The organism is Avibacterium volantium (assembly GCF_049366555.1).
In the GTDB taxonomy this organism is placed as follows: domain Bacteria; phylum Pseudomonadota; class Gammaproteobacteria; order Enterobacterales; family Pasteurellaceae; genus Avibacterium; species Avibacterium volantium_A.
Genome location: NZ_JBMMGT010000001.1, coordinates 57,672 through 115,342 on the forward strand (window position 1 = coordinate 57,672; position 57,671 = coordinate 115,342).

The 57,671-nt window shown below is 39.9% G+C and carries 53 protein-coding genes, 1 pseudogene and 1 riboswitch (2 of these 55 cut by a window edge); of the genes and pseudogenes, 29 read left to right on the forward strand and 25 right to left on the reverse strand.

The features are described from left to right. The 3 genes from putA to ACLS0A_RS00275 form a co-directional block, all read right to left on the reverse strand. Window positions 1–2,120, reverse strand: partial view of a bifunctional proline dehydrogenase/L-glutamate gamma-semialdehyde dehydrogenase PutA gene (gene putA, locus ACLS0A_RS00265; RefSeq protein WP_416081939.1) — the 5' portion only. 1,321 nt of this gene lie to the left of the window's left edge; the window shows 2,120 of its 3,441 coding nt (coding positions 1–2,120); the start codon lies at window positions 2,118–2,120; its stop codon lies off the left edge, out of view. A 381-nt stretch (window positions 2,121–2,501) separates the two neighbouring features. Next, a complete protein-coding gene (yegQ, locus tag ACLS0A_RS00270; RefSeq protein WP_416081940.1) occupies window positions 2,502–3,872 on the reverse strand; it encodes a tRNA 5-hydroxyuridine modification protein YegQ in 1,371 nt (456 codons plus the stop codon). A gap of 155 nt (window positions 3,873–4,027) precedes the next feature. Further along, the gene (locus ACLS0A_RS00275) at window positions 4,028–6,058 is read right to left on the reverse strand and encodes a hypothetical protein (protein ID WP_416081941.1); all 2,031 of its coding nucleotides are present in this window, start codon (window positions 6,056–6,058) and stop codon (window positions 4,028–4,030) included. Between the two features lie 188 nt (window positions 6,059–6,246). On the opposite strand from ACLS0A_RS00275, the gene metF reads away from it, so the two are divergent. From metF to ACLS0A_RS00305, 6 genes are all read left to right on the forward strand, one after another. Next, window positions 6,247–7,128 carry a methylenetetrahydrofolate reductase gene (gene metF / locus ACLS0A_RS00280; RefSeq protein WP_416081942.1) on the forward strand — a complete coding sequence of 294 codons (882 nt, stop codon included), beginning with the start codon at window positions 6,247–6,249 and terminating at the stop codon, window positions 7,126–7,128. A 149-nt stretch (window positions 7,129–7,277) separates the two neighbouring features. After that, window positions 7,278–8,654 (forward strand): YdgA family protein, encoded by a 1,377-nt coding sequence (locus ACLS0A_RS00285; protein ID WP_416081943.1) that lies wholly within the window; start codon window positions 7,278–7,280, stop codon window positions 8,652–8,654. A gap of 179 nt (window positions 8,655–8,833) precedes the next feature. After that, entirely contained in the window at window positions 8,834–9,484 is a 651-nt protein-coding gene (gene pxpB / locus ACLS0A_RS00290) for a 5-oxoprolinase subunit PxpB (RefSeq protein WP_416081944.1), read from the forward strand. Beyond that, entirely contained in the window at window positions 9,481–10,413 is a 933-nt protein-coding gene (locus tag ACLS0A_RS00295) for a biotin-dependent carboxyltransferase family protein (RefSeq protein WP_416081945.1), read from the forward strand. Before pxpB ends, ACLS0A_RS00295 begins: the two co-directional genes overlap by 4 nt. Next, a complete protein-coding gene (pxpA, locus tag ACLS0A_RS00300) occupies window positions 10,400–11,140 on the forward strand; it encodes a 5-oxoprolinase subunit PxpA (RefSeq protein WP_416081946.1) in 741 nt (246 codons plus the stop codon). Before ACLS0A_RS00295 ends, pxpA begins: the two co-directional genes overlap by 14 nt. 41 nt (window positions 11,141–11,181) lie before the next feature. After that, a complete protein-coding gene (locus ACLS0A_RS00305) occupies window positions 11,182–12,366 on the forward strand; it encodes an NRAMP family divalent metal transporter (protein ID WP_103852625.1) in 1,185 nt (394 codons plus the stop codon). Window positions 12,367–12,430: 64 nt separating this feature from the next. Here ACLS0A_RS00305 and ACLS0A_RS00310 read toward each other — a convergent pair whose 3' ends face one another. Beyond that, on the reverse strand, window positions 12,431–13,183 hold the full coding sequence (locus ACLS0A_RS00310) for a YdcF family protein (protein WP_416081947.1): 753 nt from the start codon (window positions 13,181–13,183) through the stop codon (window positions 12,431–12,433). Between the two features lie 150 nt (window positions 13,184–13,333). Between ACLS0A_RS00310 and ACLS0A_RS00315 the strand changes: the two genes are divergently transcribed. From ACLS0A_RS00315 to ACLS0A_RS00345, 7 genes are read left to right on the forward strand one after another with little or no spacing between them, the layout of a single operon-like run. Next, complete coding sequence (locus ACLS0A_RS00315) at window positions 13,334–14,326, forward strand: polysaccharide pyruvyl transferase family protein (RefSeq protein ID WP_416081948.1); 993 nt, start codon at window positions 13,334–13,336, stop codon at window positions 14,324–14,326. Further along, window positions 14,316–15,497: a lipopolysaccharide biosynthesis protein gene (locus ACLS0A_RS00320; RefSeq protein ID WP_416081949.1), complete on the forward strand. Its 1,182-nt coding sequence runs from the start codon at window positions 14,316–14,318 to the stop codon at window positions 15,495–15,497. Before ACLS0A_RS00315 ends, ACLS0A_RS00320 begins: the two co-directional genes overlap by 11 nt. A gap of 15 nt (window positions 15,498–15,512) precedes the next feature. Beyond that, window positions 15,513–16,286, forward strand: coding sequence for a glycosyltransferase family 25 protein (locus tag ACLS0A_RS00325; protein ID WP_416081950.1), 774 nt, complete (start codon window positions 15,513–15,515; stop codon window positions 16,284–16,286). Further along, complete coding sequence (locus ACLS0A_RS00330; RefSeq protein ID WP_416081951.1) at window positions 16,286–17,473, forward strand: hypothetical protein; 1,188 nt, start codon at window positions 16,286–16,288, stop codon at window positions 17,471–17,473. The genes ACLS0A_RS00325 and ACLS0A_RS00330 overlap by 1 nt, the downstream gene beginning before the upstream one ends. After that, the gene (locus ACLS0A_RS00335) at window positions 17,466–18,350 is read left to right on the forward strand and encodes a glycosyltransferase family 2 protein (RefSeq protein WP_416081952.1); all 885 of its coding nucleotides are present in this window, start codon (window positions 17,466–17,468) and stop codon (window positions 18,348–18,350) included. Before ACLS0A_RS00330 ends, ACLS0A_RS00335 begins: the two co-directional genes overlap by 8 nt. After that, on the forward strand, window positions 18,350–19,153 hold the full coding sequence (locus tag ACLS0A_RS00340; RefSeq protein WP_416081953.1) for a glycosyltransferase family 2 protein: 804 nt from the start codon (window positions 18,350–18,352) through the stop codon (window positions 19,151–19,153). Before ACLS0A_RS00335 ends, ACLS0A_RS00340 begins: the two co-directional genes overlap by 1 nt. Window positions 19,154–19,179: 26 nt before the next feature. Then, window positions 19,180–20,271, forward strand: coding sequence for a lytic murein transglycosylase (locus ACLS0A_RS00345; RefSeq protein ID WP_423105252.1), 1,092 nt, complete (start codon window positions 19,180–19,182; stop codon window positions 20,269–20,271). A 44-nt stretch (window positions 20,272–20,315) separates the two neighbouring features. On the opposite strand, the gene ACLS0A_RS00350 is transcribed toward ACLS0A_RS00345, so the two are convergent. Next, on the reverse strand, window positions 20,316–21,194 hold the full coding sequence (locus tag ACLS0A_RS00350) for a ferritin-like domain-containing protein (RefSeq protein ID WP_416081955.1): 879 nt from the start codon (window positions 21,192–21,194) through the stop codon (window positions 20,316–20,318). A gap of 8 nt (window positions 21,195–21,202) precedes the next feature. Further along, complete coding sequence (gene tesB, locus ACLS0A_RS00355; RefSeq protein ID WP_416081956.1) at window positions 21,203–22,066, reverse strand: acyl-CoA thioesterase II; 864 nt, start codon at window positions 22,064–22,066, stop codon at window positions 21,203–21,205. A 193-nt stretch (window positions 22,067–22,259) separates the two neighbouring features. Between tesB and ACLS0A_RS00360 the strand changes: the two genes are divergently transcribed. The 5 genes from ACLS0A_RS00360 to ACLS0A_RS00380 all read left to right on the forward strand — a co-directional run bounded on the left by ACLS0A_RS00360 (window position 22,260) and on the right by ACLS0A_RS00380 (window position 28,065). Then, the gene (locus ACLS0A_RS00360; protein ID WP_416081957.1) at window positions 22,260–23,507 is read left to right on the forward strand and encodes a TolC family protein; all 1,248 of its coding nucleotides are present in this window, start codon (window positions 22,260–22,262) and stop codon (window positions 23,505–23,507) included. Window positions 23,508–23,511: 4 nt separating this feature from the next. Further along, window positions 23,512–25,677, forward strand: coding sequence for a type I secretion system permease/ATPase (locus ACLS0A_RS00365; protein WP_416081958.1), 2,166 nt, complete (start codon window positions 23,512–23,514; stop codon window positions 25,675–25,677). A 9-nt stretch (window positions 25,678–25,686) separates the two neighbouring features. After that, on the forward strand, window positions 25,687–26,916 hold the full coding sequence (locus ACLS0A_RS00370; RefSeq protein WP_416081959.1) for an HlyD family type I secretion periplasmic adaptor subunit: 1,230 nt from the start codon (window positions 25,687–25,689) through the stop codon (window positions 26,914–26,916). Window positions 26,917–26,989: 73 nt separating this feature from the next. Next, on the forward strand, window positions 26,990–27,640 hold the full coding sequence (locus tag ACLS0A_RS00375; protein ID WP_416081960.1) for an IS1595 family transposase: 651 nt from the start codon (window positions 26,990–26,992) through the stop codon (window positions 27,638–27,640). A gap of 56 nt (window positions 27,641–27,696) precedes the next feature. Then, window positions 27,697–28,065, forward strand: coding sequence for a hypothetical protein (locus tag ACLS0A_RS00380; RefSeq protein ID WP_416081961.1), 369 nt, complete (start codon window positions 27,697–27,699; stop codon window positions 28,063–28,065). A gap of 360 nt (window positions 28,066–28,425) precedes the next feature. On the opposite strand, the gene xthA is transcribed toward ACLS0A_RS00380, so the two are convergent. The 3 genes from xthA to ACLS0A_RS00395 form a co-directional block, all read right to left on the reverse strand. Next, a complete protein-coding gene (gene xthA, locus ACLS0A_RS00385; RefSeq protein ID WP_416081962.1) occupies window positions 28,426–29,229 on the reverse strand; it encodes an exodeoxyribonuclease III in 804 nt (267 codons plus the stop codon). A gap of 98 nt (window positions 29,230–29,327) precedes the next feature. Next, on the reverse strand, window positions 29,328–29,609 hold the full coding sequence (locus tag ACLS0A_RS00390) for a YcgL domain-containing protein (protein ID WP_416081963.1): 282 nt from the start codon (window positions 29,607–29,609) through the stop codon (window positions 29,328–29,330). Window positions 29,610–29,617: 8 nt separating this feature from the next. Further along, the gene (locus tag ACLS0A_RS00395) at window positions 29,618–30,226 is read right to left on the reverse strand and encodes a DedA family protein (RefSeq protein WP_103852597.1); all 609 of its coding nucleotides are present in this window, start codon (window positions 30,224–30,226) and stop codon (window positions 29,618–29,620) included. A 232-nt stretch (window positions 30,227–30,458) separates the two neighbouring features. Here ACLS0A_RS00395 and rplY point away from each other — a divergent pair, with 232 nt between their 5' ends. After that, entirely contained in the window at window positions 30,459–30,746 is a 288-nt protein-coding gene (gene rplY, locus ACLS0A_RS00400; RefSeq protein ID WP_103852596.1) for a 50S ribosomal protein L25, read from the forward strand. Between the two features lie 54 nt (window positions 30,747–30,800). On the opposite strand, the gene ACLS0A_RS00405 is transcribed toward rplY, so the two are convergent. The 4 genes from ACLS0A_RS00405 to ACLS0A_RS00420 all read right to left on the reverse strand — a co-directional run bounded on the left by ACLS0A_RS00405 (window position 30,801) and on the right by ACLS0A_RS00420 (window position 34,700). Next, window positions 30,801–31,931, reverse strand: a complete 1,131-nt coding sequence (locus ACLS0A_RS00405) for a TonB-dependent receptor domain-containing protein (RefSeq protein WP_416081964.1) — start codon at window positions 31,929–31,931, stop codon at window positions 30,801–30,803. Further along, window positions 31,895–32,122, reverse strand: a complete 228-nt coding sequence (locus tag ACLS0A_RS00410; protein ID WP_416081965.1) for a hypothetical protein — start codon at window positions 32,120–32,122, stop codon at window positions 31,895–31,897. The genes ACLS0A_RS00405 and ACLS0A_RS00410 overlap by 37 nt, the downstream gene beginning before the upstream one ends. Before the next feature lie 127 nt (window positions 32,123–32,249). Continuing rightward, window positions 32,250–33,296, reverse strand: coding sequence for a Gfo/Idh/MocA family oxidoreductase (locus ACLS0A_RS00415; protein ID WP_416081966.1), 1,047 nt, complete (start codon window positions 33,294–33,296; stop codon window positions 32,250–32,252). 9 nt (window positions 33,297–33,305) lie between these two features. Then, a complete protein-coding gene (locus ACLS0A_RS00420; RefSeq protein ID WP_416081967.1) occupies window positions 33,306–34,700 on the reverse strand; it encodes an MATE family efflux transporter in 1,395 nt (464 codons plus the stop codon). Between the two features lie 80 nt (window positions 34,701–34,780). Here ACLS0A_RS00420 and ACLS0A_RS00425 point away from each other — a divergent pair, with 80 nt between their 5' ends. Both ACLS0A_RS00425 and ACLS0A_RS00430 read left to right on the forward strand, forming a co-directional pair. Further along, window positions 34,781–35,395: a riboflavin synthase subunit alpha gene (locus ACLS0A_RS00425; protein WP_416081968.1), complete on the forward strand. Its 615-nt coding sequence runs from the start codon at window positions 34,781–34,783 to the stop codon at window positions 35,393–35,395. A 130-nt stretch (window positions 35,396–35,525) separates the two neighbouring features. Further along, on the forward strand, window positions 35,526–36,485 hold the full coding sequence (locus tag ACLS0A_RS00430; RefSeq protein ID WP_416081990.1) for an AEC family transporter: 960 nt from the start codon (window positions 35,526–35,528) through the stop codon (window positions 36,483–36,485). Window positions 36,486–36,555: 70 nt separating this feature from the next. Here the strand turns inward: ACLS0A_RS00430 and ACLS0A_RS00435 are convergent, their stop codons facing one another. The 7 genes from ACLS0A_RS00435 to ACLS0A_RS00465 form a co-directional block, all read right to left on the reverse strand. Beyond that, window positions 36,556–37,374: a D-hexose-6-phosphate mutarotase gene (locus tag ACLS0A_RS00435; protein ID WP_416081969.1), complete on the reverse strand. Its 819-nt coding sequence runs from the start codon at window positions 37,372–37,374 to the stop codon at window positions 36,556–36,558. A gap of 14 nt (window positions 37,375–37,388) precedes the next feature. Further along, a complete protein-coding gene (locus ACLS0A_RS00440) occupies window positions 37,389–38,066 on the reverse strand; it encodes an ABC transporter ATP-binding protein (RefSeq protein ID WP_416081970.1) in 678 nt (225 codons plus the stop codon). Window position 38,067: 1 nt separating this feature from the next. Beyond that, on the reverse strand, window positions 38,068–39,204 hold the full coding sequence (locus tag ACLS0A_RS00445) for an ABC transporter permease (protein ID WP_416081971.1): 1,137 nt from the start codon (window positions 39,202–39,204) through the stop codon (window positions 38,068–38,070). Beyond that, a complete protein-coding gene (locus ACLS0A_RS00450; protein ID WP_416081972.1) occupies window positions 39,191–40,513 on the reverse strand; it encodes an ABC transporter permease in 1,323 nt (440 codons plus the stop codon). The genes ACLS0A_RS00445 and ACLS0A_RS00450 overlap by 14 nt, the downstream gene beginning before the upstream one ends. Beyond that, entirely contained in the window at window positions 40,513–41,910 is a 1,398-nt protein-coding gene (locus ACLS0A_RS00455) for a Fe-S-containing protein (RefSeq protein WP_416081973.1), read from the reverse strand. The genes ACLS0A_RS00450 and ACLS0A_RS00455 overlap by 1 nt, the downstream gene beginning before the upstream one ends. A 147-nt stretch (window positions 41,911–42,057) precedes the next feature. Continuing rightward, on the reverse strand, window positions 42,058–42,579 hold the full coding sequence (locus ACLS0A_RS00460; RefSeq protein ID WP_416081974.1) for an iron transporter: 522 nt from the start codon (window positions 42,577–42,579) through the stop codon (window positions 42,058–42,060). A gap of 35 nt (window positions 42,580–42,614) precedes the next feature. Next, window positions 42,615–44,525: an FTR1 family iron permease gene (locus tag ACLS0A_RS00465; protein ID WP_416081975.1), complete on the reverse strand. Its 1,911-nt coding sequence runs from the start codon at window positions 44,523–44,525 to the stop codon at window positions 42,615–42,617. Window positions 44,526–44,692: 167 nt separating this feature from the next. After that, window positions 44,693–44,783, forward strand: a riboswitch (TPP riboswitch). A gap of 79 nt (window positions 44,784–44,862) precedes the next feature. Here ACLS0A_RS00465 and ACLS0A_RS00470 point away from each other — a divergent pair. From ACLS0A_RS00470 to ACLS0A_RS00480, 3 genes are read left to right on the forward strand one after another with little or no spacing between them, the layout of a single operon-like run. Further along, complete coding sequence (locus ACLS0A_RS00470; protein ID WP_416081976.1) at window positions 44,863–45,576, forward strand: ABC transporter ATP-binding protein; 714 nt, start codon at window positions 44,863–44,865, stop codon at window positions 45,574–45,576. Beyond that, complete coding sequence (locus tag ACLS0A_RS00475; RefSeq protein WP_416081977.1) at window positions 45,576–46,331, forward strand: ABC transporter permease; 756 nt, start codon at window positions 45,576–45,578, stop codon at window positions 46,329–46,331. Before ACLS0A_RS00470 ends, ACLS0A_RS00475 begins: the two co-directional genes overlap by 1 nt. A gap of 8 nt (window positions 46,332–46,339) precedes the next feature. Further along, the gene (locus tag ACLS0A_RS00480) at window positions 46,340–47,284 is read left to right on the forward strand and encodes an ABC transporter substrate-binding protein (RefSeq protein ID WP_194750142.1); all 945 of its coding nucleotides are present in this window, start codon (window positions 46,340–46,342) and stop codon (window positions 47,282–47,284) included. 44 nt (window positions 47,285–47,328) lie between these two features. Here the strand turns inward: ACLS0A_RS00480 and hxpB are convergent. Further along, a pseudogene (gene hxpB / locus ACLS0A_RS00485) lies at window positions 47,329–47,976 on the reverse strand (hexitol phosphatase HxpB). After that, the gene (locus tag ACLS0A_RS00490; protein ID WP_416081978.1) at window positions 47,973–48,842 is read right to left on the reverse strand and encodes a fructosamine kinase family protein; all 870 of its coding nucleotides are present in this window, start codon (window positions 48,840–48,842) and stop codon (window positions 47,973–47,975) included. Before ACLS0A_RS00490 ends, hxpB begins: the two are co-directional and overlap by 4 nt. A gap of 151 nt (window positions 48,843–48,993) precedes the next feature. Here ACLS0A_RS00490 and grxB point away from each other — a divergent pair, with 151 nt between their 5' ends. Both grxB and thrS read left to right on the forward strand, forming a co-directional pair. After that, window positions 48,994–49,644, forward strand: a complete 651-nt coding sequence (grxB, locus tag ACLS0A_RS00495; RefSeq protein WP_416081979.1) for a glutaredoxin 2 — start codon at window positions 48,994–48,996, stop codon at window positions 49,642–49,644. Between the two features lie 227 nt (window positions 49,645–49,871). After that, on the forward strand, window positions 49,872–51,812 hold the full coding sequence (gene thrS / locus ACLS0A_RS00500; protein WP_416081980.1) for a threonine--tRNA ligase: 1,941 nt from the start codon (window positions 49,872–49,874) through the stop codon (window positions 51,810–51,812). A 119-nt stretch (window positions 51,813–51,931) separates the two neighbouring features. Here thrS and ACLS0A_RS00505 read toward each other — a convergent pair whose 3' ends face one another. Further along, complete coding sequence (locus tag ACLS0A_RS00505; protein WP_416081981.1) at window positions 51,932–52,267, reverse strand: winged helix-turn-helix transcriptional regulator; 336 nt, start codon at window positions 52,265–52,267, stop codon at window positions 51,932–51,934. A gap of 146 nt (window positions 52,268–52,413) precedes the next feature. Here ACLS0A_RS00505 and ACLS0A_RS00510 point away from each other — a divergent pair, with 146 nt between their 5' ends. Continuing rightward, window positions 52,414–53,040: an NAD(P)-dependent oxidoreductase gene (locus ACLS0A_RS00510; protein ID WP_416081982.1), complete on the forward strand. Its 627-nt coding sequence runs from the start codon at window positions 52,414–52,416 to the stop codon at window positions 53,038–53,040. A gap of 146 nt (window positions 53,041–53,186) precedes the next feature. Here ACLS0A_RS00510 and ACLS0A_RS00515 read toward each other — a convergent pair whose 3' ends face one another. Continuing rightward, entirely contained in the window at window positions 53,187–55,421 is a 2,235-nt protein-coding gene (locus ACLS0A_RS00515) for a nitric-oxide reductase large subunit (protein WP_416081983.1), read from the reverse strand. A gap of 334 nt (window positions 55,422–55,755) precedes the next feature. Between ACLS0A_RS00515 and ACLS0A_RS00520 the strand changes: the two genes are divergently transcribed. Further along, window positions 55,756–55,977, forward strand: coding sequence for a hypothetical protein (locus tag ACLS0A_RS00520; protein WP_103855080.1), 222 nt, complete (start codon window positions 55,756–55,758; stop codon window positions 55,975–55,977). Between the two features lie 64 nt (window positions 55,978–56,041). Here ACLS0A_RS00520 and ACLS0A_RS00525 read toward each other — a convergent pair whose 3' ends face one another. Further along, window positions 56,042–56,554, reverse strand: coding sequence for a PepSY-associated TM helix domain-containing protein (locus ACLS0A_RS00525; protein WP_416081984.1), 513 nt, complete (start codon window positions 56,552–56,554; stop codon window positions 56,042–56,044). 146 nt (window positions 56,555–56,700) lie between these two features. Between ACLS0A_RS00525 and ACLS0A_RS00530 the strand changes: the two genes are divergently transcribed. Further along, on the forward strand, window positions 56,701–57,671 hold the beginning of the coding sequence (locus tag ACLS0A_RS00530) for a TonB-dependent receptor (protein WP_416081985.1). The gene runs 1,144 nt beyond the window's last position; only the first 971 of its 2,115 coding nucleotides appear in the window; the start codon lies at window positions 56,701–56,703; its stop codon lies beyond the right edge, outside the window.

Below are 57,671 nucleotides of genomic sequence, written 5' to 3' on the forward strand. Positions count from 1 at the left end.
GGTTTTGCAATCACATTATTGCCTGCTGCCAAGGCTGCGGCGATCTGTCCAGTGAAAATTGCCAGAGGGAAATTCCAAGGGGAAATACATAGTACCTTGCCTAGCGGTGGTGCGAGGGCATTTTTGCTGTCTAATAAACGGATTTGTTCCGCGTAATAACGCAAGAAATCCACCGCTTCACGCAGTTCACCAATGGCATTTGGCAAGGTTTTGCCAGCTTCTTCAATGGCAAGACGCAACAACAAGCCAGTATTTTCTTGATAAAAATCCGCCGCTCTTTCTAAAATTGCCGCACGTTCTTCCACGGTTTTTTCTTGCCAAACACGAGATTGCAGCACATCAAAAACCGCAGGCACATCATCTGGCGACATAAAGGTAGAAGTAGGCAGAGATTGTGCTGTATCAGCTGGTTTGCGGCCTTGATAACGTTGCGCTGCTTGCACTGGCACCGCACAAAGGGATTGCACGTCCGCATATTCTGCTTGATTTAATTGCTGTTGCAATTCCGCCAGTTGGATTTCATCACTTAAATTAAAGCCTTGGGAATTACGGCGATGGGGGAAAAGATCCGCCGGTAATTTAATGGCTTTATTTGGCGCACCGTTAAAACGAGCAAATTTTTTCCACGGCGCTTTAATCAGTTCATTAACAGAAATATTGTTATCCACTAATTGATGCACGAAAGAGGAATTTGCACCGTTTTCTAGCAATCGGCGTACAAGGTAGGCGAGTAGGGTTTCATAGGTTCCCACTGGCGCATATACCCGCACACGGCGATTAAATTGATGTTCACCAACCACGTTATCATAAAGGGTTTCGCCCATTCCGTGCAGACATTGAAACTCAAATTCTTTGCCTTTACCCAGTTCCGCAATGGTGGCTAGGGTTTGCACATTATGCGTCGCAAATTGTGGATAAATGGCATCTTGTGCGTCTAATAATTTCTTCGCACAGCTAATATAAGAAATATCCGTATGCACTTTGCGTGTATAAACAGGGAAGCCTTGCACGCCTTCGGTTTGCGCCCATTTAATTTCGCTATCCCAATACGCGCCTTTCACCAAACGTACCATCATTTTGCGCTGATAACGGCGATTTAACGCAATAATATAATCCAATACATAAGGACAGCGTTTTGAATAGGCCTGCACCACAAAGCCGATACCATTAAAGCCAGCAAGATCAGGATCTTGTAATAATTTTTCGAGCAGATCTAAAGAAATTTCAAGGCGTGCCATTTCTTCTGCATCAATGTTTAAGCCGATATTGTACTGTTTTGCTAGCACAAAAAGCTGTTTTAAACGAGGATAGATTTCGCTCATTAAACGATCTTGTTGCGAACGAGAATAACGCGGGTGGATAGCCGATAATTTCACTGATACGCCATTTGCATCATATAAGGCTCGCCCTGCGGATTGTTTACCCACGGCGTGAATGGCGTCCACATAATCTTGCAAATATCTATCCGCATCTTCCATTGTCATTGCAGCTTCGCCGAGCATATCAAAGGAAAAACAATAGCCCATTTTTTCTCTTGTCGTAATATTTTTTAGGGCTTTTTCCATTGTTTCGCCAGTAACAAATTGCTCACCTAAAATCCCCATTGCTTTTTCAATGGCTTTTTTCATCACAGGCGCAGAAAGGCGAGAGAAACTTCTCATTAATGCAGAAGAAAGGGCTTCTTCATCTAAACTGGCACTGATTTTATTGCCAAGCATTAAACCTAGGCTTGCGGCGTTGGTAAATAGCGAGCCTGATTTTTTCAAATGGGATTGCCAGTTACCCTGTTGAAGTTTATCGTTGATTAAATCATAACGGGTTTGCACGTCGGGAATACGCAACAAGGCTTCCGCCAAGCACATCAAGGCAATGCCTTCATCACAGCCTAAAGAAAACTCGTGCATCAAGGCATCAACGCCATAATGTTTCTGTTTTTTACTACGGATTTTGCCGATTAACTCTCGGGCGACTTGTTCAATGGAAGATTCTTGCTGTGGGGTGAAATCTAAGGTTTGGACTAATAGACTTACTGCGGGCTGCTCTGGGCAATCATAATGCGCGCTGATAATTTTACGAAGTTCGGGTTCTACGGTGGGTAGGGGAGAGTATTGATAGTTCATAAGATGCTCCATATAAAATTTGGCTTTATTTGTTAATGGAATGTTAAGGATTGTAATGAAATTTTGAAAAGAAAAAATATGAAATATTGAGAAATGTGATGAAGTTCAAAAAATAGTCTTTAATGTAGCAATATTATTTGCCCAGAAACATCATAAAACAAAAGTGCGGTGCTTTTTTGGGGAGTTTTTATGGAATTAGGTGAAAAAAAAGCCCTTCAAAGAAGGGCTGAAAATATTTGGAGTCATACTTTTTAGGGTATGGCGGCATTATACAAGGAAAAATGTAATTTGCAACATTTTATTAACAAATTTGTAATAATTTATTAAAGTTTAAACCAAGCCAAGAAAAAGGCGAGCTAACTCGCTCGCCAAGTGATGTGATTATTTGCTTTCTGCGTGCGGATTGCGCGTATTGGCGTTCACCAAGTTTCGCATTAGCAAGGCATAGTCTAAATCCAAATCTTCTGGTACATCTAAGAAAACAAAATGTCCGTCCCCTAGCGCTGCTTCTACTTCTTCCCCTTTGCGATTTAGCATACGTTCAATTTTGAACACGATATTGCCTTTTGGTGTCATTAATTCCACTTCGTCACCAAGTAAGAATTTATTTTTTACCGCCACTTCGGCCAAGCCCTCTTTACGCACACCGGTAAATTCGCCGACAAATTGCTGACGCTCAGAAATGCTATAACCATAGTCGTAGTTTTGGTATTCATCGTGGGTGTGGCGGCGTAAAAAACCCTCGGTATAACCACGGTGAGCAAGGCTTTCTAGCGTGTCCATCAGGCTTTCATCAAATGGTTTGCCCGCTGCGGCATCATCAATGGCTTTGCGGTACACCTGTGCGGTTCTTGCACAATAGTAGAAAGATTTAGTGCGCCCTTCAATTTTTAGTGAATGAACCCCAATTTGTGTGAGTTTTTCAACGTGTTGCACGGCGCGCAGATCTTTTGAGTTCATAATATAAGTGCCGTGTTCGTCCTCAAAGGCAGACATTTTTTCTTCTGGACGCTGGCTTTCTGCAAGTAAGAAGACTTTGTCCGTAGTTTGTCCTTCGCCCAAGGTTGGTGCAACATTTTTCACTGGGATTTCATTGCCAACAATGTTGCCCACTTCATCTTCCTTGCCTTCTTCCACCGAATATTCCCAACGGCACGCATTGGTGCAAGTGCCTTGGTTGGGATCACGCTTGTTGATGTAACCTGAAAGCAAACAACGCCCTGAATAGGCCATACATAACGCACCGTGGACGAAAATTTCAATTTCCATATCGGGCACTTGTTGACGAATTTCAGCAATTTCATCAATGGAAAGCTCGCGGGACAAAATCACGCGGGTTAAGCCCATTTGCTTCCAAAATTTCACCGTCGCCCAGTTCACCGCATTGGCTTGCACAGAAAGGTGAATATCCATTTCAGGGAAATGCTCTCGCACCAACATAATTAGCCCCGGATCGGACATAATTAACGCGTCAGGCTTCATTTCTACCACAGGCTGAAGATCTTTGATAAAGGTTTTTAATTTGGAGTTGTGCGGTGCAATATTCACCACCACATAGAATTTTTTGCCGAGGGCGTGGGCTTCATCAATCCCAATTTTCAAATTGGCGTGGTTAAATTCATTGTTGCGCACACGCAAGCTATAACGTGGCTGTCCTGCATAAACGGCATCAGCGCCATAAGCAAAGGCATAGCGCATATTTTTTAACGAACCTGCGGGTGAAAGCAGTTCGGGTTTGAATGTGGTTGTCATAAATTTCTCTTTGTGTCTGATTACAAGTCAGGCATTCACTCAAGGTAAATGCGTAAAGGCGGTTATTGTAGGGGGATTTTGTGATTTGTAAAGTAAAGAGAGAAAAAGTGCGGTGGAAATTTTGTGAATTTTTTCACCGCACTTAATAAAGGCAATTATTGTTGTTCTGGGGCTAAATTTTCCCCATTGGTTGGAGGGAATATTTCGCCATTAATCCAAGTTTGTTCCCCTTCTTTTTTTATTTCAATGGTGTAATTATCACCATTTTCTTTTAAATAAGGATTAAGTTGCCCTTCAGGATTAACCCAATCATTAATTAATGACCACGAAGTTGAGTTTTTATCTTTCAATAAATTCTCTTTAAATAATTTATTGGCAAAGGCGAAAGAAAGATCAATGTTTGTATTTTTCCATTTTTCTAATAATAAAGCGAAAGATCTTTTATCTTTTTGATCTTCTAATATCCCTGATTTTAAGCTGAGTTTTCCTTCAAATGGGGTCAGCGATGTAGAAGGGTAGGTATCTATTTCACCATTTATTTTTGCCTGTTCAATATTAATAGCGATATTTTTGATTGGTTGATAAATGATTAAGTCAGTATAATCATTGACACTAAGATATTTAGTGCAAGCTGCTTGATAGATAAGGTTATTACAAATATTTAAAGGAATAATTGAACCTACATTTGTTGCTGTAAATGGAAGGCTAATTTTTCCATTTTTTAATTGGAACTGATCTTTTTTATTCACATAGCTTGCTAGGGTAAGCTCAATGTTCTCATTATTTTGCTTATCTTCAGAAACAACGCCACTTGCTCCGATTTCTATTCCTTTAAGTTCGATATTATCACCTAAAGTCAATTCATCTATTTTAAATAGCACCTCTTGGGATTGATTATAATCCTGTGAAAGCGTTTTTAAGTGGGTAATAAAAGTATTTTTCTCTTTTTCTAATGAGGTATTTTCTTGTTTTTTTTCTGATGGTTTGATTTTTGAAAAAATCTGAATATTTGATTTTAACAATTCAAGTTGCGTGGCAAGATTAACATTTTTATTATTGCCTTCAAATTGTATGCCTTTGATTTTAAAAGGTTTGTTTTCTTCTTTGCTTTGACTAGATTTTAATGCGAAAGCATAGTTGCTTTGTACTTGTGATAAGTCAGAAAAATTTCCTTTGAAGGAAGAAGAGAAGTTATCAAAAGAAATCTCTTTATCTTTTTCTTTATGTGCTAAGGTTAAATTTTCAAAATTAAAGCTGACTTCACTTTCTTTATTTTTAAATAGTAAGTCCAAAGACTGATTGATAATTTCCGCCGTGTTTAGCTCATTTTTATTGTTGAGCAGATGAAATAATTTTGCATAGCTAAGTTGATTTGGAATGTCTTTTTGAGCAAGTTGGAATGCTACATTTTTAAACTGAATTTCAGCGTGTTTAGGATTCTTATCTGTAATAGTTATCCCATCAGTGTTTATTTTAGTGTTTAAGTTGTAATTTCTACCAGATAAAGATTTATCTAAATTATAATCTAATTTTTGTAGTTTGATATTTGTATTATCCCCATTTAAGAAATAAATATCACCGTCTTTAAGTTGAAGGGAAACATTTTCAATATCATATTGATTATCATCAATAGGGATAAGCGTAGCACTCGCAGTTAAATCGTTAATTTTTGAGTTTGCATCATAATTAAAGCCAGATAAATGGCTTTGAATTTCCATTAGATGACTTTTAGGTTCAAAATTTAGCTCTATTACTAAAGATTGTGATTTGTTAGCAAGATCGCGAAATTGGGTGTCAATATTTGATTGGAAATAATCTCCAATAACAGAAAATTTACTGGTGATATTATTTTTATCAATAGTAACTTTAAAATTTTTATTTAATTCTTTTACAAAACTTGGGATAAGGGCAGAATCTGCAAGCACCGCAAAAGGAAGTGCGGTGAGTTTTGTTTGAATAATTTCGCTAGACGTGTTGGATTCATCATTAGAAAGTTTGAGAATAAGCTCGCGACTGAAGAAATTTTTCTTTTGCTCAAGCACGTCCAACTGAAATTTATCTTGCAGTGAATAAGGGAATTTTTGCAGAATTTGATCAATTTTATGATTGGTGTAAATTTGCGCGCCTAAAGCTAATGTGGCAGCAATCAAGGATAGTGAACCAACAATTTTTACTTTTTTATTCATAGACTTTCCTAACTTTAGGGATTGATTTTTCAGAAGTATAGCGGATTTATAAGCGAGCGATAAGAGCTTTGCTATGAATTTGTTTCATAAAATAATGAAATTTTTTGAAATTGACACAGCACCCTTTTATCTTTAATGTTATAGCCGTACAGCAGTCTAAACGGATAAAAATACAGAGGAAGAAGCCTATGAGCTATGCAAAAGAAATTGATACATTAAACAACCACTTATCAGGCATTAACGGCAACATCAACGTGTCTTTTGAGTTTTTCCCACCAAAAAATGAAAATATGGAAAAAATTCTATGGGATTCCATTCATCGTTTAAAAGTGCTAAAACCGAAATTCGTTTCCGTCACCTATGGGGCAAATTCAGGGGAGCGTGATCGCACTCACAGTGTGGTAAAACATATTAAACAAGAAACAGGATTAGAAGCAGCCCCACACTTAACAGGAATTGACGCCACGCCAGAAGAACTGAAAAAAATTGCCCAAGATTATTGGGATAGTGGTATTCGCCGCATTGTGGCGTTGCGCGGTGATGAGCCTGCTGGATATGATAAAAAGCCTTTTTATGCGTCAGATTTAGTAGAATTATTACGTTCCGTGGCTGATTTTGATATTTCCGTGGCGGCATACCCTGAAGTGCACCCCGAAGCAAAATCTGCTCAAGCGGATTTAATCAATTTAAAACGCAAAATTGATGCAGGTGCAAATCACGTTATTACTCAATTTTTCTTTGATATTGACAGCTATTTACGTTTCCGTGATCGCTGTGCTTCTATCGGTATTGATGCGGAGATTGTGCCGGGGATCTTGCCTGTTACCAATTTCAAACAGTTGCAAAAAATGGCGGCGATTACTAATGTGAAAATTCCAGCGTGGATGGCAAAAATGTATGAAGGATTGGAGAACGACCAAACCACTAGAAACCTTGTTGCGGCGAGCATCGCAATGGATATGGTGCGCGTACTTTCTCGTGAAGGGGTGAAAGATTTCCACTTCTACACGCTCAACCGTAGCGAACTCACTTACGCCATTTGCCACACACTTGGCGTGCGTCCAGAATAATTCATTAAACAAAAATGGGGGAGAGCCCCATTTTTGCTTTCAATATAAAAATTTTCTAAAAAAGCACCGCACTTTATTTTCCTACTATCTTTTGCGATTTACGGCTAATTATGCTATTTTTCTGCAAATTTTATTTAAAAGGAAATGTAATGAAAAAATCAGTTTTATCAGTTGGGTTAATCGCCATTCTTGGCGGTGCTTGGTGCGGCGGTGCGTGGTACACAGGAAAAATCGCCGAACAAAAATATATCGACTACATTCAATTAAGCAATCAGCAGTTACAGCAATCCTTCGCTGATACTGGCTATTCCGTACAAATTAAAGATGCCGTTTTAGATCGTGGTTTTTTTAGTTCTGATGTACGTTATCAACTTGAAATAAAAGGTGAGGACTTAAATGGAACGATTCCTTTTGTAGGGAAAATTCACCACGGACCTATCACTTTAAATGACTTTTCTTTTGCGCTATTTTCTGCGGATACAGAAGTAGAAAAAACGCAAGATACCCAAGCCTATTTCGTTGCCAATGGCAAAAATCCATTAAGAACAGTCACAACAATGAGCTATGGTCAAGAGATTAAAGGGAAAGTTTATTCCGATGTGGCTCATAAAACGGCTGATCAAGTTGAAATGGCTTGGAATTTAGACGGAAAATTTGACGTTGATCAGCAGGGCTATGGAAAATCTGAAATTGATGTAAGTAAGTTTTCTTTAATTATTGATGATAAAGATCGTTTACTGATAGAAAATTTAAAAGGTAAAGGACATATTTTACCAACGCAATGGAAAAATATTTATCAAGGTGATACAGATGTTTCAATTGAAAAAATATCCTTGCACAAAGCTGAAAATAATCTCGATCTTGTGTTAGATAACATTGATATTGAAAATAAAATCAATGAGAAAAATGGCTTTATTGATACGAACTTTGATTATACTGTTAAAAATATCTTAGTTGATAATAAAGTGCTTACGGGATTAAAATTCAAAGGTGCAGTAAATCATATTTTAGGCGATGCGGTAAATCGCTTAAATGAACTTGATGAAAGTGATTTCAATAATGATAAGGTTCTTAGCCAAATACAAAAAGAAATTTTAGCCAACCAACCTGTGCTAGATATTGATAAACTTGAGCTTTTCAATGATAAAGGCAAAGCTTTTGATGCTGAAGTAAAAATTGCTTTAAGCCAAGCGTTTCAGAGTGCATTAGAAAATGAAAAAGTTTTCGATGCCTTCGATAGCTTTAAAATCAGTGCGGAATCAGAGAAAAAAGCGTTAGTTCAATTCGTTAAAAATATCTTTGCAATAAACCCAAGAACACAACAGGTATCCGAGCAAGAAGTTGAAAATATAGTTGAGCAATATCTCACAGAAATGCGAAGCAATAATTTCCTTATGTTAAAAGATGATCAAGCTAACTTTAAAATTTTGTTAGATAAAGATAAGCAAAAATTAATTTTTAACAATCAAGAAATGTCAGAGAATGATATGAAAATGGCAATTATGCTATTGATGATGGCTTACTAATATCATTTTTATTAACTTTCAAGCCACTTAACGAATAATTAAGTGGCTTTATTTTCAGCAAAAATAACTTATCAAATTTGAATAAATTCTATTTTAAGAAAAATTCTTAATTTTTCCCTTGACAGTATGTTGAAATAACGTTAGAAAAATAACATCTCATTAACAAGCGAGGGTTATGTATGCTAACTTTTTCCTTAACCAGTGAACGCTCTCTTCTTTGTTCTTTACCGCCCCCTGCGGAGCTACAAAAGCAACAACGTATTTGGCTTGTTGCAGAACAAATGCGTCAGCAGCCCAATGTGCAAGAAGTGGTGGTAGGAATGAACAATTTCACCCTGTTTTATCATTTTGACACAAATCCCACCGCACTTGAGCAACAAGCCTTACATTATTGGCAACAAAGCGAACAGCAAACAGAAACACGCCAAAGCCGATTAATTGAAATCCCCGTGCATTATGGTGGTGAATTTGGCGAAGATTTATTTGATGTAGCAAAATTTCATCACACCACGCCTGAAGAAATTATCCGCCGCCACACCGCCCCTACTTACACCGTTTTTATGATGGGCTTTCAGCCGGGCTTTCCTTATTTAGGCGGCTTACCTGAGAATTTGCATACGCCAAGACGAGAACAGCCAAGAACCAAAGTTCCCGCAGGTTCAGTGGGCATTGGTGGCAGTCAAACTGGCGTTTATCCATTCACTTCACCAGGTGGCTGGCAATTACTTGGCAGAACGGAAATGCCATTATTTGATATTCGCCAAGAGCCGCCAGTGTTGTTAATGGCTGGCGATAACGTAAAATTTGTGGCGGAGAGTATAACCCTATGATTTATATTGAAAATATGTATGGCTTCGCCCATATCCAAGATTTAGGGCGTTTTGGCTTTCGCAATTTTGGCATTGGACACGCAGGAGCAATGGACGCCTTAGCATTACAGGCAGGTAACCTTTTGCTGGAAAACGAGCCTAATACCCCAGCCATTGAAGCGACACTAGGCGGTTTTAGCCTAACTTTCGATTGTGATACGCCTTTTTGTTTCACCGGTGCATTATGTGAAGCCTACCTTGATGACCAACCAATTTATGCTTATTGGCGATACACTGCAAAAGCACGCCAGCGTTTAACGGTTAAACGGATTACAATGGGAAATTACCTTTATCTTTGTGTAGCAGGTGGTTTTAATGTGCCGAAAGTGCTGGGCTCTTGCAGCACCGATCTCAAAGCAGGATTTGGTGGTTATCAAGGGCGATTATTGCGTGCGGGAGATAATATAGCCACAGGCAAACGCGATAGTTTCCTTTCTACGATCAGTATTGAACCTATTGATTTTACCAATAAAATTCATCTCGTGCCTTCCTCTGAATTTGACCATTTCACCGCACAAAGTCAGCAAGTTTTTCAAAACCAGCCTTGGCGATTAGAAAAGAATAGCAGTCGAATGGGCTATCGTTTCAGCGGAGAGCAAAAGCTCAATCTCACTCAGCCACTGGAAATGCTTTCTTACGCCGCACCAATGGGAACGGTGCAAGTGCCACCAGACGGAATGCCGATTATTTTAATGGCGGACACGCAAACTACGGGCGGTTATCCAAAAATAGCTTGTGTGATCGAAGCGGATCTCGGGCGTTTAGCACAAAATGCGTTAGAAAGTGCGGTACATTTTTCCGTGATTTCTCATCAGGAAGCACGTGAACGTTATCAACAAAACCAAGATTATTTAGCTCGCATAAGGAGAAAAGTAAATGAAACACGTTGATTTAAATGTGGATTTAGCAGAGGGCTGCGGTAATGATCAACGCTTATTGCAACTTGTCACTTCAGCAAATGTCGCTTGCGGTTTACACGCAGGAGATTTCAACGAAATGCGAAAAGCCATTCGTTGGGCAAAAGAAAACCAAGTGCAAGTAGGCGCACACCCAAGTTTTCCTGATCGCGAAAATTTTGGCCGCACCAATATGCAACTGCCCGATGAAGAGCTGAAAGCCTGTCTGCTCTATCAGCTTGGTGCAATCAAAGCCCTTTGCGAAGCGGAAGCTGTGCCACTGGCTTATGTGAAACCGCACGGTGCGTTATATAACCAAGCGGCAAAAGACGAAGCGCTTGCCAACCTAATCGGACAAACTCTAAAAGCCTTTGATCCTAAACTGAAATTAATGGGCTTATCGGGCAGTTTAATGTTGCAAGTGGCGGAGCAACAAGGCTTAGGGGTGATTTCAGAAGTCTTCGCCGATCGCCATTATCTTGCGGACGGCTCATTAGTGCCGCGTACCCGCCCTGATGCAATGGTAGAAAATGATGACGAAGCCATCAGCCAAGTGCTACAAATGGTGTTACAAGGCACTGTGCCAAGTGTTGATGGCGTAGAAGTGCCAATTAAAGCCGATAGCATTTGTTTACATGGCGATGGTGAACACGCCATTTCTTTTGCTGAAAAAATTCGTCAGGCTTTGACGGAACACAACATTCAACTGAAATCAAATTAAACATAACATCAATTAATAACAAAAATATACAGGAGTACTTTATGATTAAAAACCGCAGTGCATTACTGGGAGCCGCGTTCTTAATGGCAACGTCAGCCATTGGCCCAGGCTTTTTAACGCAAACTGCCACGTTCACCCAAACCTTATTCGCCAGCTTTGGCTTTGTGATTTTACTTTCCATTTTGTTGGATATTGGGGCTCAGCTAAATATTTGGCGAATTGTCGCCGTATCGGAAAAAAAGGCACAAGACATTGCAAATGCGGTTTTACCCGGAGCAGGTTATTTTCTTGCCGTATTGATCGTTATGGGCGGGCTTGCTTTTAATATTGGTAATGTTGGCGGTGCGGGGTTAGGGCTAAATATCCTAACCGGCTTGCCAGCAGAAACGGGGGCGATTATCAGTGGTGCGATTGCTGTTGGTATTTTCTTGTTTAAAGAAGCAGGAAAAATAATGGATCGCTTTGCACAAGTGATGGGCTTTGTGATGATCGCACTGACCATTTATGTGGCAGTGAATGCGAATCCGCCCGTTGCTGATGCGGTGGTACATACTTTTGTGCCAGAAAAATTAGATGTGATTGCGATTGTGACCCTTGTTGGTGGAACCGTTGGGGGGTACATCACCTTTGCTGGGGCGCATCGTCTATTAGATGCCGGAATTACAGGCAAAGATTCGTTGAAAGAGGTGAGTAAAAGCTCTATTTCAGCCATTCTTATCGCCTCAATTATGCGTGTCGTGCTGTTCCTTGCCGTGCTTGGTGTGGTTTCTCAAGGGGTAAAACTTGATCCTGCCAACCCAGCAGCAACGCCATTTTCTCACGTTGCAGGAAATATCGGGTTGATTATTTTTGGAATTGTGATTTGGGCAGCATCAATTACTTCTGTGATCGGCGCGGCTTACACCTCTGTGTCTTTCTTAACTACCTTCTCCCCATTTATTGCTAAGCATAGAAATTGCTGGATTATTGTCTTTATTGTGATTTCCACTGCCGTGCTTGCAACCATTGGGAAACCTGCGCAAGTGCTTGTTTTTGTTGGAACATTAAATGGATTAATTCTTCCAATTTCATTAGGATTAATTTTACTTGCGGCACATCGTAGTAAAATTGTTGGGGACTACAAACACCCTGTTTGGATGACGGCGGCGGGGGCATTGGTAGTCATTTTAATGGCGGTGTTAAGTATTATGACTTTATCAAAATATATTGGTAATTTAATGGCTTAATTATTTTTATCCATAGAAAAAGTGCGGTGATTTTTCACCGCACTTTTTGTTTTTGTTATTTTTTTCATTTTGAGAATTTCTCTTTCCAATAACCAATCCATTCCTTCAACGCTTGCATATTAGCTGGCATTGCACTGGCTTGTGGGATAAAGTGCATTAGTGTTAAGCCATAACTTTCAGGCGTAACGCCGTTGCCTACGCTTGCAGGAAGAACGCTAAACCCTTGCTTTTCAAATAAGAATTTTGCGCGTTGCATATGCCATTGGTTGGTGACCAAAATAATACGTTGAATATGCTCTTTTTCTAATAACGCCCTCGTAAATTGGGCATTTTCAATGGTGGTTTTCGCTTTTTCTTCTAGCCATTGAGTTGGCGTATGGAAAAACTCTTGCAGCTCTTTTGCCATTATTTTGGCTTCAGAATTGCCATTAGGCGTTCCGCCAGTAATCAAAATCGGCAGCTGAGTTTCTCTATGTAAATAAGCCGCATAACGCAAACGTTCAAGGGGGATTGCAGGCACAGCAAGGCTGCCAAATAATTCGTTACTATCACGCAAACCGCCACCTAGCACCACAATTGCCTGCGCCGTTTTATAATCGGCAAGGCTGAGCGGTGTTTGTTTTGCTAGGCTATCTTGCAATTTTTGTGCAGTGTAAGGAATGCTGAACACATACAAAATGACAATGCCTAAAAGACCGCAAGCAAAGCTCAGTTTTTTATATTGTTTCTTCGCAAAAAATAAAGAAAAAATCCATAAAATCAAGACATTAAATGGCGGAAGAATAATGGCGGTAATAAGTTTGGTGAGTGAATACATAAATAATCTTGAGCTAGACAACTTGCCGCTTAGCATAAAGGGCTTGTAATCTTTTGTAAAGATACTCAATCCTTTTGGAACTATGGGGCATTCTGTTTTAAAATAGCTCTTTTACGCTGATAAGCAGCTTTATAGGAAAGATGATTAACAATGAACGAAATTTTAGTTTCCCTTAAACAAGATTTAAAGCAAATCCTTGATGTAATCGCGGATAAAAATGATGTGCTGTATTTTGATTATCCGCTCCATTTAAACGTGGGGGATTTACTCATTTATGCGGGAACAGAAGCGTTTTTTCAGGATTATCAAATTAATATTCGATTAAGACGTTGCTTACAAAGTTTCGATCTTGATGAAGTAAAAAAATATGTTAAACCAAATACCACCTTAGTATGCCACGGCGGCGGCAATTTTGGTGATCTCTACCCTGCCATTCAAGGAATGCGCGAAGCCTTAGTGCAAGCGTTCCCGAATAATCGCATCATTGTAATGCCACAAACAGCTTATTTTTCTAATTCCGAAGCGAAAGAAAAATCGGCAGCCATTTTTTCCGCCCATAAAGATTGCTATTTATTTGCGCGCGATCAGGCAACTTATCAATTAATGAAAGATCAGTTTTCTGATAAGGTTTTTCTATCGCCTGATATGGCCCATCAACTTTATGGTTCAGCATTATTAAAAAACCAAAGATTCAAAAGCCAAAGTGCGGTGCAAAAATCGGCAGAAAAAACCTTATATTTTTTACGCAAGGATATTGAAGCAAGCCATTTGGAAAAAAATATCCAAGCCACATTGCCAGCCAATGCTGAAGTAAAAGATTGGGAAGATATTCTCACCACACAAGATAAATATTATGAGCGTATTTGTAGTGGATTAGCGAAAGTCGCGAATAAACTTCATCAGCCTTGGTTAAAAAATGTTGTGAATAATTTATGGTATCACCACAGTTTGGCGGTAATTGAACGCTGTAAAGGCATTTTCCAACACTATGATTTAGTGATAACAAGCCGATTGCACGGACATATTTTTTCTTGCCTGTTAGAAATCCCGAATGAAGTTTGTGATAATTCCTATGGCAAAAATTTAGGCTATTATCGCCAATGGACTCAAGGCCTTGATTTCGTGAAAGTTTATGAAGAATAAATCCTTTGCAAAACTGTTGATTACCACTTTCTTAACCACGGGACTCACAATGGTGAGTTCCTTTTTGCTTGCTCGTTTGCTTGCAGTTGAAGAACGTGGTGCGTTGCAGCTTTTTATTACGTCCGTAACCTATGTGGTAACCATTGTGACAGGCGGCGTTGGGTTTTCTCTCGCCCTTTGTATGCGAAATAACCAATATCATTATTGGCGTTACTATTTTTCTGCTTTTTTATTATTTTCGGTATTGGTATCCAGTCTTTCGCTTTTATTCTTTAATATTACGTCATTTCATTATTTATTTATTTTAAATGTTATTTTAACGGCTATTTTTACGATTACTTTAGAAAAAAGTAAAATTGATGCTAATTTATCTATTTATCGCCTACTTTCTTTGCAGCAACCAATTTTAGCCGTGGGCTTATATGGCGGCTATTATTTCCTTTTTGGCGAACAACATTTAGACAAAATTGTTCAGCTCTTAACCATTTTAACTTGCATACAAGCTTTATTTGCACTTTATGCCCTTAGCAAAATAGAAAAACAGTTTAAGCAGAAAGCGGAAATAAAGAACATTGTACCGAATTATTTCTTCCAAAATTGGCTAAAACAAAACTTACTACAAACCTTTGGCGCAACAACGGTAAATTTAGACCGTTTTTTAATTGTCGCTTTAATGGGAAATTATACTTTAGGCTTATATACGGTTTGCATTGCCTTTGATGCCTTGCTTACTCGTATAATAAATATGCTAATAGATTATTATTATTCGGGTTTACTCAATAATCTAAATCGTATTCGTGCGGTGTTAGGGCTTATTCTTTTAATGGGAATAAGTGCGGTGATAATTGTGCCATTTTTAGCTGAACCTGTTATTCATTTATTTTTTGGTAATGCTTATATTGAAGTTGCCCCAGTATTATTGTGGTTTATTATTAATTCATTATTAGCAGGGCTTTCTTGGTTATTATCACAAAATATGCTGATTTTAGGTAAGCAAGTATTATTATTTACACGTCAGATTATTTCTATTCTTGTTTTAGTGGGATTATTTTTTGCGTTCCAAAATCAAGGATTGTATGGGGTGGCTTATGCGTTAATAGGGGCAAGTTTAGTGAGATTAATGATTTCACTCATTTACTATTATAAATTCCCTATAAAGACGAATAACTAATTTAAGTTGGATAAAATGAAAAAATTTCTTATTTCTTTAGATAAAGATCATCAACGCCGAGAACTCTTTTTTGCTCAGCCAAACACCCAAGATTTCACGTTGTTTAGTGCAATTAATACGATGCAAGAAACGCCAGAAAATCTCACCGCACTTTATGATCAAGAGAAGTTTTCTGAGCGTTATGGACGAAAGGTTACCAAAGGTGAAATTGGCTGTACATTAAGCCATTTGGCTGTATATCGTTTAATTGCCAATGATGAAAATATTCAAGACGATGAATATTGTTTAATTTGTGAAGATGATGCGTTGTTTAATCAAGATTTTCAGCATCATTTAGATTGTTTACTCAAAGAAAATATTCAGGCAGATATTATTCTTATTGGCCAATCTAAAATTGATGATTTTAATCATTCTGAATTAGAAATTAACTATCCAACAACCTTTTCATTTTTACGTAATAAGATTGCGGGATCGCCATTTTGCTACGCTTATCCTTATCGTAACTATTTTGCTGGTACGGTAGCCTATTTAATTAAAAAATCTGCAGTGAAAGCCTTTTTAGCCGAAGAAAAACCTTATTGGCTGGCAGATGATTATATTTTATTTGAAAATAAATTTGCTTTAGATACGCAAGTGGTTCGCCCTTTATTGGCGATTGAAAATCCCAAATTAATGAGCAATTTAGAAAATGTGCGTGGCAGCATAACACATCATTTTTGGCAAAAGTTAATTAAATATCCATTAAAAAAATTACTTGCTATAACGCGTAATCTAAAAGGTGGAAAATAATGTCGGCATTAGTCAATTTATTTTATCTTTATGATCCTTGGCTATTCCATTTTTTCCGAATGGCATTTTTTATGGGTGGTATTTCGCTCATTTACTTGGCTTATCAAGTAGTAAAAAAACAACGCCCACAAGGTATTTTTATCCCGTTAGATAGCCTAATCGCAATTATCGCTCTAATTGCGTTAAGTGCAATTCCAATGTTAGTACACCACACGCAAGATTATTCTGTATTATTGCAATATAGTAAAATCTTAATTTTGTTTATTTTTGCTATTGGAATTTATAATGTTTTTTATTTTAATAACAATGGAAAAGCACTGCTTATTAGAGATTTAAAAATTGGTATTATTGTTCAATGGATTGTCGGTGTGACGGCATTAATGGGCATTGGCTTTATGGCAGAACTTGCTCTTTCAACCAATATTGTATTGCTACGTTTTTATGGTTCAGAGCAAGAGTATCGTTTATATAATATTACGTCATCGGCATTCTTCCAATTAAGTGCTTTTTACATTCTTTTATTACATTTTTTATTAGCTTATAACAAAGCACATAATCAATTAAGTGTGGTGTATTTATTCTTAATTTTATGTATTGGATTAATTTCAGGCAGAACGTTTTTACTACTTTCCATTGCTAGTATCGCCATTTATTTTAAATGGAAATACTTGCCAGCTTTAGGCTTATTTGGATTACTCTGTTTGGGTTTGGCACTTTATTACCCTAAAAATCCTTATGTCGCCCACGCATTAGAACCATTGATTAATTTGATTAATCATCAAGGATTAAGTAGTTCATCAACAGACACATTAATGAAGCGCCATTTATTTATCCCAGAATTAAAACAAATTTTATGGGGCGATGGACGATATATTATGCCAAATGGAAAATATTATGGATTAACAGATAGCGGTTTTTTACGCCAATTACTTTATGGTGGCATTGGTTATTTATCAGTTTGTTTTTTATTTACTGCTTATTTTGTGCGTAAAATAGCATTAAATTGGTTTAATGGAAGTTGGTTATTTACCTTATCCACATTATTTATACTTTCTGTATTAAATGTTAAAGCAGATACTTATGCGTTTCCTGGCATAATGCTAGTGTTGCTAATGTTATTATCTTTATTTGGCCAACAAGGGAAAAATCTCTTCTTATTTAGAAAAGAAGGAAAACAAAATGTTTAGTATTATTGTGCCATCTTATAATCGACAAACAGAAATTCCTGCTTTATTAGCGAGTTTAACGCAACAAAGTGCGCATAATTTTGAAGTCATTATTGTTGATGATTGCTCGAAAGAAAAAGTGGTGGTAGAAAAAGATTATCCTTTTCGTGTAACCGTTATTCGTAATGAGCAAAACCAAGGTGCGGCGGAAAGCCGTAATATTGGAGCAAAAAATGCAACGCAAGATTGGCTGTTATTTTTAGATGATGATGATCGTTTTGAAAACAAAAAATGTGAGATTTTAGCGCAGAAAATTACGCAAAATCCTGAAGTAAATTTTATTTACCACCCAGCAAAATGTGTGATGGTGAATGAAAATTTTAGCTATTTTACTCACCCTTTTACACAACAAAAAGATCTCACATTAGATAATATTTTATTAGCCAATAAAATTGGTGGAATGCCGATGATTGGGATTAAAAAATCTTTCTTTTTAGCTTTAGGTGGGCTTTCAACGCAATTAAAATCTTTAGAAGATTATGAATTTGTATTAAAAGTGGTTTCATCACCTGAATTAAAAGCACTCTATGTCGATCAGGCTTTAACAGAATGTACTTTTCATACCCAACGTTCCAGTGTTTCAACCAATTTAACTAATACAGAACAAGCAATCGATTTTATTGAAAAGAATTATGTGAAAACACCAATCCAACATAAAAACTTTACTCTAAATTCACTTTATATGCTTGCCTATCCGTATATTATGAATTTATCGCGCAAAGCAGGAATTTATTATTGGAAAATGTTTAAATTAAGCAAAAATATCAAACAACTGATTATTGCGATCATTATTTTTATTTCACCGAAATTAGCTATTCATTTGAAAAGGTTTATTTAATGAAGTTCTCAGTTTTAATGTCCTTATATATTAAGGAAAATCCACAATTCTTGCGTGAATGTTTAGAAAGCTTGCGCACGCAAACCTTGCCCGCAGATGAAATTGTCTTAGTGTTTGACGGTGCCGTTACGCCCGAATTAGAAAGTGCGGTGCAAAATTTTGCAGAATTTTTACCGCTAAAATTAGTGAAGCTGCCAGTAAATCAAGGATTGGGCAAAGCGTTAAATGAAGGATTGTTGCATTGTGCCAACGAATGGGTTTTCCGTATGGATACCGATGATATTTGCGATCCACAACGTTTTGAAAAACAAGTAAATTTCATCAAGCAAAATCCTGAAACCATCATCTTTGGCGGACAAATTGCTGAATTTGGCGAGAATATGCAAGACATTGTGAGTTATCGCAATGTACCAACTCAACCTAAAGAAATTGTCGAGTTCACAAAAACGCGCAGCCCTTTCAACCATATGACCGTGGCTTATCAGAAATCTGCCGTACTCGCTGCTGGGGGTTATCAAGATATTCAGGAAGATTATTATTTATGGATAAACTTGGTGGCGAAATATCCGCAAAATGTGGCGAATCTGCCTGATATTTTAGTGTATGCTCGCGTAGGCAATGGAATGGTTTCTCGCCGCCGCGGCTTAGCGCAAGCAAAATGTGAGTGGAATTTATTTAAACTCAAACGTAACGTTAAATTACAATCCACGATTTCAGGATTTATCGTATTTTTATTGCGTGTTTTACCACGTTTATTACCTGTTTCATTATTAAAAATCATCTATAAGTTTTTACGTAAATAATATTTTATTTATTTTAAGGAAAGCCAATGTTTAACAAAAAATTAATTTTTACTTCATTATTTTCTGCGGTTTTATTATCTGCTTGTTCAAGTAGTCATTCTATTAAGGCAATAAGTGAAAATACTCAATATAATAAACCTCGTACATTAAATAATTTTGATGATTATGTACAATTTTTAAAAGCCAAAGCCGCTGGACAAGGGGTTTCAAGTGCGGTGCTAAATACACAACAAAATATTCAATATATTCCTAAAGCAGTGGCATTGGATAAACAACAAGCGGGGAAAATAAAAAAACGTAACCCGAATGAACCAAGAGTATTCAATCCTAATGGGGTAACGAATTATCTTAATCGCGTACTGACCACAAATAAGGTGAATGTTGCCGAACAGCGCTATTGGGAACAATTACCGCAATTAGAAAAGGCGAGCAAAAAATTTGGCGTACAAAAAGAATATTTAATGGCGCTATGGGGAATGGAAAGTAGCTTTGGTTATTATCAAGGTTATTATGATGTGCTTTCTGTATTAGCCACCCTTGCCTTTGATGGCCGCCGTGAGCCGTTATTTAGTAAAGAATTTATTGCCGCAATGAAAATGTTAGAACGTGACCATATCCAGCGCCATAAAATGAAAGGTTCGTGGGCTGGCGCAATGGGGCAAACGCAATTTATGCCAAGTTCTTACCTGAGCTATGCAGCGGACGGTAATGGTGATGGCGAGAAAGATATTTGGAAAAATCATTATGATGTTTTCGCTTCTATCGCTCGTTATTTGCATACTGTCGGTTGGGACGATAAATTGCCGTGGGGCGTGGAAGTGCGTTTAAATCAGTATATTAGCCCAAGTTTAGCAGGCATTGAAAAGCACAAAGCGCGCTCACTGCAAGATTGGCAAGCGCAGGGCGTTGAACTCAAATCGTTCAACTCAGAAAGTACACAAAATCTCACCGCACTTTCTCACACAACATTGTGGCTTGTGCAACCAGATGGTGAAAATGGACGTGCATTCTTGGTGTCAAACAACTTCCGCACCTTGCTTGATTGGAATCGCTCCAATTATTTTGCGGTCAGTATTGGAATGTTTGCAGATCGTATTAGGGCGAGAGTGGGGGAGTAAGATAAGTATTTTTCCCTTCTTTCCTATGAGAAGAAGGGAAAATTTTATCCCTTCATCTCCTTAATATGAGATTTTAGCGTCTGTTCAATTTCATAAATCCAATCCAATTCAAATTGAGTGAAACCGGCTTGGATACGGGCATCGGTGTTGATTACCCCTTTGAAAATGACAATGCGATATTTACGCAATAAATCGCTAAAACACTGCATTGCGTCCAGCCCACGCTTGGCAGAAAGAGCGTGATACCAATGATTTCCAATGGCCACGTGGCCAATTTCATCACGTAGGATAATATCTAGAATTTTGACTGCCTCAAAATCTTTGCGCTGTGCGATTTTTTCTTGCATAACTGGGGTTGCATCTAATCCTCGAGCTTCTAAAACCCGTGGCACTAATGCCATTCGTTCCCAAATATCGTGTGCGGTGGCTTGTGCCATTTCCCATAATCCAGCGTGTGCTTCAAAATCACCATATTCATAGCTTAAGGTTTTTAAATGATTGTTTACTAAAGTAAAATGGGTGCTTTCTTCATACGCAACACGCAACCAATCACGCGCAAAGGCTAATCCTTCGCCTAATTCTTTTTCTGCTTCACGAGAAAATCGCCAAGCCGCATCTAAGCCTAAATTGATCGCATTAAATTCAATATGCGCAATGGCGTGCAAAGTAGCGGCATAGCCCTCTTCGGTGGCAAAAGAACGCTTTGGCACGGCGTGCGGTGCGACCAACTTCGGCTTATCAGGAAAAGCAGCGATTTCTTGATCTTTTTTTACTGTTGGGAAGTCCGCTAATTCAGCTTGCTCAATGCGAGGCAAAAGCTCGGTATATAGGGCATTTACTTGCTCACATTTTTTCGCGGGATCTTTTTCTTGTAAGGCGTGCGTAACTTGATCCCAAAGTTGTGTCATTAAAAGTGCGGTCATTTTTTTCCTTATTTTTCGCTAAATCGAATTAAACCTTCTTGCTGTGTGGTGGCAATTAAACGCCCTTGACGATCGAAAATTTGTCCGCGTGATAAGCCTCTTGCGCCAAAGGCGTTAGGGCTTTCAATGGCGTAGAGTAGCCAATCGTTAATATCCCCAGCACGGTGAAACCAAATGGAATGATCAATAGTGGCTAATTTCATTCCCGCTTCTAAAAAACCTTTTTGATGTGGATGGAGGGCAGTGAGTAGCGGATGAAAATCAGAAAAATACGCCAACAAACATTGCTGAATGGCGCGATTGTGCGGCACTTCACCATTGGCTTTCACCCAAACATATTGCTCGGGTGGTAAGAGCGTGCCTTGAAAAGGATTATTTATATGTTGAGTACGAATATCAAAAGGACGCTCGGCAGTAAATTTATCGCGAATTGGCTTTGGGATATATTGTGCCAATTTTTGCAATGCCACACTTTCAGCCATAAAGCTGTCTGGCTCGCCAACATTTGGCATTGAAGATTGGTGATTAAAGCCTTCTTCTTCCATTTGAAATGACGCGGTAATGTGGCAAATGGCTTGATTATGCTGAATGGCTTTCACTCGCATTGCGGTGAAATGATGCCCTTCACGCAACACCTCCACATCATAAATAATCGGGTGCTGACTATCCCCAGGGGCAAGAAAATAGGCGTGGCAAGAATGTAACACACGATCTTGCGGCGCAACTTGAATCGCCGCAGAAAGCGCTTGCGCCACCACTTGCCCGCCAAACACTTGGCGCAAACCTAAATCTTGGCTTTGTCCACGAAAGAGAAAATCATCAAGCTGTTCTAGCTTAAGTAAATCAATAAGCTGGTTGAGTACCACAGACATTTTATCTACCTTTTAATAAAAATAAGTGCGGTGTATTTTACGGGAATTTTTTCTTAACGCTAAGTATCTTTTTCCCTATTTTCTGGTATTAGTTAATGTTTTTTGGATACTATTGTGGTATATTTCGCCAGATTTATTTTATGTTTTTAGATAAAAACCAAATTATTATTTAATTCGCTTAGGAAGAGTGTTTATGAAAAAATCGGTATTTCCTTTGAAAAAGGTTCAAATTTTATTTTTATCATTAGTGGCTGGAAGTGCGTGGGCTGATTCTGCGCAATTACAAGGTGTTATCCGCAAAGCCTTTGAAAAAGATCCTAAAGTATTAGCCGCACAAGCCAATCAAAAAATCGCTAATTCTAAAGTAAAACAGGCGCAAGCAGGCCATCAACCTAGATTGTCTGTTTTTGCTCAGCAAAATATGCACCAAAATCATCGTTATACAGAAAATAAGTCATCTAAATTTACCCCTGGTGCACAACTTTCATTAAATCTTTATTCTTTTGGTGCAGTTGAAAAGCGTGTAAAACAAACGGAAAAAGCAGAGCAGACCTATCGTTATAAAATTGATGAAACGCAGGAAACATTGGGTTATACCATTACAGAATTATATTTAATGGCATTGCGTGCTACGGAAACATTGAATGTGTTGAAGCAAAGTTTAGTGCGTATCGATAGTACATTAAATGATATTGATGTAATCGCTGATTATGATGAAGGACGCCGTTCCGAAGTTGTGCAAGCTCAAGCAAGAAAATATGCGATTGAGCAACAAATTAATAGCACAGAACGAGAATTAAAAACAATGGTGGATAGATTGAAACGCTATTCAGGTCGTGCTATTGATCTTAAAAGGATTTCTAATCCTTTTAACGGCTTGAATGCTGAAAAACTCGTTGCAAAGTATTCTTCTGATAAAAATGCTCATCCGACCATTCAAGTTTCTCATTCTGAAATTGAAGATGCGAATGCAGAATTGGAAGCGAGAAAAGCGGAACGTTTACCAAAATTAGATCTTGTTGGGCAAGCGACTCGTGATGATCAAGTGGTTTATTTGAATATGTCTTGGGATGTTTATAATCCAGAAAGTGCTTACCAAGTGCAAGAGCGTGCAGAGCGCTTGTTGTTGGCGGAAAGTAATTTAGAACAAACAAATCTTGATATTGAAGAGCGTAAATCGTTAGCGTTGTTGAATTTGTCAGAATACCAAGCGCATATTAAGACATTGAATAATCAGATTAAAACCCAAGAAGAAGTGATTGAGTTCTACAAGTTGCAATTTTTAATTGCTAAAAGAACCTTGCTTGAGTTGTTGAACGCAGAAAATGAATTGCTTTCAGCGCAATTAAGCAAAGTGAACTCTGAATATCAATTACGCCATTCTGTATTAGATTATCTTTCTTCTCAAGGTACATTGAGAAAATGGGTTAATGGAAAATAATTAAATGAAAAATATTATTGAACATCTCGCACTGGCAACTCAATTATTAGGTTCGCCATTATCTGTGGCGACATTAAGTGCGCATACAATTCGCAAAAGCGGTAACAGTGCGGATTTTTCCGCACTTTGTGAATATTTAAGAAGTGAAGGCTTTGATAATAGTATTTCCGAGCGTCCGTTAAATGAAATTCCTTCATTAGCAATGCCAGTCGTGATTTTGTTGAAAAATGAAGAAGCGGCGGTTTTAGTTGAAATTAAGGAAAACAAAGAAGGGAAACGCTATTACCGTTTAGCGCAAGAAAGTGGCTTATTTGTAGATCTAGCAGAAAAAGATCTGAATGCGAAATATTTAGGTTATTGCTGGTTTATCAAGCCGAAATTGGCTCAAGATACACGTTCTGAACTGCCAGAATATGAGCTACCAAAATCTTGGTTCTTTCGCATTATCTGGCGATTTAAAAAATATTACTATCAAGTGATTGTTGCCACTTTTATGATAAATATTTTGGCATTGATCAGCTCACTTTATGTAATGAATGTTTATGATCGCGTTATTCCAAACCAAGCCTATGAAACCCTTTGGGTGCTAAGTATTGGGGTATTTTTAGCGATTTCTTTTGAGTTCTTAGCAAAAACCTTGCGGGGGCATTTAACCGATATTGCGGGGAAAAAAGCCGATCTGATCATTAGTTCGATGTTATTTAGACGAGTAATGTCGCTTAAAATGCAAGATCGCCCAGCTTCTTCGGGATCTTATGCAAATAACTTGCGTGATTTTGAATCTGTGCGTGAGTTTTTGACCAGTGCAAGTTTGCTCACCTTAGTTGATTTACCTTTCTTATTATTATTTATTACCGTGATTGGCTTGATTGCTGGAAAATTGGCAATTGTTCCAAGTATTTTAATTCCACTGGTTATTCTGATTGGTGTGCTGGCGCAATTCCCATTGTCAAAAGCGATTAATGAATCAATGCGCGAATCTTCCCAGCGCCAAGGTTTGGCAGTAGAAGCCATTGAGGGGATTGAAACGCTAAAAAATAACAATGCAATGTTATGGGCGCAAAAACGCTGGGATTTCTTTACCGCAAAAAGTTCTTATTCTTCCATTAAAGTGAAAGATATTAGCAACTTTGTGGTTAATCTTGTTACAGCATTACAGCAGCTAAACACCGTATTTTTAGTGCTATACGGCACTTATCTCATTCACGCTGAAGAAGTGTCCTCACGCATTACAATGGGGGCATTAATTGCTGCGGTAATTTTATCTGGGCGTGCGTTAGCGCCATTAGGGCAAATTGCAGGATTAGCTATTCGCTTCCAACAGGCTTGGGTTGCCTTGAAAGGGGTTGATGCGATTATCCAGCGTCCGATTGAAAAATCTTCCGATCGTGATTACGTTAGCTTAAAACAAGTTAAGGGTGAATTAAATTTCACTAATGTAGCGTTTCAATATAGTGATGAAGATGCGCCTGTGCTAAAAAACTTTAATTTACGCGTTCAACCAGGTGAAAAAGTTGCGATTTTGGGAAGAATTGGTAGCGGAAAATCCACCGCACTTAAATTAGCGGTAAATCAATATCGTCCGACTGAAGGGAGTATCACTTTAGATAACATCAACTTGCAACAGCTTGATCCTTATTATTTGCGTAATCAAGTGTTATTGCTTGAGCAAAACCCTCGTTTATTCTTGGGAACGTTGCGTGATAATTTAGACATCGCGCGTACAGATAGCTATCCTTCCGATCAAACTTTATTACTAGCATTACAACGCTTAGGATTGATGAATTTTATTCGTAGCCACCCACGCGGTTTAGATATGCCACTTGGGGAAAATGGACAAGGTTTATCTGGTGGACAACGTCAAGCCATTGCATTGGCTCGAATGATGTTAAAAGATCCCAAAGTTGTATTGTTAGATGAGCCAACACACAGCTTTGACCAACAATATGAATTACAAGCCCTGAATGCTATTGCACAATGGGCGGCAAATCGCACGTTAGTGGTGGTTACACACCGTTTGTCTGCATTACGTTTGGTAAACCGAGTTGTCGTTGTTGAGGGCGGCAAAATTGTGATGGACGGCCCAAGAGATGCTGTCTTACAAAAACTGAATGAGCAAAATAACCCACAGGGTCAAAATTCTCAAGCTGCAACGAAAAATGGAGCGTAGTGAGATCAAATGAAAGATAACAAAGAAAACGTTGTAAATAGTAAAGATTTACATTTATTGACTGATTTACACGCCGCAATGCAAGAAGAAAAGCACCAAAAAACCTTTGCGATTTTATGGTTATTAGGTGCATTCCTACTTGTTTTTCTTATTTGGGCGTATTTTAGTAAATTAGAAGAAGTAACAAGAGGGCAAGGAAGCATTATTCCGAGTAGCCGTGAACAGATTATTCAAAGTTTAGATCCGGGTATTTTGAGCGAAATGCTTGTAAAAGAAGGGCAACAAGTGGAAAAAGGGCAAGTTTTACTAAAACTTGATGATACCCGAACTTCAGCGGTGTTGCGTGAAATTCAAGCCAAAGTGGATAATCTTGAGGCGATTTCTATTCGCTTAAAAGCAGAAATTGAAGGGAAAAATCCTGTCTTTCCTGAAACCCTTCCAGCGGATATTGTGAAGCGTGAAGAAGGGGTTTATAAAGCAAAAAGAGAAGCACTTTTTGCCGCACTTAAAAGTTTAAAAGAAAGTAAAAGACTTCTTGATTCTGAGATTAATATTACAGAGCCGATGGTGAGAAAAGGGGCGGTATCTCAAGTGGAATTGTTGAGAATGAAACGCTCATCATCAGAGCTGAAATTGCAAATTTCAGAGCGTGAGCATAAATATATTAATGATGCCAATGCAGAGCTTGCCAGAGTGCAGGGGGAATTGGATCAGGCAAAAGAAAACCTAGCAATGCGAGCAGATCCTGTGGAGCGCGCACTTATTCGAGCACCATTAAAAGGGGTAATCAAAAATATTAAAGTGAATACCATCGGTGGGGTTATTTCAGCTGGGCAAGATATTATGGAAATTGTGCCTATCGAAGAAAAATTGCTCGTAGAGGCTTATATTAACCCAAAAGATGTTGCCTATGTGCACCCAGGAATGAAAGCCGTGGTACGTTTAACCGCCTATGATTATGCTATTTATGGCGGATTAGATGGTGTGGTTACTTTACTTAGCCCCGGCACACTACAAGATAAACGTGCTGGTGATGAGTTAAAACTTAATCCGAATGCGTCATTTTATCGTGTTCTAATTGAAACGGACGGTAGCCATCTTACAGATAAAACAGGAAATACTTTACCTGTTCTTCCTGGAATGGTTGCCACAGTTGATATTAAAACCGGTGAAAAAACCGTATTTGAATATTTGACAAAACCAATAACAAGAATGAAACAGGCATTACAAGAGCGTTAATAAACTAGCTTTTGAAATGTACAATTCTTTTTTAGGGGCTGTAGTAGATTAGCAACAATGCTATACTACAAAAATGAAGATAACATATTGTAAATTAAAGAAATCTATACAGAAAAAACTGCTTGAGTTTTTTGTCGCAGAAGTTACTGCAAGAACGGCAGCAAATTTGCTAGATATTCAACCGAATACAGCCGCTTTGTTCTACCATAAAATCAGGCTTGTGATTGGCTATCATTTATCCCTTGAAGTTAACGAGATTTTTGAGGGGGAAATTGAACTAGACGAAAGCTATTTTGGTGGTCATCGAAAGGGAAAACGAGGACGAGGAGCGGCTGGAAAAGTTGCTGTTTTTGGGTTACTAAAACGACAAGGAAAGGTATTTACTGTTGTGGTTGAAAACACCAAGAGTGAAACATTACTCCCTGTTAAAAGAAAAATCAAGCCTGATAGCTGGGTTTATACGGACACTTATCGCAGTTATGATGCGCTTGATGTGAGTGAATTTCACCACGAACGAATCAATCATTCCGAGCTATTTGCGGTGAAACAAAATCATATTAATGGCATTGAAAATTTTTGGAATCAGGTGAAGCGGATACTGCGAAAATATAATGGAATTAACCGAAAAAACTTTCCTTTATTCTTGAAGGAATGTGAATTTCGGTTTAACTTTGGGACACCAAAAGAGCAGTTAAAAATATTGCGAAAATGGTGTGAAATTTAGGGCTAATCTACTACAGCCCCTTATTTTAAATAATCAGGAGGAGAAAAATAATGAGAATGTCTATATTATTATTTTCTCTCTTGTTGTTATCAGGATGCTATTTGGCTAATGGTTCACCAGGCTCACTTAATTATTGGGTTAAGGATGGGGAAAAAGCACCATATAAACACTTTAAATATTGTGATGATTTTTCAAGATCAAAAATGAGCAGTCGTTATTTTTATTTGGAAAATAAATTTTATAATTCAACTTCTGATAAAAGAGAAGATGATGAATTTATGAAGCTTTATAGAAGAAAAGATGCTTTAGTTAATCAATGCTTATATGATATTGGCTATCGGTTTAGGCCACCTTTAAAATGGTGCTTAGCCCAAGATGGAGATAATACTAAAACTTGTATAGAAAATATGAAGTATAGAAATTAATATTATGGTTCTGATATGTTAGGTCAAGTGACCGTTGGTTATGGCTTCTCAGGTTTCGCTAGTTTCAACCAATCAAAAATGAATGCTGATTATGCCAGTGTGGAAAAATGCTATTAATAAATACATCAAGAAATATTTTCATGTTAATTTCCTTTTTTATCTGTGGGGAAAATGACATTTATTATAAATAAAGTGATAAAAATAAACAATAGATAAAGGGTTTTAATTGATTTTATTTGGAGTAATAAAGTTTATCGAAAACTCTATTTAATAGATGATGAGTATTAAAGGATATATTAATTAATCAAATGCGGTGTAAATTTTTAAAATTTTCCAAAAATTCACACCGCACTTGTCATTTTATTCAAACACCGCCCAAATTGGTGCGTGGTCGGAAGGTTTTTCCATTGCACGGATATCAAGGGCAATGCCTGTATCGGTACAGCGTTCGATTAAATTATTGCTTGCCAAAATATGATCAATGCGTAAGCCGCGGTTATCATCAAAGCCTTTTGAGCGATAATCAAACCACGAGAATTTATCATTAACTGTCGGGTTTAAGTGGCGGAAAGTATCTGTTAAACCGTAGGCATATAAGCGGTTATACCATTCTCTTTCTTCAGGTAAGAATGAACATTTGCCAGTGCGCAACCAGCGTTTACGATTTTCTTCACCAATGCCAATATCCAAATCGCTCGGGCTGATATTCATATCACCCATAATAATAATCGGATTGTCTTTATTGTGATCTTGCTCTAAATAGCGTTGCAAATCCGCATAGAATTTTTCTTTAGCAGGGAATTTTGTTTCGTGCTTGCGGCTTTCCCCTTGTGGAAAATAGCCGTTTATTACCGTGAGCAACCCAAATTCTGTTTCCATTTCCGCCATAATAATGCGTTTTTGTGCGTCCGCTTCATCAGTCGGAAAACCTTTGTGAATGGCTTTTGGTGCTTGTTTCAACAAAAATGCCACGCCATAATGCCCTTTTTGCCCGTGGTGATAAACGTGATAACCTAAGTGTTCCACCAACGCATAAGGGAAATCTTCATCAGCGACTTTAATTTCCTGCAATCCCAAAATATCGGGCTGATACTGTTCAATAATGGCTTCAAGTTGATGAGGTCTAGCTCGCAATCCATTGATATTAAAAGACATTACTTTCATTCAATAAGTTCCTAATTATTCATTAATAAAAATCAGACGGGCATTATACTAAGGTTTGTAAGATTTCAAAAATGATAAAAAATTTCACCGCTCTTTAATTATTTATTCAAAAGTGCGGTACTTTTTTTATGAATTTCCAACAAATTTTCTTCTTTTTTTGGCATTTGTAGATAAAAGCCTTGTTGTTGGATTTTTTCTAGCACTTCTTGGTTATCTGCGTTGATGAGCGATTTTTCGCCTTTAAGATTAAATAACATCACAAAAATAGGCGTGCCGAAGCTGTCGAGTAGGGTTTCGGGAATTGGGGAAAAATCATCGCGTTTGGCAATGTATAAATACATTCCTTCTTTTTTATTACTTTTATAAATAGCGCAGAGCATAAGGCTTCCTATTGTTCAGCTTGTTTATTTTTGCGTGATTTTTTCCATTTCCACAATACAATCAGGGCCACTACGCCGATAATGGCGTAAATAACGAATTGCCCCTTGTGGATTTGCTCATTCAACCAATCTAAATTACTTGCGCCAAAATGCCCTAAATAAACCCAAATTGGCACAGAAATTATGGCAGCAAGAAAATCAATCAGCACAAAGCGGACAAAACTTACACGGCGGGTAATGCCTGAAACCATATAAATTGGCGCTCTTAAGCCGGGGAGAAAACGGGCGGTGAAGAGAACTCGATTACCATATTTATCAAATTGCGAACGCACCATTTGTAAGCGTTTTAAGGTAAGCATTTTGCGAATTGGACGGAAGCGCAAGATTTTTACCCCATAAGCGCGGCCTAACCAATACATTGTGCTGTCGCCAATTAACACCCCCAACATACTCACCACTAACATAATATGCGGATTGGTGTAGCCTAAGCCAGAAATGACGCCGCCTGACACAAGGGTAATATCTTCAGGAATTGGCACGCCGAAGCCACAGATGATCAAAACAAACAAAACGGCGAAATAGCCATAATCGGTAAAAAAGTTGATTAAAAATTCCATATCAAATCCGCATTTAATTTGTCAGAATGGTTAAGTTCAAAATGCTGATTATTGTAACTTTTTTTGCGAAAATAGCTATTAAAAATATGGCAATAAGCAGATTTCTATTTGCCTTAAGGTCGGGCATTGATTATAATCTGCGGTCTCAAAGATTTCTTTGAGCTTGATTTTGTGAAATCGCTGGGTCGCCTGCGATTTTTTCGATTAACTTTTTATTAAAGAGAATACAACTATGTCATTCAAATTTAACGCTGAAGTGCGTACAGCGCAAGGTAAGGGTGCGAGCCGCCGCCTGCGTCATAATGGTCAAATTCCTGCAATCGTTTATGGTGGGAATGCAGAACCTGTTTCAATCATCTTAAACCACGATGAATTAAACAACGCTCAAGTACACGATTCTTTCTATTCAGACGTGATCACTTTAGTGATTGATGGTAAAGAAGTGGCTGTGAAAGTACAAGCAATGCAACGCCACCCATTCAAACCAAAATTAGTTCACATCGACTTCAAACGCGTTTAATTTTGCGTTGAATAAAAAAGCACCTTTTTAAGGTGCTTTTTTGTTATCTCTATTTTAGAACGCATATTCAATTTTCGCCCAATAAGTGCGTGGCATTCCCACCAAAGCAAAACTGCGGTCATATTTTCCGCGTTGCACCTGCCAATAATGTTTATTGAATAGATTTTCTACCCCAACATGCAGAATAAGATCTTGGTTTTGGCGAATTTGGAAACGATATTTCGCGCCAAGATCCACGGTGGTATAAGATGGAAATTCGTAGGTTTTTGCGTAATTTTGGTAGGATTTTCCATAATATTGCACCGCACTACTTAATAACAGATTTGGCGCGAAACTGGGTTCCCATTCTACGGCTGCTTTGGCAATAATGCGTGGGCTTGCCACTTGAGTACCATTGATGATTTCCCCAGCATAGCTTGAGAAATCAATGAGATCGCCTTTGTTATAAGTGATGCCAAAACTTGGACGTAAACGGCCTTCAAGTAAGTTTGCATAAAGGTTAAATTCAATCCCACGATTGCGTTCTTTACCTTGTTCTTCCCCTGAAGTGCGGTGATATTTTGTGGCAGATTTTGCACTGATGATGCCGGGACGTGTGATTTGGTAAAGGCTAAGTGTGGTGGTGAAGGTTTCACTCCAGTTTTTTCTTGCGCCTAGCTCAATTTGACGGCTTACACGCGGATCAGCCATTGTGCCATCTTCATCTACATAACCCGGTTCAAGATCTTCCAAATAATTTCCATAAAGGACAAAATTGGAATTTGGCACCCAAGCAAGGGTAAGCATTGGACTAAAGCGGTGCGCTTTGCCGTCTGTTTTAACGGATTTTTCTCCCGTTGTGGCGTTGGTTTGATAATTGGTTTGTTTGATCCATTGTAAGCGACCGCCTAAGGTTAAACGAATTTGCTCGTCAAATAACCCGAGCGTGTCGGCTAAGGCAAGACTGTAAGATTTTAATTTTTGATCCGTATTGCCTTGCACTAAAGGTTTGAAGTTATCCACTTGAGCAAAGTGCGGGGCGTAGAGATTACCACCAGAAAAAGCTTTAAGCACGGGGCTTTGATCGAAATCTCGTTCGCGTAGTACCGCATCAAAAGCCACATTCCAATGATGACTTAATGCGCCAGTAAAATGATGACCTTGTAATTTTAGATTTCCGCTTGTGGTGCGAGTGATAAAATCCATCGCACGCATTTGGCTAAAAGGCTTAAATTGACCTCTGATTTGAGCTTATTGGTGGCTTTGAATTTTTCTAATTCAGTAACCACATTGATTTCATCTAATGATTGACTCGTTTCAGCTAAAGCGGAAAAAGAAATCCCAAAGAAAAGTGCGGTGTAAATTGCACAGAATTTTACAGGAATGGAATATTGCATAAATTTCTCATTGATAATTTGTTGAACTTATAAATAAAAGAAAAGCTCCTTTCCTTTCATTTGCCTATAAAAACAAGGGCGATTATAGAGTAACTACATTGCCTTAATCAATGAGAATTATTCTTATTTATAAGTTGATAGCCATTCGCATTCCCCTATCCGCACTTTCATAGATTAACGCAATCAATTTTAGCACTTCAGTAGCTTGTTGAGCGGTAACTTGTAATGGGGCTTGCTCGCGGAGAGCGGCGTAAATGTTATCGTAATAGGCTTGGTAGTTGCCGCGTTCGGTTTCAATGGGGCTGCGGATTACAATGCCGTTGATTTCGGTGTGCAGCAGTCCCCAGTCTTTTTCAGGCTCAGTGTTCCAATCGCCTTGTGGTTTTATGCCTTTGAGCAATAGGGCCTCTTGGTTATCCATTGTGGCTTTGATGTAGCTGCCTTTCGTGCCTTGCAACATAATGTAAGGGGCAGGTTCGCGGGCGCATTTGGTGGAAGATAACACCACTTTTTTGTCTGCATAATAGAAAATAATTTCAAAGTTATCTTCTGATTTTGCGCCTGCACGTTGTGCTTTCATATCCGCATAAAGTGCGGTGGGAATGCCGAATAAATCTACGCAATGATCGATCAAATGCACGCCTAAATCATAAACCAGTCCAGAGCCAAATTCGCCCGTTTCTTTCCAGGCTTTGCTATTCGGTTTTTGGCTAAATCGTTCGTAACGCATTTCATAATGCACAATTTCGCCCAACATTTGATTTTCAAGCAGTTTTTTCACTGTTAAAGCACCATTATCCCAACGGCGATTCTGGTAAACGGAAAGCATTACATTATGCTGTTTGGCGAGTTTATCTAGCTCTTGTGCTTGCTCGGGATAAATGGCGAGCGGTTTTTCCACGATCACATTTTTGCCCGCTAAAATCGCTTGTTTTGCCATTTCGTAATGGGTGAGATTAGGCGTGGTGATAATCACCAAGTCAATTTCAGGGCTAAGCAGTTGTTCAAACTGGTGCACCACTTCAATATAAGGGTAGGCCTGTTTCGCTTTTTCGCTGCTGCGTTCAAACACTTTACGCACTTGAAAATGCGGATCGAGATCTAAAAAAGGCATATGAAAGGTTTTGGCGGACATTCCAAAGCCTGCAATGGCGACATTAATGATTTTTTCCATTTGATTTTCCTATTGAATTTCTTTTAATTTTTGCAAAATTTGCTGTTCAGGTAAGGCCTGAATTTTGCGAATACGTTGGATAAGCAGCACGGCGGCAACCGTTAAGCTCACCACAAAGCCCACCCAAAATCCTGCCGCACCAATGCTTGGCATTAGCCAATCGGTGCGCGATAAAATATAGCCCAATGGCATTCCAATGCCCCAATAACAGAACATTGTGATGTATAAAATAGATTTGGTGTCTTTATAGCCACGCAATGCTCCTGCGGTGATCACCTGAATGGTATCGGAAAATTGGTATAAGGCAGAAATCAACAGCAAATGGCTAGCGATTAAAATCACGTCTTGATCTGAAACGTAAATTTTAGGAATTTGTTGATTAAATAAAACCACAATGAGTGCGGTAAAACAGGCTAGGCTTAGCCCTACAGCAAGCGCTGAATAGAATACTGCTTTTGCTTGTTGCAGTAACCCTTCGCCTAAACGTTGCCCTACTAAAATGGTAGTTGCCATTCCTAAAGACATTGGCAACATAAAAATAAAGGAGCTGGTCGTTAGTGCAATTTGGTGGCTAGCGACCACTTCTGTACCAAGAGGTGAAAGTAAAAGTGAAGAAAGGGCGAATAATGCCACTTCGCAAAATAGCGCAATACCAATAGGGAAGCCTAAGCCTAGCACTTTTTTTAATGTCGTTATATTTGGTTTTTCGATTAACCCTTCAAACACCTTTAAATCACGCTGGCTGCGTGCTTGACGAGAGTAGGCAATCATCATCAAACACATTGCCCAGTTTACAATTGCTGTTGCAATGCCACAGCCCACTGCACCAAAAGCAGGCACACCAAATTTGCCGTAAATGAAAATATAATTGAGTGGAATATTGAGTAATAAGCCGGCAAAGGTAATCACCATTGCTGGTTTGGTTTTCGCAATACCATCGTTTAAGCAGCGGAAATTGATCATTAGTAAATAGCCCGGTAATCCCCAAAGCATAATATGCAAATAATCAATGGTGATATGCGCCAGTTTTGGATCCATTCCCATATGGCTAACAACATAATCACTGAAGTAAATAATTAATCCAATAGGAATACAGCTCAATGCCACAATCCATAGCCCTTGATGGACATAATGAGCAATACGATGACGCTGCCCTGAACCATTAAGATAAGAAATAATTGGTGGCAAGGCAAGCAGTAAGCCGTGTCCGAGCAATACTAGTGGAAACCAGATTGAACCCGCTACTGAAATGGCTGCCATATCTGCGGCACTCACTCGTCCCGCCATAATGGTGTCCACAATGCCCATTGAGTTTTGGGCAAATTGCGCCAGTAAAATGGGGAAGGCGATCGCTACCAATTTGCCCATTTCTTGGCGATGATGTTGAATGAAACTAAATAACATAAAAATATCCGAATTTGTTATATACTATTGCAAGTTTTACCGAATTTACGGTGATGATTTTTAAGATAAGAGAGCTAATTATGTTTACAGGAATCGTGCAGGGCGTAGCCCAAATTCATTCTATTGATGAAAAACCGCATTTTAGAACACAGGTAGTGAAAATGCCACAGGAATTAGCCGAAAATCTGGAAATTGGTGCGTCTGTGGCAAATAACGGTGTCTGCTTAACCGTAACCAAAATTGAAGGGGATCTCATCAGCTTTGATTTAATGACCGAAACCCTACGCATTACCAATTTAGGCGAATTGTGCCAAGGGGATTGGGTGAACATTGAGCGTGCGATGAAAATGGGTGATGAAATCGGCGGACATATTTTGTCTGGCCACGTTTACACCACCGCCAAGGTTTCGCAGCGTATTGTGTCAGAAAATAACTTGCAAATTTGGTTTGAGTTGCCAGATCCGGCCTTGATGAAATATATTCTCACCAAAGGATTTATCGCCATTGATGGCATCAGCCTGACTATCGGCGAAGTGAAAGGCAATGAGTTTTGCGTGAACCTTATTCCAGAAACCATTCATCGCACCTTGATCGGCAAGCGTGAAGTGGGGGATTTAGTGAATATTGAAATTGATCCACAAACGCAAGCCATTGTGGATACGGTAGAACGTTATTTAGCCAGCCGTGGCGAATAATGGCATAAAATGAAAAACTAAAGTGCGGTCGAAAATCACGAAATTTTTCACCGCACTTTTTTTAATCGCATTCTGTGTTACGATGTGGCAATACGCAGTAAACGGCACGCAACGGCGATATGGAGGCAATATGCAAAATGATTTTTGGAGTTCCGCGCTTTTTTCTATAAGCGTAACTTTACCGACCTTATTGTTGTTAATACTCGGCATCGGGCTGCGAAAACGCAAGGTCATTGACGATAAATTCAGCCAGCAAGCCACCAGCGTGGTGTTCAAAATCACCTTGCCCGCCTTACTCTTTCTTAACGTGTTTAAAAATCCCATTGCCGAACTGAATGAACAATTGGTGATGATTTGGGCGTGCGTGCTAGGAACCTTATTACTGTTCCTTTGTGCAGAAATTTTCGCTGCAAAATTTGTGCAAGAAAAGCGAGAACGTGGCACTTTCGTGCAAGGGGTTTATCGCGGAAATTGTAGTATTTTAGGGCTAGCATTTTGCCTAAATGCCTATGGTGATGCTGCATTAGTGCCAGCCACCATTTATGCCGCCATCACGGCGATTATTTACAATGTGTTAGGCGTGATCACCTTAAGCCGATCTCTTTCTGATGGCAAAGTGAATATTCCACGAATGATCTTAAATGTGGTAAAAAATCCCTTAATTATCAGCATAGTATTAGGCTTTTTAGCCAGTTATTTGAAACTCGCCATTCCTAAATTTATGCTCACCACAATCCAATATCTCGCCACAATGACCTTACCGCTTGCGTTGATCTGTGCTGGTGTCAGCATTGAATTAAAAGCCTTGTATAAAATTTCAGGCATTTCTTTATGGGCAAGCATTGGGCGAGTGATTGTTGCACCGATTTTTATGGTGTTACTGGGCAAATTATTTGGCTTTAGCGGCGTGAATTTAGGCGTGATTTTCTTAATGAATGCCACTCCAATGGCGGCCGCGGCTTATGCAATGGTGCGTGGAATGGGGGGCAACGCCAACACCGCAGCGAACATTATTGGCATCACCACTTTCGCATCAATGTTTATCTCTGCCTTGGGCTTAACCATTTTGCACCAAATGGGTTGGGTGTAAGAATAACGTTCAATAAAAAACAAAAGGGCGAAAATCTTCGCCCTAAAATTTGTTAAAAAAGCACCGCACTTTATGGATTAAGCGAGATCTTCACCGCACAGTGTTCGCCTTGTTGGAGCGGTTGTGCAATTCTTGCAGTTTCCAAACAAACCATTGTTTTATAACCTGTTTCGCTAATTCCTCCAGTGGCTTTATGCCAAGGATTCCACAGCACTACATTGCTTGCATTATGATGTGCCACATTAATTGTACGCCCGTCCCCTTTATCGACAATGTGATGCGAAACAGGGGATTGCACGGTATAAATGCAATCAATATGCTGATCAATGAAACGTGGGGAAGGCACATTTTCTTGCTGCTGCGTTAATGCGTTGAAGCATTCGGTAGGCAAGTTTTGCACTTCCACATTGGTCACATCGCTTAAATTAAAGTAGCTGTGCAAAGCAAGTTGAGCAGGTTCTTGTCCATAATGCTGAAAAATAATTTCGCAATCTTGGCTAAAGATCATTGTGGTTTTGGCTTCAATCAAATGATCTGAAGAAAATAAACAAAATTCCAACCGCACTTTATTTTCTTCAATTTCATAATCACTGAGCTGCCATAAACTGATGCGCGCATAACCGTGCACAGGGGATTTTGCGCCACCAAACCAAGGATAGCAAATTGGCACGCCACCACGAATGGCATTGCCTAAGGTAAAGGGTTCAATTTCACTCAGCCAAAGCACGTCTTTCTGTGCGCCTTTCGGCTGCCAGCTAAATAAATGTGCGCCTTGAAGCGAGATCAAGGCTTTACCCACTGGGTGATCTAACGCGATCACGGGGATTTCATTATATTGCTGCAAACTTAATGCTGGGGTGAGTTGTTTGATGGTTGTTATTGTTGTCATTAAATTATTCTCCTTTAATAATGTGAATTATTCACTTCTTCGCGCAAAAATTTTCCGTGTTGTAGGAAAATGGTGCGGTTAGTGAGCTTACCCAGTTCGGGATTATGCGTCACCATTACGATCGTTCGCCCTTGCTGATTGAGTTCGGTGAGCAAATCTAGCACCAATTTTTCATTTTTTTCATCAAGGTTGCCAGTAGGTTCATCGGCAAAAATCACTGGGGGTTGATTAACCAGGGCGCGGGCGATACAAACCCGTTGCTGTTCGCCACCCGAAAGCTGGCTTGGGCGGTGATCAAAACGGTGTGCTAGTCCCACTTGCGCTAAGACTGCTTTGGCAGCTTCTTCATCAACAACGCTGTGATAATGCTGTGCGAGCATTACATTTTCTAACGCTGTCAAGTAAGGGATTAAATGGAATTGTTGGAATACCAAGCCGATTTTTTCTGCACGAAAGCGTTGGCGGCCAATTTCATCGAGTTGCGCGGCGTCCACACCATCTAAAATCACTTTGCCCGCGCTTGCCGTATCAAGCCCAGTGAGAATGTTCATTAGTGTGGTTTTGCCTGAGCCTGATGCCCCCATTATGGCAACAAATTCTCCCTCAGCGATTTGGATATTAATGTCTTCAAGGGCGGTTACTTGCCCAAAGCGTTTATATAAATGTTGGGTTTCAATAACGTATTTTTCCATTTTATTCGCCTTTTAAAACGTTGGCAGTTTGAATTTCTAAAGCGCGGCGCGTTGGCACAATCACGGCAACAAAAGCCACGGTGAGCGAGAGCAGAATTGTGATTGGAATCACAGGCAAGCGCAAATCAATATAGGCTTTAAACACGGTGATACCGAGAATTTGTGCCAGTAAATACCCTAAGATTAGCCCCACGATGATAGCGCAAAATGCGATGAGTAAAATTTCTGTGCCAATTTGCTTAATAATATCTTGCTGTTTTGCGCCTAAGGCTTTTTGCAGCGCAAATTCTTTCGCCCGTTCGCCCACAATGGCAATTAAGGTGGTGTTCACGCAAAGGGTGGCGAGAATCAAAATCACCACTGAAATCAAGCCCATTAAACCTTTAATTTTATCCAAAATTTGCCCTTCTGAGGCAGATACTTTAAGAATCGGGCGAATGGCAAGATCAGGATAGCGCTGTTGTAATTGTTGGGCGAATTGACTGACTTGCCCTTGATCGTTTTTCACATTCAGAAGCGCATTGGTGATTAAGCCTGTTTTATCTAGCCATTGTTGGGCAAATTCAAGATTGACAATCAGCATATTGTCCGTGGCATCACCACTTTCTACAATAGCTTTAATGGTGAAGTGGTGCTTTTCTGCCCCTTTGTTCAAGGTGATTTTATCGCCAAGATTAAGGTTTAACCGTTGGGCAAGGGATTTGCCGATCATCGCGTTGCGATCATCAAAATTCACGCCAATGGGGGATCCTGTGATTTGCCAATAAGGGGAAAGGGTTCGCATTGCATCAAACCACACGCCCATTATCACCACTTTTTCTAGATCCGCGCGAGCGACGCCGTAAAGATAAGGGCTAGCTGCGGTGATTAAACCTTGTGGAGCTTGGCTAAGAATGTGGTTGAAATCCGTTTCATTCATCAAGCCACTGCTGTTTGAACCGATGTAAAAATTTGCCCCAAAGGTGCGCAGTTCTTGGCTCATTTTGGTGTTGATGTCGAAATACACCGCGGCCATTGCGGTAACAATACTCGCCCCTACAGTGAGTGCGGCGAAAATAATCATCACCCGTTGCAAGCGTAAGCGTAACGCATTGATAATTAAACGCCAAAACATCGTACGCGTTTTATTGGCGACCATATAGCACCTCCACAGGGTAAAGCTGGGCAATGCGATGAGCAGGGAACCAAGTGCCGATTAAGGCAATGATCATTGACAGCACCAACACGCAAGGCACCACGATCCAAGCAAAATCTAAAGGCGAGCCGAATAGGGTAATGCCGATAAATTTGGCCAGCCCCCAACCTGCTACGCAACCAAGCGCACCACCGAGCAGCGCGCTGATAATGGCTTCGCAATAAAACAGTAAGACAATTTGCCATTGGTAAGCGCCAAGGGCTTTCATCAAGCCAATTTCTTTACTCCGTTCGATAATGGTAGTGGTCATCAGTGAAGCAATCCCCATCGCCGCAGCGACTAATGCCGCAACGGTTACCACGGCGAGCAAAAGCTGGATTTTTTCAATTACTACCCCTTCAGAAGCCGCAACTTGCCAAATTGGGCGAACGACTGCGCCTGAAATGGCTTCTTCTAACTGATGAGAAATCGAAGACACATAAGCGGTGCAATACCAGCGATCGTATTCTTCAGCGGCTAAGGCATCAGGGTTATCTCGGGCTTTGCGCGAAAGTTTATTTTCTGGCACGGTAAGCGCAGAAACCTTGATCGCTTGGACTTTGCCAGATAAATTTAACAAATTTTGCACCGCACTTAAGGGCAGCACGATCTGCTGTTCTTCCGCACCACCGGTGCTTAAAATCCCGACAATATGAAGATCAAGCTGGCGTTGCGTTTCGCCCTCGTGATAATTCAGCTGAATTTGATCACCTATTTTCCACTGCGTGCGATTGGCTAATTGATTGCCTAAAAGTGCGGGAATATTTTCGTCAACATTTTTCTGGTTATCGTCCACCCATTGCCCTTGCACTTTCCAATAAGGGCTAATAATGCGTTGCCCTGTGTGGTAGTCATCTTCATCAGGAATAGCAATGGGACGATCGAAAAACGTGCCTAAAATGCTGATATTATGGGTATTATTTTGCGTTAGATTTTTGCCTTCCACTTCTGCACTGAGCAGTGGCGCAAAGCCCACAATGTTATTACGCCAGAAAATATCTTTCACATTAGGCAATTCTTTTTCATCTAAAAAATCCTGCGTAGAAAGGCTATTTCCGCCGTTTATTTCTGCGGAAAGCACCGCGCTGCTGGCAGGTTCGATCAAAATATTAGCGCCATAGGATTTCAGCTCACGCGCCATTTTATCGCCAATATCAATGGACACCGCAAGCAGGGCAGAAACCAGCCCCGCGGCGAGAAAAATAGTCATAATGGCGAGCAATTTGCGCTTTAAACCGTGCCGCCAAGATTGCAATAACATTCGACTGAGCATTAGGGATTTTCCTCTTTCGCCACATAATTTTCAGGGTGATCGCGGAAAGCATTGAGATTTTGTTCGTTGGCAAAGAAATAGGTTTTGCCCGCATAATTATATTTATGCTCCGCTGTGGTATTTTTCAATGTTGTGCCGTCCACAGGATCTTTCACCGTTAATTCCACAATGGTGGAAAAATAGTTTAAGCCGTCTTCAAGGCTTTTTTTGCTGATGATCACTTCGCTGTCTGTTTGCTGCCAATCTTCAATCGGCACAGGGTTACAACCGCCCGGTTTGCCGATAGACGGAATAAACATTCGCACGCCACAGCCCACGCAAACCACTTGATCCCCTTCCATAACATAGCCTTGATCGCCGCATAAAATGCAAGCGTCAAACACCGCGGCTAGGCTGAGATTTTTGCTTGAGCGGTTGATAAGGAAAAAACGCACCGCTTTGCCATCACTGGCAATCCATACAAAACGGTATAGCTTGCCGTCTTTCACTTCTTCAATCGGAATGTGAATAGTGTTTTGTTTATCGAGCTTAACAGGTTTGGCTTCAGAAAGTTGCGGTGGGCGAGAAGCAATTTGATCCCAATAAAGCTGCGCGGAAACAATGGTAAATAAGGCGATGCTTCCCCACAAAAGCGTGCGTTGGCTGGTTTGTAATAGGGCTAATTTTTTCCGTTTTTCAATGGGTTGCAGCGTATTGTTTACCACAGTTTTGTTAGCTGAATGGATTTTAAGTGCAAATAAAATCAGGCTTAATGTCGTCAGTGCGGCGATAAAATAATTGCTATAACTGATTAAGTTGCTGGATTTTGCCACGAAACTTAACCGCGCTTTGGTGAGATCAATCACTTGTAATTTCATCAAGCCAAGTAATACTTCACCGATTAATGGCAAGAGTATAAATAGAGTAGTGAGCGAAATCAGCAAAAAGGGAAGTGCGGTGCATTTTTTCGCTGTTTTCGTTTGTTTTAATAAAAGATAAAGCCAAGATGCAAATAAAAAGCAAAAAATTAGGGCAAAAATCACCGCACTTATGTGCAAGATAAAATCCGTGTTAATTACGTCCGTGTTGGTAATGGCGGAAATATTCGGATCGCGCGCCCATAGCACACCTGCGGCAAAACAAAGCACAAATTGCCAAAAATAGGCAAGTTTAATTGAGCGGAAGAACGACGAAATATAAAACACCCCTAAGGTGGCAATGAAGAAAAGGGCTAGCCCTAATTTAACGGGTTGATAAGCGGGAAGTTGCAAATAGCCCACCGCCCCAAAGCTCAGCCCCAGTAGAGAAAGCCAAAGGATTCGTTTTAAATGAAAGTTGTCATATTTCAGCCAATTTACGCCTAATAGCAAAGCAACCGGCAAAACAGATTGAAGGAAAAAAACGAAGTAGTAGTTCATAATAATCTCAATCAAAAATCTAAATTTTTCTAATTATTCTGCTAACAAAACAATGAGAAAAATCGTATTTGAGTAACTTTAGTAACAATGAAACCTAGCACAGACGTGCTAGGTTAATTTTTATTTATTTTGCTGATTGAAAATGGATTATTTCAACCCAGTAAATTTAAACTCATAGCTTACATCAAAAGGTTTCCACCAGCGGCCTACGCCTGTTTCGCTGTCGGTGTGGCGGTGCATACCGGCTTTTGATGGTGGGTCGATGTGATAGGTGACTTTGTAGTTACCCACGCCCATCATTTTTATGTTTGCGCCATAATGTGGGCCATCGCCTGCGACCATTGGCATAAATGTGCCTTCTTGTTTTTCACCGGTATCGGTGTTTACCAAGGTGTAGGCGATGGTTAAATATGGCATCCATTCGCCTTCGCCAAAGCCGTTGTCATTGCCTTTGGTGGCGTGAATATCTGCTTCAAGGTGAATGTCTGAGTCTTTCGCAGATAAGCCCATTCCACGCGGTTCCATATCAATAGGTTGTAAATAAACGGCAGCAATTTCCATACCATTCATTGTTACCGCTTCACCAATTGGGTATTCTTTGAAGGCAAGGGCTGAAGGGGCAGTTAAAATTCCTGCTAATAAAGTCGCTGCAACGAATGTTTTTTTCATAGGAACTCCTAGTTATTAAAGGTTAAAAATCAATATTAAGCCTGTTTTTTGCTTTGGTGTTTCATATAGAACAAAGCGAAAACGGCTGCGATAAGTAAAATAGCCTGAGGCGTTAGGGTTTCAATGTAAGGATAAATGCCGAGCCACGAAATTTCTGGCATATTGGCAACCAGTGTTGGCTCAAACAGTTTTCCTTCAATCAGTTCTAGCACCGATTTTCCTGCGAAAATAAATGCCATTAAATACATAAAAGAACCAGTAAACATAAAGAACGGTTTCAGTGGTAACTTCACCACGGAATAACGCATAATTACATAGCAAATAGCAAGTACCACAACGCCCGCCACAATGCCAGCGAATAAATACACATAACTCATCGCGTTAGTGGCATCGCCAACCAGTGCATAATAGAACAACACGGTTTCTGCGCCTTCGCGGTACACCGCAAGGAAACTGGTGATCCATAAACCAATGAGCGATCCGGTACTGAGTGCGGCGGACAGTTTGCCTTCTAAATAGCGTTTCCAGTTTTGCGCTTCCACTTTGGAAAGTAGCCAATAGCTCATCATAAAGAGCATTACCACCGCAATCATCATCGTGAAACCTTCGAGCAGTTCGCGGCTTGCCCCTGAATTAGAAAATACCAGCTGGAAAATAGCGGCGGTGATAACACTGGCGATTAACGCCACATAGACTGATTGTTTAATTACCGGCAATTTATCTTGATGATTATTTTTCACTAAATAAGCTACAATCGCCGCCACAATCAACAAGGCTTCTAAGCCCTCACGCAGCATAATTAAGAAGCTATAAAGGAACATTGCCCAATCACTTTGTTGATTGCCTTGCAACATTTCCACCGCTTTATTTAGGTTTTGTGCTAAACCTTGTGCTTGTTGATGCAGTTGTTCGGTGGGCTGATTAGCTTTCATCAGGCTCACTAAGCGGGTGAAGTAGCCCTCAATTTCTGTTTTAAAATTGCTATCACGCGAGCCAATTTTGTTTTCCATTCCGCTATTTTCAAAAATATCGAAATAAGTATCTTGCACCGCAAGCATCGCTTTTTTGTTTTCGCCTTTTTCAAAGAGTGCAATAGCATCAGCAATGCCTTGATTGACTTGGCTTGCTACATCTGCCCAGTTTTTGTTATCAGCAAAATCTTGCGAATTTTGCACCGCACTTTGATTGGTTGCTTGTGCAATTTGGGTAGTCGGCAGCTGTGGCAGTTGTTCTTCAATATCTTGTAGCAGCGTGGTGATTTGGTAACCTAAGGCATTAATTTGCTCAGGTTGTTCGCTTAATTTGATGAGATCGTAAAATTGTTGGTTAATGCTGGCAGAAATGGCGGCAGAACGATTTTTACGAATGGACATTTCCATTTCGCTGTTTTTATAGCCATCATACTGCGCTTGCTGTACCAATTTTTTCGCTTGTGCAAAATCGCCTTTTTGGTAAGTGCTGATGGCTTGGGCGAGCAGATCATCAATGGTTCTAAAACTTTCTTGCCAGTAAGGATCAATTTCTGCGTGCTGATAAACATCGTGTTGATTGGAGGCATTGAGTTGATGACCTTGCTCTAAAACTGGTAAGACTAATTGCAGATCTTGTTTTAGTTGAGCAATTTTATCCTGCACTTCTGACAAGGCTTTTCCTTCCCCGATCATTTTGCGGATTTCGCCAAAGGTGGCTTCCATTTGATAGCTTTTTTGTGCGGAAAAGTTAATGCGAATTGGCCCTTCTAAGTTTTCAAACACTTCAAAATACGCCATTTGCACTTCGGTACGCGCATCATCAATTTGCTTTTCTTGGTAAAGCTGAGCAGTTTTATCAAGACGATTTTCAATGTCTTGCACCCATTGTTGATAGTTTTCAGAAGCGAAGGAAAAAGAAGTAAAAAAGAGTAAAGTTAAGCACAGCAGATAACGACAATAACGCAAAAACACCATTTTTATTCTCTAATCTAAATAAAAGTTATTCTTATTTCCGCACTATTATCCGCCTATTAAAATATTTATCAAGTAGAAAAAACAGGCATTTTGCCTTTCTTGATGAAGATCAAGTTCTTGCTGACGATTAACCTTTTGATTTTTATTTGAACTTCCGTTACACTGTTTTCCATTAGTCGGGGTGCTTATTTAAGCTGAGATGATACCCGTGAACCTGATACAGCTAATACTGACGTAGGAAACTAATTATGCAAACGCTTCTTTTCTTATTAAATTCTCACCGCACTTCTTTTATTTTTAACGGCTTTTTTCCATCACGTTGATTGGTGAATGAACGATGAAAGCCATCGAAATTTCCGATCTTAAACTCAGTTTTGCTGAGCAACCTTTGTTTGAGCATTTTCATTTTAGCGTATCGCAAGGGGAGTGGGTGGCGTTGCTTGGCGCATCAGGCGTGGGGAAATCAACCTTATTGCGTGCTATTGCTGGGTTAGAAAATCAAGCGATTGTGCAAGGGCGTATTCAATGTTCAGGCAACATCGCTTGGCTTGCGCAGCAGGATAGCTTGTATCCTTGGCTGTCTATTTTAGATAATGTTCAGCTTTATCAGCATTTTACTCATAGCAAAACGAAAAAAACGGAAGAAAAAGCCCGCACTTTATTAAGTGCGGTGAAAATGGAACAACATTTGCATAAGCCTTGTTATCAGCTTTCTGGCGGACAGCGGCAGCGCGTGGCGTTGGCTCGAACGCTAATGCAAGATGCAGAGATTATTTTAATGGACGAACCTTTTTCCGCGTTAGATGCCGTAACCCGCTTGCAATTACAGCAGCTTTCACATCAGTTATTGGCTAATAAAACTGTGTTGCTTATCACCCACGATCCACAAGAAGCCTTATTGCTAGCGGATAAAATCTATATTTTGCACCAACAACCCGTTCAGCTTTCACCGCCCATTTGCCCGCAAGGCAAAGCGCCAAGAGATTTTTCGCAAGAGAAATTATGGCAATTACAGCAATATTTATTTAAGCAGTTAATGGGGGAAGATTAATGTTGTCGTGGCAAAGCCTATTTCGAGCATTGATAATGACCTTATTTTTCGCCTTGTGCTGGCAAGGGGCGATTTCAATTTTTGCGATCCCACATTATTTATTGCCTGAACCTGTTGCCGTGCTAAATGAAGTGTCTTCACAATGGGCTTTATTATTTATGCACGCCAAAATTACTTTATGGGAAATTTTGTTAGGGTTGGTGTTGGGGTTTTTATTTGGTTTGCTTTCAGCCTTATTGCTGGCTTCTTCACAAACACTTTCAGCCTTTTTATTGCCCATTTTAATTGCCTCGCAGGCGATCCCCGTTTTTGCTATTGCACCATTATTGGTACTTTGGTTTGGTTATGGCATTGCATCAAAAATTGCGATGACCATTTTGATTATTTATTTCCCTGTTACTGCTGCCTGTTATGACGGCTTGCGTAACACCCCAAAGCAATGGTTAGAGCTGGCGCAAACAATGGGAATTTCATCAAGGCAATTATTATTTAAGGTTCGCTTACCTGCCGCTTTGCCTGCATTAGCCTCGGGCTTGCGCATTGCGGTTTCTGTTGCCCCCATTGGGGCGATCGTGGGGGAATGGGTAGGATCATCACAAGGGCTTGGTTATTTAATGTTGCAAGCCAATGCACGAATTCAAATTAGCTTAATGTTCGCGGCGTTGTTTATTTTGGTGGTTATCGCACTCTTGCTGTATTTCGTGATAGATAAATTGCTTCACCGCATTATTCCTTGGGTCTGTCATTTACGTTAGGAGAAAAAATGAAAAAACAATGGTATTTATGCAGTTTAATTTTCGCTTTAGGTATGAGCATTAGCGCGCAAGCTAAAGAAAAATTAACCTTATTGCTGGATTGGTTTGTCAACCCAGATCACGCTGCCATTATTGTGGCGCAGCAAAAAGGCTTTTTTGCGGAAAATGGGTTGCAGGTTGAGATTATCGAGCCTGCTGATCCTTCAATGCCGCCTAAATTAGTGGCAGCAGGGCAGGCAGATTTAGCGGTGGATTATCAGCCACAGCTGCAAATGCAAGTGGCAGAAGGTTTGCCGCTAGTGCGTGTTGGCACCTTAATTTCAACGCCGTTAAATAGCCTTGTGGTGCTAAAAGATAGCGGTATTGAACAAATTGCCGATTTAAAAGGGAAAAAGATCGGTTATTCCGTGAGCGGTTTTGAAGATGCGTTACTTGGTGCAATGCTGAAATCTGCTCACCTTTCTTTAAATGATGTGGAATTAGTGAACGTGAATTGGTCGCTTTCTCCTGCATTATTTAGCGGACAAGTAGATGCGGTGATCGGGGCATTTCGTAATTTTGAGCTAAATCAGATGGAGATAGAAAAGAAACCGGGCAAGGCGTTTTATCCAGAAGAACAGGGCGTGCCAATGTATGATGAATTGATTGTCGTGGCTAATAAAAATCAGCTTCCTGCGAAAAAAATTCGTGCATTTTTGACCGCACTTGAACAAGCCAGCGTTTATATTTTAAACCACCCACAACAAAGTTGGCAGGCGTTTGTGAGCTATAAACCACAAGATTTAGACAACGAACTCAATCGCTTGGCTTGGCGTGATACCTTGCCACGTTTAAGTTTACGTCCAAGCGCCTTAGATAACGCACGTTATGAGAAAATGGCACAATTTATGCAACAACAAGGCCTGATTAAGCAGATTCCTAAATTGTCTGATTATGCCATTCAAGTGGAATAAGAAATAGGCTAGGTAAAAAGTGCGGTGAAAAATACCGCACTTTTTTATGCACAAATCTCAGGAATTTGAGCTAGCTGTTCTAGTTGATAATCCGCTAATGCCCAACGCGGATCAGTGCGTTCAACGGGGGCAGGGATAACAGCGCAGCGCATTGACGCGGCTTTTACCGCAGTCATTCCTAGCACCGAATCTTCAATGCCTAAACAGGCTTGGGGCTCAACACCTAATTGATGGGCTGCGTGTAAATAAACCTGCGGGTGTGGTTTGTTGTAATCCAATTCTGTGGCAGAGGAGAGATATTGGAAATAAGACGCAATGCCGCAGCGTTCGGTGATTTGTTCCAATAAATAACGTGGCGAAGCGGAAGCAACCGCCAGCTTACAACCAAGTGCGGTGAGTTTTTCAAGGGTTTCTGGCACGTTTGGCATTAATGGCTTATTTTCTAAAATCATTGAAATGGCTCAGTCATTCATTCGTTTTACCATTTCTTCAACAGGAACAGGTGTTTTTTGATAGCGTTGATAAACCGTTTTGATAATACCAGCCGCAGGCATTCCTGTGAGTTCTTGCATTTCTTGCAAGCTAACAGGAATACCAATTTGCCCAAATACTTCCACGCCCGCTTGTTTCCAAAAAGGTTCGGAATCAATCAGAACACCGTCCATATCGAAGATTACTGCTTGAAATTTCATAGATTCCCCTTGAGTATTTTTTCAATGATCGCTTTGGTGAGCGCCACATAATGAGCAGAAAAACGATGACTAAAATTTAACAAATAATAAAGCTGATAAAGCGGTTTGCGTTGCGCATAGCCTTCATCAATCGGCAAAGTGCGGTGATAATTTTGATAAAATTGCTCCGTAAATGGCTGGAATAATTCGCTAAAAGCGAGATCACATTCACGATCACCCCAGTAGCAGGCGGGATCGTAGGTGAATGGTTGGTGATTTACCATCGCACAGTTTTCAATCCAAAGATTGCCGTGCAATAAGGACGGTTTAGGCTGATGTTTGGCTAAACGGTGGGCGACTAATGAAACCAGTTCATCAATATTAGCAAATTCTAGCCCTTTCTCTTTACAGATCTGTAATTGCCAGCCAATGCGTTGTTCGCTGAAAAATTTCGCCCAATTATCCGACCAACCATTTGGCTGATAAACCGGCCCTAGCCAAGTGTCAAAATCGAGTCCGTAATGCTCGGCATTGCCCCATTGGTGCAAGTTGGCTAATTGCGCGCCAAATTGTGCCATTGATTGCGCGTTAGGTTCGCTGAATGGAAGGGCTTCTAGCAGTAGAAAACTGTGGTTTTGTGAACAGCCTACGCCGTAAACTTGCGGTACTTGAATCGTCCCTGTTTTGGCTAGTAATTCCAGCTGATCGGCTTCAGCACGAAACATAGAGCGGTAGGATTTTTCATTAATTTTTACAAAAACGGGCTGGATTCCATCATCAATAATCCAAGCTTCGTGCATTTCGCCAGTATGCACTTTGCGTTTTTGCTTGATAAAATAATATGCACCAAGATGTTCGGCTAAAACTTGAGAAATTGATTTCCACATAAGTCCCCCCATATTCAACTTGCGCCACGCCTTGATCATAAAGGAAATGGGCAAAATAATCTGTGATGAACTTCAAGTTTTTTATTTGCGGAGAGAAAAATTTGCGGTAAGGTAGCGTCTATTCGCTTAAATTGTTTAGTAAGGAGCAAAAATGAAATTATATGTTTATGATCATTGTCCATTCTGCGTGCGAGCCAGAATGATTTTTGGCTTGAAAAATTTGCCAGTGGAAGAGCAAGTGTTATTGAGTGATGAAGAAGCCACGCCAGTCGCGCTCATCGGCAAAAAAATGGCCCCAATTTTGATTAAAGAAGACGGCACGGCAATGCCAGAAAGTTTGGATATTGTCCATTATATGGATCAAAATTATGGCGATTTGCTGTTGCCAGATGATGATGTGCGTACCGATCTGCAAGCGTGGATGCAGGCCGTGAGCCGTTATTATAATCATCTTTTATTACCACGTTTTGTGAAATTAGGCTTACCTGAATTTGCTACCCAAAGTGCGGTGGATTATTTCGTTAAAAAGAAAACTGAAAGTATTGGTGATTTCGCCGAAAATCTGGCAAATTCCGCCCAATATATCGAAAAATTACAGCAAGATTTCACCGCACTTGAGTATTTGATTTTGTCAGAAAATGGCGCAAATGATCAGCTTTCTATGGAAGATATTTTGCTTTTCCCAATGCTGCGTAACCTCACTTGCGTGAAAGGGCTTGTGTTCCCGCCGAAAGTGAAAGCCTATGTGGAAACAATGGCAAAATTATCCCAAGTGGAATTATATTTCGATAAAGCGGTTTAACCCACAAAAAGCCCAGTAAAATGGGACAGAAAGTTGGTTTTCAGCGCAAAATAGCGTATGATCACGGGCTTGCATCGAAAGTCATTGCAAAAGCAATTCGATAATCTATAAAGCACGGTGCGAAAAATACATTGTAGGTATAACAAAGTGCGGTGCTTTTTTACTTTATTTTTATTTTAATCAACAAGTTACCTCTCGTATGGGTAACCACTGTATAAGGATTTAATATGCCAATTATTACTTTACCCGATGGCTCACAGCGCCAATTTGATAAACCTGTTACTGTGCTTGAAGTGGCACAAGATATTGGTGCGGGGCTAGCCAAAGCCACTATCGCGGGGCGTGTGAACGGTGAACGCCGTGATGCCTGCGATTTGATCGAAGATGATGCAACGTTAGAAATCATCACCGCAAAAGATGAAGACGGATTAGAAATTATTCGCCACTCTTGCGCGCATTTGTTAGGACACGCGATTAAACAGCTTTTCCCTGATGTGAAAATGGCAATCGGGCCAACCATTGAAAACGGTTTCTATTATGACGTGGATTTAGACCGCTCTTTAACGCAAGAAGATCTTGATGCCATTGAAAAAAGAATGCACGAGCTGGCAAAAACCAACTATGACGTGGTGAAAAAACGAGTAAGTTGGCAAGAAGCAAGAGATACGTTTGAACAGCGTGGCGAGCCGTACAAAATGGCGATTTTAGATGAGAATATCGAAAAAACCGCAACGCCAGCGCTTTATCATCACCAAGAATATATTGATATGTGTCGTGGGCCGCACGTGCCAAATATGCGTTTTTGTCATAACTTTAAATTACAAAAAGTGGCGGGTGCATACTGGCGTGGCGACAGCAAAAACAAGATGTTACAGCGTATTTACGGCACAGCGTGGGCGGATAAAAAACAATTGGCGGCCTATTTGCAACGTTTAGAAGAAGCGGCAAAACGCGATCACCGTAAAATTGGTAAAGCCCTCGATCTTTATCATATGCAAGAAGAAGCACCAGGTATGGTGTTCTGGCACAATGACGGCTGGACGATTTTCCGTGAGCTGGAAACCTTCGTGCGTACTAAATTGAAAGAGTACGATTACCAAGAAGTGAAAGGCCCATTTATGATGGACCGCGTGTTATGGGAAAAAACAGGCCACTGGCAAAACTACGGCGATTTAATGTTCACAACTTCATCAGAAAACCGTGAATATGCTATCAAGCCAATGAACTGCCCTGGACACGTGCAAATTTTCAACCAAGGCTTGAAATCGTATCGTGATCTGCCAATTCGTATGGCGGAATTTGGCTCGTGCCACCGTAATGAGCCATCGGGGTCATTGCACGGTTTAATGCGTGTACGCGGTTTTACTCAAGATGACGCGCATATTTTCTGTACCGAAGATCAAATTGAAAGCGAAGTAACTAGCTGTATCCGTATGGTTTACGATATTTACAGCACCTTTGGTTTCAACAATATTCAGGTAAAACTTTCTACTCGTCCAGAAAAACGTATCGGTTCTGATGAAATGTGGGACAGAGCAGAGCAGGGCTTAGCCAATGCGTTAAAGCACAATGGCTTAGATTATGAAATTCAAGAGGGCGAAGGGGCATTCTATGGGCCGAAAATTGAATTTGCCCTGCGTGATAGCCTTGATCGTGAATGGCAATGCGGCACAATTCAGCTTGATTTTGCCTTACCAGGTCGCTTAAATGCCTCTTATGTGGCAGAAGATAATGATCGCAAAACGCCAGTGATGATCCACCGTGCGATTTTAGGTTCATTAGAGCGTTTTATCGGCATTATCACCGAAGATTACGCAGGTTTCTTCCCACCTTGGCTTGCACCAACCCAAGCGGTGGTGATGAACATTACCGACAGCCAGGCGGATTATGTGAAAGACGTGGTGAAAGCTCTTTCTGACGCAGGCTTGCGTGCCAAAGCGGATTTACGCAACGAAAAAATTGGTTTTAAAATCCGTGAACACACCTTAAAACGTGTGCCTTATATGTTGGTATGCGGTGATAAAGAAATTGCCGAGGGCAAAATCGCCGTGCGTACCCGTAAAGGTGCAGATTTAGGCACGTTCACCGTGGCAGAATTCACCGAAATTCTGAAAAACCAAGTGAAAAACCGAGAGTTAAAATTGCTTGGTGAGCTTGGACAAGATTAATTCACAAAAAATAAGAAAGCGAGCTAAATGCTCGCTTTTATTTTGTAATAAAAAACTACCGAAAAATCACCGCACTTTTAAGGGGCGTTTTTAATAAGTGCGGTGATTTTTTCCAGATTTTATTTCTCTTGATATTTTTGACGATAATTCTCACCCCACGCCGCCATTGCAGTCAGCACACTTTTTAAGCTTTTACTGTCTTCTGTCAGGGTGTATTCCACCCTTGGTGGCACTTCTGCATAGACTTTTCGCGTTAATAATCCTTGGGTTTCCATTGCCCTTAAATTCGCCGTTAGCACTTTTTGCGAAATGCCAGTTAAGGTTTTTTTCAATTCACCAAAACGCTTTGTGCCAGATAATAATTCACGAATAATCAACACACGCCAACGTTCACTCATCATCATTAAGGTAATTTCTACTTCACAATCAGGTAATTTTTTCTCTTTTTCTTTCACAATTTTTCCTTATTTTTCAATATAAGTCTCTTAAAGGTAACTACTGCACGTTTTGGTGCTTACTTTCTTTTTATTTGCTAGGGGGATATTATCACGCTCAACAAAAACGAGATACCACAATTTTTATCATTAAACAGGAGAAAAAAATGAAAGTCGCAGTAATTGGTGCAAATGGAAAAGCAGGGCGTTTGATCGTAGCTGAAGCAGTAGCGCGTGGTTTAGATGTTACCGCAGTGGTACGCGGTGAAAATCACAGCGCGGCACAAAAGGTGCTTAAAAAAGATTTGTTTGATTTAACCAAAGCAGATCTTGCAGGCTTTGATGTGGTAATTGATGCTTTTGCTGCGTGGACACCAGAAACTTTACCACAACATAGCACATCGCTTGCCCATTTATGTGATATTTTGGTGGGAACAAAGGTACGTTTGCTTGTTGTAGGCGGAGCAGGTAGCCTTTATACAGATGCTAGCCTAGCCGTACAACTTGTTGATACGCCAGATTTCCCTGCGGAATATAAACCTTTAGCTCAAGCAATGGCACAGGCACTGGCAGAATTGCGTAAGCGTGATGATGTGCAATGGACTTATCTTAGCCCAGCAGCGGTGTTCGATCCTGAAGGGACAAAAACAGGCGCATACCGATTGGCTGGAGAAGTGTTCAGTGTAAATGAAAAAGGCGAAAGCTATGTGAGCTATGCCGATTATGCCATTGCGATGATTGATGAAGCATTGAATGGCAAACACATTCGCGAACGTATTTCGGTGTTATCGTAAGTTTCTGAAAACGTAGAACCCTTAAAAAAACAAAGTGCGGTAAAAAATTTTGGAATTTTTCACCGCACTTATTTTTTACAATTTTTGTATAAACGAAGCCTAAAAAATCCCCACATATCAGTGAGGATTTTTATTTGATATATGGATTATTTCTGTCTTGCAAAAACCATTTTCACCATTTGCCAGAAGAAGGCAAGCGCGCCTAAGCCGAAAATTACATCGCCTAGGATACGCACCCAGCGTAGGGTAACGAAAAGATCTTGCTGCATAAATTCTTCACCGCGTGCATACCATAAACCGTGTACCATATTGGCGTGCGCTTGAATTACGCCGATTGGTAAAAGGCTTGAAATAATCATCACGACTAAGCCGATATTTAAACTCCAGAAACCAAATTTCATCAGTTTGTCATCAAATTGAATACTTGGACGTAAGTAACGCACGATGAGAAAAACAAAGCCAAGAGCAAGGAAGCCATAAACCCCAAATAACGCAGCGTGTGCGTGTACTGCCGTTGTGTTTAGCCCTTGGACATAGTAAAGCGAGATAGGTGGATTGATTAAGAAACCAAATACGCCAGCGCCTAACATATTCCAAAATGCCACGGCGACAAAGCAGTAAATTGGCCATTTTAAGCGTTCCATCCAAGGCGCTTTTTGTTGCATTGACCAATGCTCCCAGGCTTCATAACCGAGTAACACAAGCGGTACAACTTCTAACGCGGAGAACGATGCGCCAACGGCGATAATTGGTGTGGTAGCCCCGGCAAAATACAGGTGGTGGAATGTGCCAGGAATACCTCCAATTAAGAAGATTGATGCTGACGCAATAGTGGAAACTGTTGCAGTGCGGCGTGAAACTAAGCCTAAGCTGACAAAAATAAAGGAAAGTGCCGCCACAGAGAATACTTCAAAGAAGCCTTCAACCCAAAGGTGTACTACCCACCAGCGCCAATATTCCATCACAGATAAATGAGTGTGTTCGCCATAGAATAAGGCCGGGCCATAGAATAAACCAATGGCGATAACAGAAGCAAAGAACAAGGCGAGTAGGTTTTTATCGCCAGGTTGTTTAAAGGCATTGATAGTGCCGCGTAGCATTAGGATTAGCCAGAATAAAATACCTGCATATTTTACTGCTTGCCAGAAACGTCCGAGATCGATAAATTCATAGCCTTGATGACCGAACATAAAGCTCAGTTCTTTTGGAATTTGGTGAGCAATTGCTAAATAGCTACCAGTAAATGATCCCACAACCAAGACAACTAGCGCCCAAAATAGAATATCGACACCGAGTTTTTGATATTTTGGATCTTTGCCGCCATTGATAATTGGTGCAAGGAATAAGCCGCCAGCTAAGAATGCCATTGCGATCCAGAATAATGCACTTTGAACGTGCCAAGTGCGAATTAAGGAATAAGGTAAATATTCAGAAAGTGGAATACCGTAGAAATCTTGTCCTTCTACCGTATAGTGGGCTACGATTGTACCAAAAGTAACTTGTGCAATGAATAATGCGACTACAGTGAATAGATATTTACCCAAGGCCTTTTGTGAAGGGGTAAGCTGAATTTTAGTGAGCGGATCAACCACATCTGGTGTTGGATCTTTTTCATCTTCTTTTTTCTTGAATGCCCATACCCAAACCATCATTCCAATCCCTAGGATTAAGAAAACGATACTGGCAATTGACCACATAATATTTTCTGCCGTTGGCACATTATTAATGAGTGGTTCGTGCGGCCAGTTATTGGTGTAAGTGGCATCTGTATTTGGACGATTAGCCGAAGCAGTCCAAGCCGTCCAGAAGAAAAACTTGGTTAAATCTTGACGATCCGATAACGCTGGCAGGGTGTTATCTTTCATCGCAAAGTGATCGCGGGTGAGTTTAAATTGAGGATCATCACCGTATAAGGAAATATAATATTGTGCTGTTTTTTCAATAGCTTGCTGACGAGTATCAGATAATTGCACCGCACCATTTTCAACTTTGCTACCACGATATTCGCGGGTTAAGCGAGATTGTAATACAGCCTTTTGATCATCATCTAAAGCATCAAAATTTTTACCAAATTCTTTTTGTGCGGTAATGTCTAACCAATTGGTGAGTTCTCGGTGTAACCAGTCTGCCGTCCAGTCGGGTGCCTGGTAAGCACCGTGTCCCCAAATTGAACCAAGTTGCATTCCCCCAGTTGTTTGCCACGCCGTTTGGCCTTGCAAAATATCTTGTTTAGTTATCAAGGTTTCGCGATTGGCATTGACATATTTTTCTGGAATGGGTGGTGCTTCACGATAAATATCCACTCCAAAATAACCGAGAATAGAAAATGCGCCGATAAGCACCACAATCAAGGTGTACCAGAGCTTTTTGTATTGCCCCATAATAGATCTCCATAGTTTAAGTAAATAGAGCATTTGCAGCTCAGAAAAATACTGTCGAATGATATCCATATGACAGTACGAATTAATACCTTACTAATTTTATCAAGTATTTTTTACTATGCAGAGTAAAATGGCATTTCTTTGTCTTAGATCAAATTTTGTCAGAAGTTTCTTCCTTTTTAAGAAGTAAGAATAACGGGAAATAAGGTGCGGTTAAAAATCCCAATAAATTTCAAAAATATTTATCGCTTGTTATAAGGAGATAATGCTAAAATTGCTAACGTAGCAATAGCACAGGCCATTGTTTGATTTATTATTTACAAAGGAAATTTTTATGAGTAACTTAACTATTACTTTTACAACAACTCGCATTTTTGCCCATGATTTAGTGTCAGAATTACTCAATATCGGTGCGTTGTCTGCTGAAGAAACTAAGCAAAAAGGTGAAGATGTAGCAGAAGTCGTTGCTGTTTTTGGTGAGAATGTGGAAGCTCCTGATGTCATTGCTGCTTTAGCTGAATCAGGCATCACCAACATTCCTTATGTGGTGAGCTAAGAATAAAACCTGCTTGTGAGAATAAGCAGGTTTTTTTATATTTCATAATAAGTTAGGGTTAAATCTAATCCGTCAAAATAACAACCATAGCTATTACTGCACCGGCCAGGATAAACCATAGGCTACGTTTTAGCATTTTCTTTGAGCCTGGGATAAGCCATAGGGAGCTTATGCAGAAAAAGAGCAGAGAAATGCCGAAAAGGGTAGTGAGCCAAGAATAGGGATATTGCGAATTGCCTAAGTGTAGGCGATTTAGTTCAGCGAGCCAGCTTGGGTATTCCATTGTGTGATATTTTACTTCCCCCGTTTTGCTGTGGTATTCCCCTTGCTTAAAATAAAGCACGTCATCTTTTTTCTCGCTAATCAATAAATTTTTTATGCGTAATTTCTGCCCAAGCTGTTGTTCAGTGAGTTGGGGGGAAATGGTTTTTTCGATATAGACTGAACGTTTGAAAATATTGGTATCTCGATAAATCAACACGATGCCAGTCAGGGCATAAATCGACATAATGACTAATAATAAAAATCCGAAATAGCGATGCAAAATCCGCATCCATTTTGCTGTTGTTTTGCTCATTTGTATGTTGGTTGGAGGTTAAAGATGCGGTGATTATATAGAAATTTTCTCTATTATGTAAATGAAAATAATTATTATTTGTTGATTTAATAATTATTATCAATAGAATAGGGACTGTTGTTCAATAGATAAGGAGTTCTAATTTTATGAAACTAGCTTGCCCTCTAAATTTTCCTTTAAAAACGACCGCACTTTTAGTTATAAGTGTTTGTTCTAGTAAGGTGTTATATGCGGAGGAAATTTCTTCATCAACAGAGTATATGGCCGTGTTACCAACGATTGATGTTGTTACCGCGCAGGAAACAGCCAACACAAAGGGCTATGTGGGGTATGAAGAAGCACAGGCAACACGCAATCTTCTTACGATCAAAGAAATGCCACAGACTGTTGATGTGATTAACATTCAGAAAAATAAAAATTATGGAACCAATGATTTGAGTTCTATTTTAGAGGGAAATGCGGGGATTGATGCCACCTATGATATGCGTGGTGAAAATATTTACTTGCGTGGTTTTCAAGCTGATGCGAGCGATATTTATCGTGATGGGATTCGTGAAAGCGGGCAAGTTCGCCGTAGCACTGCGAATATTGAACGGGTTGAGATTTTAAAAGGTCCATCGTCAATTTTATATGGACGCAGTAATGGCGGTGGCGTGATTAATATGGTCAGTAAATTTGCTAATTTTACAACCAGCAGAAATATTGGCGTAACCTATGGTTCTTGGAATAGCCGCAGTGTAAATTTAGATGTGAACCAAAAAATTAACGAAAATGTTGCCGTTCGTTTAACTAGTGAGCTTTCTGCGGCAGAGGCTTATCGCTATGGGGTTAGAAATAAAGGGAGAATGTTTTCGCCAAGCATTAGCCTACAAAGTGATGATGGGCGGCTACAATGGGTTGGGCAATATACCTACGATTATCAATGCCGTATTCCAGATCGCAATCCTACTAAATCTGTTTATGATGAAATGGGAATAGGCTATCGCAATAGTTTTTTCCGTGATGGGGACTATGTCGATGATACATTGCAAGTTTGGCGTTCGGATCTCAAATATTTTATTAATGATCAGTGGTTGGTAAATTGGCAGCTTGCTTATCGTCAAGCAGATCAGGATTT

What these genes read in the sequence shown, in the direction of transcription:
- ACLS0A_RS00395 (WP_103852597.1), bottom strand. Translation starts at nt 30,226, where the DNA reads ATGGAATTTTTAATCAACTTTTTTACCGATTATGGCTATTTCGCCGTT.
- ACLS0A_RS00360 (WP_416081957.1), top strand. Translation starts at nt 22,260, where the DNA reads ATGAAAAAATCGGTATTTCCTTTGAAAAAGGTTCAAATTTTATTTTTA.
- ACLS0A_RS00350 (WP_416081955.1), bottom strand. Translation starts at nt 21,194, where the DNA reads ATGACCGCACTTTTAATGACACAACTTTGGGATCAAGTTACGCACGCC.
- ACLS0A_RS00345 (WP_423105252.1), top strand. Translation starts at nt 19,180, where the DNA reads ATGTTTAACAAAAAATTAATTTTTACTTCATTATTTTCTGCGGTTTTA.
- ACLS0A_RS00315 (WP_416081948.1), top strand. Translation starts at nt 13,334, where the DNA reads ATGAACGAAATTTTAGTTTCCCTTAAACAAGATTTAAAGCAAATCCTT.
- ACLS0A_RS00415 (WP_416081966.1), bottom strand. Translation starts at nt 33,296, where the DNA reads ATGGAAAAAATCATTAATGTCGCCATTGCAGGCTTTGGAATGTCCGCC.
- ACLS0A_RS00310 (WP_416081947.1), bottom strand. Translation starts at nt 13,183, where the DNA reads ATGTATTCACTCACCAAACTTATTACCGCCATTATTCTTCCGCCATTT.
- ACLS0A_RS00515 (WP_416081983.1), bottom strand. Translation starts at nt 55,421, where the DNA reads ATGGGGCAATACAAAAAGCTCTGGTACACCTTGATTGTGGTGCTTATC.
- thrS (WP_416081980.1), top strand. Translation starts at nt 49,872, where the DNA reads ATGCCAATTATTACTTTACCCGATGGCTCACAGCGCCAATTTGATAAA.
- tesB (WP_416081956.1), bottom strand. Translation starts at nt 22,066, where the DNA reads ATGTCTGTGGTACTCAACCAGCTTATTGATTTACTTAAGCTAGAACAG.
- ACLS0A_RS00510 (WP_416081982.1), top strand. Translation starts at nt 52,414, where the DNA reads ATGAAAGTCGCAGTAATTGGTGCAAATGGAAAAGCAGGGCGTTTGATC.
- ACLS0A_RS00335 (WP_416081952.1), top strand. Translation starts at nt 17,466, where the DNA reads ATGTTTAGTATTATTGTGCCATCTTATAATCGACAAACAGAAATTCCT.
- ACLS0A_RS00470 (WP_416081976.1), top strand. Translation starts at nt 44,863, where the DNA reads ATGAAAGCCATCGAAATTTCCGATCTTAAACTCAGTTTTGCTGAGCAA.
- ACLS0A_RS00375 (WP_416081960.1), top strand. Translation starts at nt 26,990, where the DNA reads ATGAAGATAACATATTGTAAATTAAAGAAATCTATACAGAAAAAACTG.
- ACLS0A_RS00275 (WP_416081941.1), bottom strand. Translation starts at nt 6,058, where the DNA reads ATGAATAAAAAAGTAAAAATTGTTGGTTCACTATCCTTGATTGCTGCC.
- ACLS0A_RS00430 (WP_416081990.1), top strand. Translation starts at nt 35,526, where the DNA reads ATGCAAAATGATTTTTGGAGTTCCGCGCTTTTTTCTATAAGCGTAACT.
- ACLS0A_RS00420 (WP_416081967.1), bottom strand. Translation starts at nt 34,700, where the DNA reads ATGTTATTTAGTTTCATTCAACATCATCGCCAAGAAATGGGCAAATTG.
- metF (WP_416081942.1), top strand. Translation starts at nt 6,247, where the DNA reads ATGAGCTATGCAAAAGAAATTGATACATTAAACAACCACTTATCAGGC.
- ACLS0A_RS00460 (WP_416081974.1), bottom strand. Translation starts at nt 42,579, where the DNA reads ATGAAAAAAACATTCGTTGCAGCGACTTTATTAGCAGGAATTTTAACT.
- xthA (WP_416081962.1), bottom strand. Translation starts at nt 29,229, where the DNA reads ATGAAAGTAATGTCTTTTAATATCAATGGATTGCGAGCTAGACCTCAT.
- ACLS0A_RS00475 (WP_416081977.1), top strand. Translation starts at nt 45,576, where the DNA reads ATGTTGTCGTGGCAAAGCCTATTTCGAGCATTGATAATGACCTTATTT.
- ACLS0A_RS00295 (WP_416081945.1), top strand. Translation starts at nt 9,481, where the DNA reads ATGATTTATATTGAAAATATGTATGGCTTCGCCCATATCCAAGATTTA.
- ACLS0A_RS00455 (WP_416081973.1), bottom strand. Translation starts at nt 41,910, where the DNA reads ATGAACTACTACTTCGTTTTTTTCCTTCAATCTGTTTTGCCGGTTGCT.
- rplY (WP_103852596.1), top strand. Translation starts at nt 30,459, where the DNA reads ATGTCATTCAAATTTAACGCTGAAGTGCGTACAGCGCAAGGTAAGGGT.
- ACLS0A_RS00435 (WP_416081969.1), bottom strand. Translation starts at nt 37,374, where the DNA reads ATGACAACAATAACAACCATCAAACAACTCACCCCAGCATTAAGTTTG.
- ACLS0A_RS00525 (WP_416081984.1), bottom strand. Translation starts at nt 56,554, where the DNA reads ATGAGCAAAACAACAGCAAAATGGATGCGGATTTTGCATCGCTATTTC.
- ACLS0A_RS00465 (WP_416081975.1), bottom strand. Translation starts at nt 44,525, where the DNA reads ATGGTGTTTTTGCGTTATTGTCGTTATCTGCTGTGCTTAACTTTACTC.
- ACLS0A_RS00305 (WP_103852625.1), top strand. Translation starts at nt 11,182, where the DNA reads ATGATTAAAAACCGCAGTGCATTACTGGGAGCCGCGTTCTTAATGGCA.
- ACLS0A_RS00490 (WP_416081978.1), bottom strand. Translation starts at nt 48,842, where the DNA reads ATGTGGAAATCAATTTCTCAAGTTTTAGCCGAACATCTTGGTGCATAT.
- ACLS0A_RS00330 (WP_416081951.1), top strand. Translation starts at nt 16,286, where the DNA reads ATGTCGGCATTAGTCAATTTATTTTATCTTTATGATCCTTGGCTATTC.
- pxpA (WP_416081946.1), top strand. Translation starts at nt 10,400, where the DNA reads ATGAAACACGTTGATTTAAATGTGGATTTAGCAGAGGGCTGCGGTAAT.
- ACLS0A_RS00370 (WP_416081959.1), top strand. Translation starts at nt 25,687, where the DNA reads ATGAAAGATAACAAAGAAAACGTTGTAAATAGTAAAGATTTACATTTA.
- ACLS0A_RS00480 (WP_194750142.1), top strand. Translation starts at nt 46,340, where the DNA reads ATGAAAAAACAATGGTATTTATGCAGTTTAATTTTCGCTTTAGGTATG.
- ACLS0A_RS00450 (WP_416081972.1), bottom strand. Translation starts at nt 40,513, where the DNA reads ATGCTCAGTCGAATGTTATTGCAATCTTGGCGGCACGGTTTAAAGCGC.
- ACLS0A_RS00390 (WP_416081963.1), bottom strand. Translation starts at nt 29,609, where the DNA reads ATGCTCTGCGCTATTTATAAAAGTAATAAAAAAGAAGGAATGTATTTA.
- ACLS0A_RS00425 (WP_416081968.1), top strand. Translation starts at nt 34,781, where the DNA reads ATGTTTACAGGAATCGTGCAGGGCGTAGCCCAAATTCATTCTATTGAT.
- ACLS0A_RS00520 (WP_103855080.1), top strand. Translation starts at nt 55,756, where the DNA reads ATGAGTAACTTAACTATTACTTTTACAACAACTCGCATTTTTGCCCAT.
- ACLS0A_RS00440 (WP_416081970.1), bottom strand. Translation starts at nt 38,066, where the DNA reads ATGGAAAAATACGTTATTGAAACCCAACATTTATATAAACGCTTTGGG.
- yegQ (WP_416081940.1), bottom strand. Translation starts at nt 3,872, where the DNA reads ATGACAACCACATTCAAACCCGAACTGCTTTCACCCGCAGGTTCGTTA.
- ACLS0A_RS00410 (WP_416081965.1), bottom strand. Translation starts at nt 32,122, where the DNA reads ATGCAATATTCCATTCCTGTAAAATTCTGTGCAATTTACACCGCACTT.
- ACLS0A_RS00445 (WP_416081971.1), bottom strand. Translation starts at nt 39,204, where the DNA reads ATGGTCGCCAATAAAACGCGTACGATGTTTTGGCGTTTAATTATCAAT.
- ACLS0A_RS00325 (WP_416081950.1), top strand. Translation starts at nt 15,513, where the DNA reads ATGAAAAAATTTCTTATTTCTTTAGATAAAGATCATCAACGCCGAGAA.
- ACLS0A_RS00380 (WP_416081961.1), top strand. Translation starts at nt 27,697, where the DNA reads ATGTCTATATTATTATTTTCTCTCTTGTTGTTATCAGGATGCTATTTG.
- ACLS0A_RS00340 (WP_416081953.1), top strand. Translation starts at nt 18,350, where the DNA reads ATGAAGTTCTCAGTTTTAATGTCCTTATATATTAAGGAAAATCCACAA.
- ACLS0A_RS00320 (WP_416081949.1), top strand. Translation starts at nt 14,316, where the DNA reads ATGAAGAATAAATCCTTTGCAAAACTGTTGATTACCACTTTCTTAACC.
- ACLS0A_RS00285 (WP_416081943.1), top strand. Translation starts at nt 7,278, where the DNA reads ATGAAAAAATCAGTTTTATCAGTTGGGTTAATCGCCATTCTTGGCGGT.
- ACLS0A_RS00365 (WP_416081958.1), top strand. Translation starts at nt 23,512, where the DNA reads ATGAAAAATATTATTGAACATCTCGCACTGGCAACTCAATTATTAGGT.
- grxB (WP_416081979.1), top strand. Translation starts at nt 48,994, where the DNA reads ATGAAATTATATGTTTATGATCATTGTCCATTCTGCGTGCGAGCCAGA.
- ACLS0A_RS00405 (WP_416081964.1), bottom strand. Translation starts at nt 31,931, where the DNA reads ATGGATTTTATCACTCGCACCACAAGCGGAAATCTAAAATTACAAGGT.
- pxpB (WP_416081944.1), top strand. Translation starts at nt 8,834, where the DNA reads ATGCTAACTTTTTCCTTAACCAGTGAACGCTCTCTTCTTTGTTCTTTA.